The 54839-nt window shown below is 67.2% G+C and carries 51 protein-coding genes, 1 pseudogene and 1 riboswitch (2 of these 53 running past the window's edge); of the genes and pseudogenes, 24 read left to right on the forward strand and 28 right to left on the reverse strand.

Going from position 1 to position 54839, the window contains the following annotated elements; genetic code table 11:
• Positions 1 to 602, reverse strand: the 5' portion of a protein-coding gene (gene dksA, locus ABT392_RS00455) for an RNA polymerase-binding protein DksA (protein WP_334279254.1). Its footprint begins 79 nt before the window's first position; only the first 602 of its 681 coding nucleotides appear in the window; the start codon lies at positions 600 to 602; its stop codon lies beyond the left edge, outside the window.
• Between the two features lie 191 nt (positions 603 to 793).
• A complete protein-coding gene (locus ABT392_RS00460; RefSeq protein ID WP_334279253.1) occupies positions 794 to 1858 on the reverse strand; it encodes a CobW family GTP-binding protein in 1065 nt (354 codons plus the stop codon).
• A gap of 128 nt (positions 1859 to 1986) precedes the next feature.
• Between ABT392_RS00460 and ABT392_RS00465 the strand changes: the two genes are divergently transcribed.
• From ABT392_RS00465 to ABT392_RS00495, 7 genes are read left to right on the forward strand one after another with little or no spacing between them, the layout of a single operon-like run.
• Entirely contained in the window at positions 1987 to 2859 is an 873-nt protein-coding gene (locus ABT392_RS00465) for an HlyC/CorC family transporter (RefSeq protein WP_334279252.1), read from the forward strand.
• 7 nt (positions 2860 to 2866) lie between these two features.
• On the forward strand, positions 2867 to 4378 hold the full coding sequence (lnt, locus tag ABT392_RS00470) for an apolipoprotein N-acyltransferase (RefSeq protein WP_395384405.1): 1512 nt from the start codon (positions 2867 to 2869) through the stop codon (positions 4376 to 4378).
• A 54-nt stretch (positions 4379 to 4432) separates the two neighbouring features.
• Positions 4433 to 5371, forward strand: a complete 939-nt coding sequence (gene glyQ, locus ABT392_RS00475) for a glycine--tRNA ligase subunit alpha (protein WP_334279250.1) — start codon at positions 4433 to 4435, stop codon at positions 5369 to 5371.
• Positions 5372 to 5373: 2 nt separating this feature from the next.
• Positions 5374 to 7515 (forward strand): glycine--tRNA ligase subunit beta, encoded by a 2142-nt coding sequence (glyS, locus tag ABT392_RS00480; protein ID WP_334279249.1) that lies wholly within the window; start codon positions 5374 to 5376, stop codon positions 7513 to 7515.
• Between the two features lie 17 nt (positions 7516 to 7532).
• Complete coding sequence (gene gmhB / locus ABT392_RS00485; RefSeq protein WP_334279248.1) at positions 7533 to 8171, forward strand: D-glycero-beta-D-manno-heptose 1,7-bisphosphate 7-phosphatase; 639 nt, start codon at positions 7533 to 7535, stop codon at positions 8169 to 8171.
• Complete coding sequence (locus tag ABT392_RS00490) at positions 8171 to 8956, forward strand: lysophospholipid acyltransferase family protein (RefSeq protein WP_395384403.1); 786 nt, start codon at positions 8171 to 8173, stop codon at positions 8954 to 8956. Before gmhB ends, ABT392_RS00490 begins: the two co-directional genes overlap by 1 nt.
• Before the next feature lie 12 nt (positions 8957 to 8968).
• Positions 8969 to 9817 carry a M48 family metallopeptidase gene (locus ABT392_RS00495; RefSeq protein WP_334279246.1) on the forward strand — a complete coding sequence of 283 codons (849 nt, stop codon included), beginning with the start codon at positions 8969 to 8971 and terminating at the stop codon, positions 9815 to 9817.
• Positions 9818 to 9985: 168 nt separating this feature from the next.
• Here the strand turns inward: ABT392_RS00495 and ABT392_RS00500 are convergent, their stop codons facing one another.
• Positions 9986 to 11047, reverse strand: coding sequence for an MBL fold metallo-hydrolase (locus tag ABT392_RS00500; RefSeq protein WP_395384402.1), 1062 nt, complete (start codon positions 11045 to 11047; stop codon positions 9986 to 9988).
• 56 nt (positions 11048 to 11103) lie between these two features.
• Here ABT392_RS00500 and ABT392_RS00505 point away from each other — a divergent pair, with 56 nt between their 5' ends.
• From ABT392_RS00505 to ABT392_RS00520, 4 genes are all read left to right on the forward strand, one after another.
• Positions 11104 to 11535 carry a MerR family transcriptional regulator gene (locus tag ABT392_RS00505; RefSeq protein WP_334279244.1) on the forward strand — a complete coding sequence of 144 codons (432 nt, stop codon included), beginning with the start codon at positions 11104 to 11106 and terminating at the stop codon, positions 11533 to 11535.
• Between the two features lie 115 nt (positions 11536 to 11650).
• A complete protein-coding gene (locus ABT392_RS00510; protein WP_334279243.1) occupies positions 11651 to 12262 on the forward strand; it encodes a hypothetical protein in 612 nt (203 codons plus the stop codon).
• On the forward strand, positions 12259 to 12516 hold the full coding sequence (locus ABT392_RS00515; RefSeq protein WP_334279242.1) for a helix-turn-helix transcriptional regulator: 258 nt from the start codon (positions 12259 to 12261) through the stop codon (positions 12514 to 12516). The genes ABT392_RS00510 and ABT392_RS00515 overlap by 4 nt, the downstream gene beginning before the upstream one ends.
• A gap of 9 nt (positions 12517 to 12525) precedes the next feature.
• On the forward strand, positions 12526 to 13761 hold the full coding sequence (locus ABT392_RS00520) for a serine hydrolase domain-containing protein (protein WP_395384401.1): 1236 nt from the start codon (positions 12526 to 12528) through the stop codon (positions 13759 to 13761).
• A 36-nt stretch (positions 13762 to 13797) separates the two neighbouring features.
• On the opposite strand, the gene ABT392_RS00525 is transcribed toward ABT392_RS00520, so the two are convergent.
• The 4 genes from ABT392_RS00525 to ABT392_RS00540 all read right to left on the reverse strand — a co-directional run bounded on the left by ABT392_RS00525 (position 13798) and on the right by ABT392_RS00540 (position 20595).
• Positions 13798 to 16020: a putative bifunctional diguanylate cyclase/phosphodiesterase gene (locus ABT392_RS00525; RefSeq protein ID WP_395384400.1), complete on the reverse strand. Its 2223-nt coding sequence runs from the start codon at positions 16018 to 16020 to the stop codon at positions 13798 to 13800.
• 133 nt (positions 16021 to 16153) lie between these two features.
• The gene (locus ABT392_RS00530) at positions 16154 to 16831 is read right to left on the reverse strand and encodes an ABC transporter ATP-binding protein (protein ID WP_334279239.1); all 678 of its coding nucleotides are present in this window, start codon (positions 16829 to 16831) and stop codon (positions 16154 to 16156) included.
• Positions 16832 to 16855: 24 nt separating this feature from the next.
• Entirely contained in the window at positions 16856 to 18148 is a 1293-nt protein-coding gene (locus ABT392_RS00535; protein ID WP_395384399.1) for an efflux RND transporter periplasmic adaptor subunit, read from the reverse strand.
• Between the two features lie 8 nt (positions 18149 to 18156).
• Positions 18157 to 20595, reverse strand: a complete 2439-nt coding sequence (locus ABT392_RS00540; RefSeq protein ID WP_395384398.1) for an FtsX-like permease family protein — start codon at positions 20593 to 20595, stop codon at positions 18157 to 18159.
• Positions 20596 to 20756: 161 nt separating this feature from the next.
• Between ABT392_RS00540 and ABT392_RS00545 the strand changes: the two genes are divergently transcribed.
• The gene (locus ABT392_RS00545) at positions 20757 to 22082 is read left to right on the forward strand and encodes a sigma-54-dependent transcriptional regulator (protein ID WP_395384397.1); all 1326 of its coding nucleotides are present in this window, start codon (positions 20757 to 20759) and stop codon (positions 22080 to 22082) included.
• A complete protein-coding gene (locus ABT392_RS00550; protein WP_334279235.1) occupies positions 22072 to 23289 on the forward strand; it encodes a sensor histidine kinase in 1218 nt (405 codons plus the stop codon). The genes ABT392_RS00545 and ABT392_RS00550 overlap by 11 nt, the downstream gene beginning before the upstream one ends.
• Before the next feature lie 127 nt (positions 23290 to 23416).
• Here ABT392_RS00550 and ABT392_RS00555 read toward each other — a convergent pair whose 3' ends face one another.
• From ABT392_RS00555 to thiC, 5 genes are read right to left on the reverse strand one after another with little or no spacing between them, the layout of a single operon-like run.
• A complete protein-coding gene (locus ABT392_RS00555) occupies positions 23417 to 25003 on the reverse strand; it encodes a bifunctional hydroxymethylpyrimidine kinase/phosphomethylpyrimidine kinase (protein WP_334279234.1) in 1587 nt (528 codons plus the stop codon).
• Entirely contained in the window at positions 25000 to 25809 is an 810-nt protein-coding gene (locus ABT392_RS00560) for a thiazole synthase (protein WP_395384396.1), read from the reverse strand. Before ABT392_RS00560 ends, ABT392_RS00555 begins: the two co-directional genes overlap by 4 nt.
• 2 nt (positions 25810 to 25811) lie before the next feature.
• The gene (gene thiS, locus ABT392_RS00565) at positions 25812 to 26036 is read right to left on the reverse strand and encodes a sulfur carrier protein ThiS (protein WP_334279232.1); all 225 of its coding nucleotides are present in this window, start codon (positions 26034 to 26036) and stop codon (positions 25812 to 25814) included.
• Entirely contained in the window at positions 26033 to 27067 is a 1035-nt protein-coding gene (locus ABT392_RS00570; RefSeq protein ID WP_395384395.1) for an FAD-dependent oxidoreductase, read from the reverse strand. The genes thiS and ABT392_RS00570 overlap by 4 nt, the downstream gene beginning before the upstream one ends.
• Complete coding sequence (thiC, locus tag ABT392_RS00575; protein WP_395384394.1) at positions 27067 to 28935, reverse strand: phosphomethylpyrimidine synthase ThiC; 1869 nt, start codon at positions 28933 to 28935, stop codon at positions 27067 to 27069. The genes ABT392_RS00570 and thiC overlap by 1 nt, the downstream gene beginning before the upstream one ends.
• 104 nt (positions 28936 to 29039) lie before the next feature.
• Positions 29040 to 29161: riboswitch (TPP riboswitch) on the reverse strand.
• Between the two features lie 149 nt (positions 29162 to 29310).
• Between thiC and ABT392_RS00580 the strand changes: the two genes are divergently transcribed.
• Positions 29311 to 30048 carry an energy transducer TonB gene (locus ABT392_RS00580; RefSeq protein ID WP_395384393.1) on the forward strand — a complete coding sequence of 246 codons (738 nt, stop codon included), beginning with the start codon at positions 29311 to 29313 and terminating at the stop codon, positions 30046 to 30048.
• Between the two features lie 37 nt (positions 30049 to 30085).
• Here ABT392_RS00580 and ABT392_RS00585 read toward each other — a convergent pair whose 3' ends face one another.
• Positions 30086 to 31024 (reverse strand): LysR family transcriptional regulator, encoded by a 939-nt coding sequence (locus ABT392_RS00585; protein WP_395384392.1) that lies wholly within the window; start codon positions 31022 to 31024, stop codon positions 30086 to 30088.
• 116 nt (positions 31025 to 31140) lie between these two features.
• On the opposite strand from ABT392_RS00585, the gene ABT392_RS00590 reads away from it, so the two are divergent.
• Entirely contained in the window at positions 31141 to 31764 is a 624-nt protein-coding gene (locus ABT392_RS00590; protein WP_395384391.1) for an FMN-dependent NADH-azoreductase, read from the forward strand.
• Between the two features lie 31 nt (positions 31765 to 31795).
• Positions 31796 to 32653 carry a pirin family protein gene (locus ABT392_RS00595; protein ID WP_395384390.1) on the forward strand — a complete coding sequence of 286 codons (858 nt, stop codon included), beginning with the start codon at positions 31796 to 31798 and terminating at the stop codon, positions 32651 to 32653.
• A gap of 19 nt (positions 32654 to 32672) precedes the next feature.
• Here ABT392_RS00595 and ABT392_RS00600 read toward each other — a convergent pair whose 3' ends face one another.
• A complete protein-coding gene (locus ABT392_RS00600; RefSeq protein WP_464970873.1) occupies positions 32673 to 33575 on the reverse strand; it encodes a pirin family protein in 903 nt (300 codons plus the stop codon).
• A 1-nt stretch (position 33576) separates the two neighbouring features.
• Complete coding sequence (locus tag ABT392_RS00605) at positions 33577 to 34137, reverse strand: NADPH-dependent FMN reductase (protein ID WP_334279224.1); 561 nt, start codon at positions 34135 to 34137, stop codon at positions 33577 to 33579.
• 92 nt (positions 34138 to 34229) lie between these two features.
• Here ABT392_RS00605 and ABT392_RS00610 point away from each other — a divergent pair, with 92 nt between their 5' ends.
• Positions 34230 to 35333, forward strand: a complete 1104-nt coding sequence (locus ABT392_RS00610; RefSeq protein WP_395384388.1) for a ChaN family lipoprotein — start codon at positions 34230 to 34232, stop codon at positions 35331 to 35333.
• Here ABT392_RS00610 and ABT392_RS00615 read toward each other — a convergent pair.
• On the reverse strand, positions 35330 to 37483 hold the full coding sequence (locus ABT392_RS00615) for a heavy metal translocating P-type ATPase (protein ID WP_395384387.1): 2154 nt from the start codon (positions 37481 to 37483) through the stop codon (positions 35330 to 35332). The two genes, ABT392_RS00610 and ABT392_RS00615, sit on opposite strands and share 4 nt — an antisense overlap.
• A 49-nt stretch (positions 37484 to 37532) precedes the next feature.
• Between ABT392_RS00615 and ABT392_RS00620 the strand changes: the two genes are divergently transcribed.
• Positions 37533 to 37745 carry a heavy-metal-associated domain-containing protein gene (locus tag ABT392_RS00620; RefSeq protein ID WP_334279221.1) on the forward strand — a complete coding sequence of 71 codons (213 nt, stop codon included), beginning with the start codon at positions 37533 to 37535 and terminating at the stop codon, positions 37743 to 37745.
• 6 nt (positions 37746 to 37751) lie between these two features.
• Here the strand turns inward: ABT392_RS00620 and ABT392_RS00625 are convergent, their stop codons facing one another.
• Entirely contained in the window at positions 37752 to 38048 is a 297-nt protein-coding gene (locus ABT392_RS00625) for a hypothetical protein (protein ID WP_334279220.1), read from the reverse strand.
• A 121-nt stretch (positions 38049 to 38169) separates the two neighbouring features.
• Between ABT392_RS00625 and ABT392_RS00630 the strand changes: the two genes are divergently transcribed.
• Positions 38170 to 40830, forward strand: coding sequence for a S9 family peptidase (locus ABT392_RS00630; protein WP_334279219.1), 2661 nt, complete (start codon positions 38170 to 38172; stop codon positions 40828 to 40830).
• Positions 40831 to 41141: 311 nt separating this feature from the next.
• Here ABT392_RS00630 and ABT392_RS00635 read toward each other — a convergent pair whose 3' ends face one another.
• From ABT392_RS00635 to ABT392_RS00655, 5 genes are all read right to left on the reverse strand, one after another.
• Positions 41142 to 41636 (reverse strand): YgjV family protein, encoded by a 495-nt coding sequence (locus ABT392_RS00635; protein ID WP_334279218.1) that lies wholly within the window; start codon positions 41634 to 41636, stop codon positions 41142 to 41144.
• Between the two features lie 26 nt (positions 41637 to 41662).
• On the reverse strand, positions 41663 to 42286 hold the full coding sequence (locus ABT392_RS00640; protein ID WP_334279217.1) for a UPF0149 family protein: 624 nt from the start codon (positions 42284 to 42286) through the stop codon (positions 41663 to 41665).
• A gap of 10 nt (positions 42287 to 42296) precedes the next feature.
• A complete protein-coding gene (locus ABT392_RS00645; RefSeq protein WP_334279216.1) occupies positions 42297 to 42536 on the reverse strand; it encodes a hypothetical protein in 240 nt (79 codons plus the stop codon).
• Positions 42537 to 42546: 10 nt separating this feature from the next.
• Positions 42547 to 43263 (reverse strand): hypothetical protein, encoded by a 717-nt coding sequence (locus ABT392_RS00650; RefSeq protein WP_395384385.1) that lies wholly within the window; start codon positions 43261 to 43263, stop codon positions 42547 to 42549.
• 106 nt (positions 43264 to 43369) lie between these two features.
• Positions 43370 to 44284, reverse strand: a complete 915-nt coding sequence (locus ABT392_RS00655; protein ID WP_334279214.1) for a DUF808 domain-containing protein — start codon at positions 44282 to 44284, stop codon at positions 43370 to 43372.
• Positions 44285 to 44404: 120 nt separating this feature from the next.
• On the opposite strand from ABT392_RS00655, the gene ABT392_RS00660 reads away from it, so the two are divergent.
• From ABT392_RS00660 to ABT392_RS00670, 3 genes are all read left to right on the forward strand, one after another.
• Positions 44405 to 45265, forward strand: a complete 861-nt coding sequence (locus ABT392_RS00660; RefSeq protein WP_395384384.1) for a transposase — start codon at positions 44405 to 44407, stop codon at positions 45263 to 45265.
• A complete protein-coding gene (locus ABT392_RS00665; RefSeq protein ID WP_395384383.1) occupies positions 45262 to 46131 on the forward strand; it encodes an amidohydrolase family protein in 870 nt (289 codons plus the stop codon). Before ABT392_RS00660 ends, ABT392_RS00665 begins: the two co-directional genes overlap by 4 nt.
• 233 nt (positions 46132 to 46364) lie before the next feature.
• On the forward strand, positions 46365 to 47786 hold the full coding sequence (locus ABT392_RS00670) for an acyl-CoA thioesterase/bile acid-CoA:amino acid N-acyltransferase family protein (RefSeq protein WP_334279211.1): 1422 nt from the start codon (positions 46365 to 46367) through the stop codon (positions 47784 to 47786).
• Between the two features lie 9 nt (positions 47787 to 47795).
• Here the strand turns inward: ABT392_RS00670 and ABT392_RS00675 are convergent, their stop codons facing one another.
• On the reverse strand, positions 47796 to 48326 hold the full coding sequence (locus ABT392_RS00675) for an SRPBCC family protein (protein ID WP_334279210.1): 531 nt from the start codon (positions 48324 to 48326) through the stop codon (positions 47796 to 47798).
• 87 nt (positions 48327 to 48413) lie between these two features.
• On the opposite strand from ABT392_RS00675, the gene ABT392_RS00680 reads away from it, so the two are divergent.
• Positions 48414 to 49256: a phytanoyl-CoA dioxygenase family protein gene (locus tag ABT392_RS00680; RefSeq protein ID WP_334279209.1), complete on the forward strand. Its 843-nt coding sequence runs from the start codon at positions 48414 to 48416 to the stop codon at positions 49254 to 49256.
• Here the strand turns inward: ABT392_RS00680 and glmU are convergent.
• From glmU to ABT392_RS00705, 5 genes and pseudogenes are all read right to left on the reverse strand, one after another.
• Entirely contained in the window at positions 49249 to 50649 is a 1401-nt protein-coding gene (glmU, locus tag ABT392_RS00685; RefSeq protein ID WP_395384381.1) for a bifunctional UDP-N-acetylglucosamine diphosphorylase/glucosamine-1-phosphate N-acetyltransferase GlmU, read from the reverse strand. The genes ABT392_RS00680 and glmU overlap by 8 nt on opposite strands.
• 89 nt (positions 50650 to 50738) lie before the next feature.
• Entirely contained in the window at positions 50739 to 51341 is a 603-nt protein-coding gene (locus tag ABT392_RS00690) for a DUF4136 domain-containing protein (RefSeq protein ID WP_464970874.1), read from the reverse strand.
• A 65-nt stretch (positions 51342 to 51406) separates the two neighbouring features.
• Complete coding sequence (ttcA, locus tag ABT392_RS00695; RefSeq protein WP_334279206.1) at positions 51407 to 52354, reverse strand: tRNA 2-thiocytidine(32) synthetase TtcA; 948 nt, start codon at positions 52352 to 52354, stop codon at positions 51407 to 51409.
• A 7-nt stretch (positions 52355 to 52361) separates the two neighbouring features.
• The gene (locus tag ABT392_RS00700) at positions 52362 to 52730 is read right to left on the reverse strand and encodes a dihydroneopterin aldolase (protein ID WP_334279342.1); all 369 of its coding nucleotides are present in this window, start codon (positions 52728 to 52730) and stop codon (positions 52362 to 52364) included.
• A gap of 81 nt (positions 52731 to 52811) precedes the next feature.
• Positions 52812 to 53705 (reverse strand): annotated as a pseudogene (locus ABT392_RS00705) (NAD(P)/FAD-dependent oxidoreductase); the annotation flags it as partial.
• 167 nt (positions 53706 to 53872) lie between these two features.
• Here ABT392_RS00705 and ABT392_RS00710 point away from each other — a divergent pair.
• Positions 53873 to 54839: the 5' end (the start) of an alpha/beta hydrolase family protein gene (locus tag ABT392_RS00710; protein ID WP_395384380.1), read on the forward strand. 1091 nt of this gene lie beyond the right edge of the window; 967 of the gene's 2058 nt are visible here — the first part of the coding sequence; the start codon lies at positions 53873 to 53875; its stop codon lies beyond the right edge, outside the window.

A 54839-nucleotide genomic window follows, 5' to 3' on the forward strand; every position in this document is an offset into this window, starting at 1 on the left:
AGCCGGCCCAGGCCGATGGGCTCGCCGGTTTCATCGCAATAGCCGTACTCGCCGGTGTCCAGGCGGGCCAGCGATTGCATGATCTTCTTCAGCAGCTTGCGCTCGCGGTCGCGGGTGCGCAGCTCCAGGGCATGTTCTTCTTCGATCGTCGCGCGGTCGGCGGGGTCCGGCACGATGGAGGTGTCTTCGCGCAGGTGCTCGGTGGTTTCACCGGCATTGGACAGAACGCCGTCCTTCAGCTCGGTGAGCTTGCCGCGGAAGAACTCGATCTGCTTGTCGTTCATGTACTCCGACTCTGGCATGGCCAGCACTTCGGCGTCGGTCAGATCCTTGCCAGCCTTGGTCTTCCAGGCATTGACCAGCTTGGGGTCGGCTTTGGCGGGGGTACGGGGGCTTTCAATCACGGGACTACTCATTTGGCGCGTTGGCGGCTTGGGTGGAGCAAAACGATCTGCGAATCGGCTGGTGCTGCTGGCCGGGGCTGCCACCTCGGCAACAGGCGCCGCTGCGGCGGCCTTGGCCTTGGTGGTTTTGGCGGCCGGCCGCGCCTCGGCGCTCGCTGCGTGCGCCGGGGTGGACTTGGGGGCCGTGGTCTTGCTCACTATCGTCTCCTCGCTTGGGACTTTATACCTGCTCAGGCCGGGCCGAAACGCATTTGTGTCAAGGATTTATAGGCCTTGAGCCAAGCTCGGGCGCGGCGGATTGTAGCCATGCTTGTCTGCCTTGTTGCTGACGGGAGATCCTGGTGCTTGCCTGGGCCGGGCCAACCCTCGGTCGGCCCCTGGCCACGGGCTCAGACCAGGCAGCCCTCCAGGCCTTGCAAAAGAATGTCTTTCGGCAGGTCGATGCCGATGAACACCATCTTGCTGATCTTCTTCTCGCTGGGCAGCCATTTGGGGCCCAGGTCCGAGCCCATCAGTTGGTGCACGCCCTGGAAGATCACCTTCTTGTCGCTGCCCTTCATGTGCAGCACGCCCTTGTAGCGCAGCATCTTGGGGCCGTAGACCTGCACGATGGCGCCCAGGAAGTCCTCCAGCTTGGCCGGATTGAAGGGCCGCTCCGCCTTGAACACGAAGGACTTCACGTCGTCGTCGTGGGCATGGTGGTGCGGATGATCGCAATGCTCGCCATGCTCATGGTCGTGATCATGGTGCCCATGATCGTGGCCGTGATCGTGGCCATGGTCATGCGCGTCGGCATTGAGGAAGTCGGGGTCGATGTCGAGCTTGGCGTTCAGGTTGAAGCCGCGCTGGTCGAAGACCTTGGCGATCGGCACTTCGCCGAAGTGCACCGACTGCTGCGGCGCCCGCGGGTTCATGTGCTTGATGCGGTGGGCCAGGGCCTCCAAGGCGGCGGGCTCCACCAGATCGGTCTTGCTGAAGAAGATCTGGTCGGCGAAACCGACCTGGCGACGCGCTTCCTGGCGGGTGTTGAGCTGCTCTTCGGCATGCTTGGCGTCCACCAAGGTGAGGATGGAGTCAAGCAGATAGCTCTCGGCGATCTCGTCGTCGATGAAGAAGGTCTGGGCCACCGGGCCGGGGTCGGCCAGGCCAGTGGTCTCGATCACCACGCGCTCGAAGTTCAGCTCGCCCTTGCGGCGCTTCTCGGCCAGCTCGGACAGCGTGGTGCGCAGGTCCTCGCGGATCGTGCAGCAGACGCAGCCGTTGTTCATCTGGATGATCTGTTCCTCGACGTCGTTGACCAGGATGTCGTTATCGATGTTCTCTTCGCCGAACTCGTTCTCGATCACGGCAATCTTCTGGCCGTGGGTCTCGCTGAGCACGCGCTTCAGGAGGGTGGTTTTGCCGGAGCCCAAGAAGCCGGTGAGTATGGTGACGGGAATGAGACCTGGGGACATGGTGGGAAGACTGCTGATCAGAAAGGAGAGGAGGCCCCGGAAGGTGGGGGCGGCTGACTTTGGTTCAAGGGTACTGCAATGTCAATCGGTTATTCTTGCCGCTCCACTACAACGACACCGACGTCCTCGTGTCCGAACCCCAGCCTAGTCGGCCCTCTCAGTATCGAGGGGGCGAAAGAAAACCTGCCGAGCCGCGCGGTCTCATCGACCGCATCGTGGACTTTCTCCACCCTGGCCCGGACAGCAAGAGCGAACTGATGGAAACGCTGGCCGATGCCGAGCAGCGCGAGCTGATCGAGCCCGAATCGCGCCAGATGCTGGAAGGCGTGCTGCGCATGGCCGAGCTCAGCGCCGGCGACGTGATGGTGGCTGCGCCCCGCATGGACCTGCTCGATATCGAGGCGCCCTACGATGAGCTGCTGGCCCTGGTGATCGATACCGGCCACTCGCGCTTCCCGGTCTTCGAGGGGCAGCGCGAGAACATCATCGGCATCCTGCTCGCCAAGGACCTGTTGAAGATTCAGCGTGCGCCGGAGCTGAACCTGCGCGCGCTCCTGCGCCCGACGGTGTTCGTGCCTGAGAGCAAGGGCCTGAACGAGCTCTTGCGCGACTTCCGCTCCAACCGCAACCACCTGGCCATCGTGATCGACGAGTTCGGCAATACAGCGGGCCTGATCACGATCGAGGACGTGCTTGAAGAAATCGTCGGCGAGATCGAGGACGAGTTCGACGACAAGAATGGCGAATCAGGTCTTTACACGCTGGCCGACGGCAGCCAGCGCGTGGCCGGCGACACGGCCATCTCGGCCGTGAACGAAGCCTTCTCGGTGCAGCTGCCCGAGGGTGAGTTCGACACCATTGGCGGCCTGGTCGCCCATCAGCATGGCCGCGTGCCACGCCGGGGCGAGGTGGTCGAGCTGGCCGGCCTGTACTTTGCCGTCATGCTGACCCGGGGCGGCGCCGTGCGCTGGTTCAAGGTCACGCGCGCCGAGGCTGGCTGAGCTTTCGATGCTCCCTGCCGTCAATCGCAAGCTGCTGCTGGGCCTGGAAATCCTTGGCGCCTGGCCCATCGTGATGCTGGCCGGCGTGCTGCACACGGCCTCGTTCTCGCCCGGACTGGCCTGGCCGCTGCAATTGCTGGCCCTGGCCATGCTGGCGCATGCCAGCTGGGATGAAACGCCAGCCCGCGCCGCTCGACATGGACTGCTGTTCGGGTTGGGCTGGATGGGCTCGGGCCTGTGGTGGCTCTACATCAGCCTGCATGATTTTGGCCACCTGCCGGGTGTGCTGGCCGGCGCGGCGGTGCTGCTGCTGGCCTTCGTTCTCTCGCTCTACTTCGCTGCGGCGCTCGCCTTGGCCGCCAAGCTGCGCGACCAGCGGCCGGCGGTGCATGCGTTGATCTGGGCCAGCTGCTGGCTGGTGGCCGAACTGGCGCGGGCGCAATGGTTCTCCGGCTTTCCCTGGATCGCCAGCGGCTATGCCCATGCCGTGGGGCCGCTCTCGCACTGGGCGCCCTGGATTGGCGTGTATGGCATCACCGCGCTGGCGGGCCTCGTCGCTGCCGGCGTTGCGGCGGCCCTGCGGGGCAGTGGCCGTGTGCTGATGGGCGCACTGCTGCTGATGGGGGGCGGCCTGCTGCTGCCGCAGCAATTCACCGAATCTGCTGGCAAGCTGAAGGTCTCCCTGCTGCAGCCCAATGTGCCGCAGGACCAGAAGTTCGACCGCGCGCTGATCGAGTCCAACCTGGAGCAACTGCTGCGCCAGATCGAATCGGCGCAAGGCCAGCTGGTGGTGACGCCGGAGTCGGTCGTGCCCTTGCCGATGGACTGGATGCTCGAGCAGTACCCGCTGCAGGTCGAACGGATCAAGCGCGCCGCGGCCGGGCATCCGCTGCTGCTGGGCACCTTCCTCGGCAATGAGCGCGAGGGCTTCGTCAACTCGCTGCTCGCGCTGGGCACGCCGCAGCCCTACAGCTATGGCAAGCGCCACCTGCTGCCATTCGGCGAGACGATTCCGCCGGGCTTCGCCTGGTTTGTCCATGCGCTTGGCATTCCTATGGACAGCCAGGCGCGCGGCCAGCATCAGCGCGCGCTGGCCATCGGCGGCCAGCTCGTTCGTCCATTGATCTGCTACGAAGACCTGTTTGGCGAGGACTTCGTCGACAGCGCGCAGGCCGGCCCCGAGGGCGCGACGGTCCTGCTCAATGTCAGCAACCTCGCCTGGTTCGGCCCGGCCATGGTGCAGGACCAGCACCTGCAGTTCTCGCAGATGCGGGCGCTGGAGTTCCAGCGGCCCTTCATCCGTTCGACCAATACCGGCGCAACGGCAGTGCTCGATCACAAGGGCCAGGTGACTGCCCGGCTGCCCGCGGTGGTGCGCGATGTGCTCGAGGCCGAGGTCGAAGGCCGGCGCGGCGCCACGCCCTATGCCCGCTGGCTCGGCAGCGTCGGCCTGTGGCCCTTGTGGGGGCTTGCGGTGCTGCCGCTGGTGCTGGCCTGGCGGCGCCGGCGAGCGCGCTGAAGGGCCCACCTTAGAATCCGGGTCAATATTGTTGTCACAGACTGCGACCCCCACATGCTGAGCTTCCAGCAAATCATCCTGACCCTGCAGGACTACTGGTCCCGCCAAGGCTGCGCCCTTTTGCAGCCCTACGACATGGAGGTCGGTGCCGGCACCAGCCACACCGCCACGTTCTTGCGTGCCCTCGGCCCCGAGCCCTGGAAGGCTGCCTACGTGCAACCCAGCCGGCGCCCCAAGGACGGCCGCTATGGCGAGAACCCCAACCGACTGCAGCACTACTACCAGTACCAGGTCGTCTTGAAGCCCGCGCCGGCCAACATCCTCGAGCTCTATCTCGGTTCGCTGGAAGCGCTGGGCTTCGACCTGAAGAAGAACGACGTGCGTTTCGTCGAAGACGATTGGGAGAACCCGACGCTTGGCTGCTGGGGCCTCGGTTGGGAAGTCTGGCTGAATGGCATGGAAGTGACGCAGTTCACCTACTTCCAGCAGGTCGGCGGCATCGACTGCAAGCCGATCACCGGCGAGATCACCTACGGCCTCGAGCGCCTGGCCATGTACCTGCAAGGCAAGGACAGCGTCTACGACCTGGTCTATGTCGAGGGCAAGGATGGGGCTCCCGATATCAAGTATGGCGACGTGTTCCACCAGAACGAGGTCGAACAGTCGACCTACAACTTCGAGCACAGCGATGTGGACTTCCTGCTGCAGGCCTTTGCCGCGCACGAGAAGCAATCGAAGTACCTGATGGAGCAGTCGCTGGCGCTGCCGGCCTATGAGCAACTACTGAAGGCCGGCCACAGCTTCAACCTGCTGGATGCGCGCGGTGCGATCAGCGTGACCGAGCGTGCCGCCTATATCGGCCGCATCCGCAACCTGGCGCGCGCCGTGGCGCAGAGCTATCTGGAAAGCCGGGCACGCCTGGGCTTCCCGATGGCGCTCAAAGAGCACGCCGATGAAGTCCTGGCCCAGATCGAGAAGAAGAAGGCAGCCTGAGCATGTCCACCAAGAATCTGCTGATCGAACTTTTTGTCGAAGAGCTGCCGCCCAAGGCGCTGAAGAAGCTCGGCGAATCCTTTGCCGGTGTGCTGGCTGACAGCCTGAAGGCGCAAGGCCTGGTGGCTGACGATGCGGTGGCGACTTCGTTTGCATCGCCGCGGCGCCTGGGCCTGCATCTGACCCAGGTTTCGGCCAAGGCCGCAGACCGCGCGGTGCAGCAAAAGTTGATGCCGGTGGCCGTGGCGCTTGATGCATCGGGCAATGCAACGCCTGCCTTGCTGAAGAAACTGGCCGCGCTGGGGGCGGACGCCAGCGTCGTGCCGCAACTCAAGCGCGCACCAGACGGCAAGGCCGAAGCCCTGTTCCTGGACCAGCTCGTGGCCGGTGCCACGCTGGCGGAGGGCTTGCAGAAGGCGCTCGAAGAAAGCCTGGCCAAGCTGCCCATCCCCAAGGTCATGACCTACCAGCTGGCCGATGGCTGGAGCGATGTGAAGTTCGTGCGCCCTGCCCATGGCCTGGTGGCCCTGCATGGCGCGGAAATCGTGGCTGTTCAGGCGCTGGGTCTGAAGTCTGGCCGCGTGACGCGCGGTCACCGCTTCGAGGCGCTGACCGAGGAAGTCAGTGTTGAAAGCGCCGACACCTATGCGTCGCAGATGCGCGAGCAGGGCGCCGTGATCGCGTCTTTCGCCGAGCGCCGCGCCGAGATCCTGCACCAGCTCAATGCCGCTGCCGCCAAGGAAGGCCTGAAGCCCATCGACGACGAAGCGCTGCTCGATGAAGTGACGGCCCTGGTCGAGCGCCCGAACGTGCTCACCTGCCAGTTCGAGCCCGAGTTCCTGGCCGTGCCGCAGGAATGCCTGATCCTGACGATGAAGGCCAATCAGAAGTACTTCCCGCTGCTGAACGGCGAGGGGAAGCTGACGCACAAGTTCCTGGTGGTGTCCAACATCTGCCCGACTGATGCCAGCGCCGTGACCGGCGGCAATGAGCGCGTTGTGCGCCCACGCCTGTCGGACGCCAAGTTCTTCTTCGACCAGGACCGCAAGAAGACTCTGGCCGAGCGCGTCCCGGGCCTGGCCAAGGTCGTCTATCACGGCAAGCTGGGCACGCAGGGCGAGCGCGCGGAGCGCGTTCGCGCGATCTCGCATGCCATCGTCAACATGCTGCGCATGGCGACCGTGCCCTTCACGGTCGCGGCCAAGGAAGAATTCGATCTGCTGGATCACAAGGCCCAGCAGGCTGCGCAATTGGCCAAGGCCGACCTCCTGACCGACATGGTCGGCGAGTTCCCCGAGCTGCAAGGCATCATGGGTGGCTACTACGCCCGTCATGAAGGCCTGCGCGACGGTGTTGCCATCGCCATCGAAGACCATTACAAGCCGCGCTTCGCGGGTGACGCACTGCCGCGCAACCAGACCGGTACCGTGGTCGCGCTGGCCGACAAGCTGGAGACCCTGATCGGCCTGTTCGGCATCGGCCAGCTGCCCACCGGCGACAAGGACCCGTTCGCGCTGCGCCGTCATGCGCTGGGCGTGGTGCGCATCCTGGTCGAGAAGAACCTGCCCTTGCCGCTGCCCGAGCTGATCGCGGCGGCCGTGCCGGCCTTTGGGGACCTGATCGAGAACCCGAGCGTTGCGCTCCTGAGCTTCTTCTCCGACCGCCTGGCCGTGTCGCTGCGCGAGCAGGGTTACAGCGCACAGGAAGTCGATGCGGTGCTGGCGCTCGCGCCCGCCCGCCTGGGTGAAGTGCCGCTGCGCCTGGCCGCCGTGCGCGCCTTTGCCGCCTTGCCCGAGGCCGCATCGCTGGCCGCTGCCAACAAGCGCATTGCCAACATCCTGAAGAAGATCGAAACGCCGGTTGCGGCGCGCATCGACGAATCGCTTTTGAAGGAGTCCGCCGAGCAGGCGCTGGCTGCCGCGCTGAGGAATGTGCAGCCGCTGGCCGACGGCTTCTTCCACAATGGCGAGTACGCGGCGTCCTTGCGCGAGCTGGCGGCCTTGAAGGCGCCGGTCGATGCCTTCTTCGACGGCGTGATGGTGAACGCCGAAGACGAAGCCTTGCGCGCCAACCGTCAGGGTCTCTTGAAGACGCTGCATGAGGCGATGAACCGCGTGGCCGATCTGTCTCGCCTGGCGAGTTGAAACGAGGACCGACATCCATGGGCATGCGTTCCGATCACGGCCACGGCACCAAGCTGGTCATTCTGGGCCGGGACGGGACCATCAACCAGTACCGCGACGACCATGTGAAGTCGGCCGAGGAGCTCAACCCGCTGCCCGGGGCGCTGGAAGCGGTAGCGCGGCTCAACCATGCCGGCTGGCACACGGTGATGGCCACCAACCAGCCCGGCATCGGCCGCGGCCTGCTGGACATGGCCTCGCTGAACGCGGTGCATCTGCGCCTCAACCAGTTGCTGGCAGAGAAGGGCGGGCGGCTGGACGCGGTGTTCTTCTGCCCGCACACGCCGGATGAAGGCTGCAACTGCCGCAAGCCCCTGCCGGGCCTGGTGCAGCAGATCGGCGCACGCTTTGGCGCGGACCTGGCGCAAGTGCACATGGTCGGCGCCTCGCTGCGCGACCTGCAGACGGCCCATGCCGCCGGCTGCGTGCCGCACCTGGTGCGTGGCGACAGGCTGTCGAGCACCGACGCGGCCACGATCGACGCGCTGCTGGCCCAGGTGCCCGGCAGCCAGATGCATGACAGCCTGGCGGCCTTTGCCGACTGGCTGATCCAGGACGAACGTCGCGCCCGGGGCGATCTGCGCGATGCCGATTCACGCCCCGGAGATTTGAGCTGATGATTCTGTTGTACGCGCTGCGCTCGGCGCTGTTCATCGCGTGGCTGGCCCTCACGGTCGTGCCGGTCGCGCTGGCGGTGCTGCTGGTGTCGGTCTTCGTGCGCGGCAATCCGGTCTACTGGACTTGCGTGTTCTGGCTGCGCCTGGCTGTTTCTGGTGCACGACTCATCTGTGGCGTGCGCTGGCGCATCCAGGGCATGGAGCATCTGCCGACCGCCGAGCAAAGCCAGTCGGCCGTCATCCTGCTGGCCAAGCATCAAAGTACCTGGGAGACTTTTGCCTTCCCGACCCTGATGTCGCATCCGCTGGCCTATGTGTTCAAGCGCGAGCTGCTCTACATCCCCTTCTTCGGCTGGGCCATTGGCCGCACCGACATGATCCATATCGACCGCAGCAAGCGCGCGCAGGCCTGGGCGAAGGTGGCCGAGCAGGGCAAGCAGCTGGCGGCTCGCGGCATCTGGGTGATCATGTTCCCTGAGGGCACGCGCATTGCACGCGGTCACAAGGGCGACTACAAGACCGGCGGTACCCGCCTGGCCATCGAAACCGGCGTGCCGGTCGTGCCGATCGCGGCCACCTCGGCCCGCTGCTGGCCGCGCAGGAGTTTTCTGCTGCGCCCCGGTGTGGTCGACATCTCCATCGGCCGGCCCATACCGTCGCAAGGCCGCGAGCCGGCCGAACTGATGCGCGAGGTGGAAGGCTGGATCGAGGGCGAAATGCAGCGCCTGGATCCCGAGGCCTATGCACAGCCCGCGCAGCCGCGCAACACGGCCCTCACTGCCTGAGTGGACGCCGCCATGCTGAAGAAACTCGCCGGCCTGCTGCAAACCCAGCTGCCGCTGTTCGAGGCCGAACCACCGCCCCTCATGCGCCCCGGCCGTGGCGAGCCCGGCCCGGTGGCGCCGCGTGCCCGCGAGCTCCTGCTGGGCGAGCACCGCGTGGCCTACGAGCTCAAGCGGGCGCGGCGGCGCAGCATCGGCTTCGTCGTCAATGCCGAGGGTCTGCGGGTCAGCGCGCCGCGTTGGGTGACCATCCCCGATATCGAGATTGCCTTGCAGCAGAAGCAGGACTGGATCCTGCGCAAGCTCGTGGAGCAGCGCGAGCGCCAGCGCCGGGTCGAGGCCGCGCGCATCGAGTGGCGCGATGGCGGCGAGCTGCCCTATCTCGGCCGAAAGCTGCGCCTGTCATTGCAGCCGCAGCTCAGCGGTGTTCATCTGCAGGAGCCCGTCGAGCCTGGCAACGCGGCACTGCTTGCCATCGGCCTGCCGCTGGCGGCTGAAGCGGCGCAGATCCGGGACGCAGCGCATGGCTGGCTGCAACGCCAGGCCAAGGCCTTTTTCCAGCCGCGCTGCGAGCATTTCGCGGCGGCGCTGGGTGTGTCGATGAAGTCCTTGCGCCTGTCCTCGGCCCAGACCCGCTGGGGCAGTGCGAGTGCCGACGGTTCGGTGCGACTCAACTGGCGCCTGATTCATTACGCGCCTTCGACGATCGACTACGTCGTCGCCCATGAGCTGGCCCACCTGCGCGAGATGAACCACAGCCCGCGCTTCTGGGCCGTGGTGCGCTCGGTGCTGCCCGACTACGAGCAGGCCAAGGGCCTTTTGCGTGAAGAAAGCCTCGCTGCCTTCGGTGATGAAGCGCTTTGACCGGCTCCGTCCCACTTAAGGGGGGTTGTTGGGGGCGCTGGTGGGCTTCAGACTCGCGGCCACAAGCTGTCATCACCATGCGTTTGCTTGACCAGGACGCACCAAGAACGGGAACGCCGCCGGCTATTCAGGGATGCCGGCGGCGAATTCCTCTCCCGCAACAGCAACTCAATCAGCCGGGCTGAATCGATAAACGCCATCTGCATCCAGATGGCGTTTCAGTTTCCGGGCCCGCCACAGCGCATTCAGGTGCGCGACCGACTCTCCCATCGCAAACGTCGTCTGGTGCAGGTCCAGCTTGCGCTTGAACAAGAGATCCAGCAGCTCGGCCGCATGGCAGGGCTTCTCGGCGCAGGCTGCCCGCACTTCGTCCAGCCGCTCGCGGTGATGCTCCTGCAACTGGTCCACGCGCGCATGCAGGCCGCGGAATGGCTTGCCATGCGAGGGCAGAACCAGGGTCTCGCGCGGCAGCGGCAGCAGCCGCTCCAGCGAGTCGAGATAGAGGGTCAAGGGGTCGGCCTCGGGTTCCACGTCGACCACGGACACGTTGGTGGAGATGCGCGGCAGCAGCATGTCGCCCGAGATCAGCAACTGGCGCTCTTCGCAGAACAGGCTGATGTGTTCCGGCGCATGGCCATAGCCGACCATGCAACGCCATGGCTGGCCGCCAATATCGATCAGCATCCCGTCCATCAGTCGCCGGTACCTGGCCGGAATGCTCGGCACCATGCTCGGGTAGTAGCTGGCGCGGCCGCGGATCTTGGCCAGCGAGTCGGGGTCGGTCAGTCCATGGCTGCCAAAGAAGGCCGCGGCCGTTTCGCCACCCATGCCCACGGTGGAGGCGCTGGCGACGCGCGCGAGGTTGTAGTCGGTCGCGCTGATCCACAAACGGCACTGCCATCTTTCAGTCAACCAGGCCGCGAGACCCATGTGGTCGGGATGGAAATGCGTGACGATGACGCGCAGCACCGGCAGGCCATCCAGATGATGGGCGAAGACCTGTTCCCAGCAAACGCGCGTGGCATCGCTGCTGATGCCGCAGTCGACGATGGTCCAGCCGCCTCTGCCATCGATCTCGTCGCGCAGAAGCCAGAGATTGATGTGGTCCAGCGCAAAAGGCAGTCCCATGCGCACCCAGCGCAGGCCGGGCTGAATCTCCAGCACCTCGCCGGGCAAGGGCAGGGCGTCGCCCAGCGGATAGTCAAGTTCGTGTTCGCGCGGATTGGCCATGGTCGGGACTGCCTTAGACTTACGTTTACGTCAACGTTAGTCAGGCCAGTGTAGCCATGCCCCAAGCGCCCCGCTCGACCTCGCCCGTGCAGGCACCTGAAAGCCAGGGCCGGCTGTTCACCATCACCGAACTGGCGGCCGAGTTCGACATCACGCCGCGCGCCATCCGCTTCTATGAAGACATGGGCCTGCTGGAGCCGGCCCGCGCCGGCCGCAACCGTGTCTACACGCACCGCGACCGCACGCGGCTCAAGCTGACCCTGCGCGGCAAGCGCCTGGGCTTGTCCCTGCAAGAGGTCAAGCAGCTCGTTGACATGTACGACTCCGAGAGCGGTGCAGCGCCGCAGTTGAAGGCCTTCCTGGACGTGCTGGCCCAGCACCGCCGGCAGCTGGAGCAGCAGCTCGACGACATCGAGGTCACGCTGGCCGAGATCTCCCAGCATGAAGAGCGCTGCCAGGCGCTCCTGGCCGACGCCGACAAGCGCTGATTCGAATTCCCATGCAGGCCTGAACCTGCCCCTCATCTGCCCTCGCCCGGGGCTTGCGAGAGCCTGATTGCATATGTATAGTAAATCGGACATTAAATCCGGTAAACCAGACACCATGCCCTTGATCCTCCTGCTAGCCCTGCTGTCCATGCTCACCGGCGCCAGCCTGGCCAGCGGCCTGCTTTCGGCGCTGCCGCTGCGGCCCGGCTTGATCGGCCTGGCGCTGATGCTGGTCAGCGCGGCGCTGGCCCGCCGCCATTGGCAACGCAGTGCGCATGGGCCGGGTTCGCTCGAACGGAGCTGCTGGCATGGCCTGCTCAGCTACAGCCTGTTGGCGGGCCATCTCGCGGCCTTGCTGTGGCGCATGGGCCCGGTGCTGGACATGCACAGCCTGCGCGGCCATGCGCTCGCCATTGACAGCTGGACGCTGATCATCGGCGCGCTCCTGAGCTGGCAGGTCGCCCGCGACCCGGCGCCGCGGCGCGATGAGCGCGATGCGCAGTTCGCGGCCCAGGCACTCAGCGGGAGCTGGTATGCGCTGCTCTTCTTGCTGCTGCTCTTGATCCTGGCCCTGGGCTTTGGCGAGCGCACCGTCGTGGCCGACTTCAACCAGCCCTTGCTGGCGCATCTGCTGATACTCATCGTCACCCTGGCCTGCGCCTTCCATCAGGCCGCGCAGCTGCGCCTGTACCGGCTTGAAGCGGCAGCCGAAGCGGAGGCGGCATGAGCAGTGTGAGTGGCGGCAAGCCAGCACCGGCCACGCCTGTCGACAACCAGCTGCGGCGCCTGCGCTTTGAGCATGGCGAGATGACGCAGGATGCGCTCGCACGCGCCGTGGGCATCACGCGGCAGACCATCGTCGCGCTGGAGGGCGGTCGCTACGCGCCATCGCTGGAGCTGGCCATGCGCCTGGCCCATCTGTTCGGCCGCAAGGTCGATGAAGTCTTCTTCTGGCGCGATGGCGCGCCGCCGCCTCTCTGAGGATTCTTCATGAGCTTCAACACCATGCGGTGGCGCCACCGCGCGCCACTGTGGCTTGCTGCCGCCCTCTGTTGCTGGGTCCTGTTCCGCCTCTTTGAGCCCCTGCTGGTCTACAGCATGGGTTGGCAGGACTTGCCCGACCAGGCCGAGCCCGCCCGGCGCTGGGCCGACCCCGCCTGGCAGGTGAGCGCCGATCAGGCCGATGCAGCGCTCTCGCAGGCGCGCCGCCGGCTCGATGCGCCGGCGCTGTCGGCCGCCGTGATGATCGACGGCCAGCGGGTGTGGGCCGGTGCGGTCGGCCTGGCCGATCTGGATGCCAGGCGCCCGGTTGATCTGGAGACGCGCTTTCGGCTGGGTAGCAGCTCCAAGGCCGTCAATGGCTTTGCGCTGGGACTCTTGATGGAAAGCGGGCGCATCGACATCGAGCGCTCGATACGAAGCTACCTGCCGGAGCTGCCCGCCGCCTACGACCCTGTCACGACCCGGCTGGCGATCAGCCACCGAGCCGGCGTGCCCGACTACGGCCTGTGCCTGTGCTTCCCGATCTGGGAGCACCGCAACCAGCGGCATTTCAATGGCGTGCGCGAGGCGCTGGCCGTGTTTGACCAGCGCCCCCTGCTGTTCACGCCCGGGGAGGACTTCAAGTACAGCAGCTACGGCGCCAACCTGGCCGGCGCCGCCATCGAGGTGGCGGCCGGGCGCGACTATGGCGAGTTCATCACCGAAGCCGTGTTCAAGCCGCTGGGCATGCAGAACAGCGTGCTCGACATCAAGTCAGCCGTTGACCCCCGGCGCGCGGCTTTCTATGAGGTCACCGAAGGCCGCTACAAGCCGGCCGAGCCGGTGGACAACAGCATCCGCTATCCGTCCGGCGGCATGCTGTCCACACCTTCGGACATGCTGCGGCTGGGCCAGGCCTGGTTTGAAGGCGATCAGCTCAGCGCCGCCACACGGGCGAGCCTGCTGACGGTCCAGAAGCTGGCGAACGGCAAGGAGAATCCGCAAGGCTATGCGCTGGGCATGCGCGTGGCCGAGCAGCGCAAGCTCCTGGACGGCCGCCTGCAGACCCGCCTGCTCAGCCATCACGGCACGGCGGTGGGCAGCACCTCCTACTTCGCCATCTATCCCGAGTACCGCATGGTGGTCTCGGTGATGATGAACAAGGGCCAGGAGAACCTCGATGCACTCGCGCCCGAGGCCAGGCGGCTGGCCGAGATATTTCTGGCAGAGCGCTTGAAACGCTGATCGACTTCAGCCGGCCCGCCGGCAACGGACCCGGCCTCAATGCATCGTCTGTCGCGCCATCCAGGCTCTCAGCTCGTGCATCGGCATGGCCTTGGCATAGCGCCAGCCCTGCGCCACGTCGCAACCCTTGCTGCGCAGAAAGTTTGCCTGGGCCTCAGTCTCGACGCCTTCGGCCACGATCTCCATGCCTATGCTCTGGCCGAGGTTGATCACGGTCTCGGCATAGGCGTCGCCTTGAGGCTCACCGATCTGGCAGACAAAGGCGCGGTCCACCTTCAGGCAATCAATCGGCAGCGTCTGCAATTGCGACAGCGATGAATAGCCGGTACCGAAATCATCCATCGCCACGCGCGCACCAACGGCATGCAGCGCCTGCAGGCCTTCGACCACCAATTGGGGGTCGTCCATGGCCACGCTTTCGGTCACCTCCAGCTCCAATGCGCCGGCCGGCATGTCGTGGCGGTCTATCAGCTCGCGTACCAGCTCGGTCAATTGCGAGCTGCGGAACTGCAAAACGCTGACATTGACGCTGACCCGCGGCGGCGCATTGGCCAGGCCTTGGAGCTCGGTCCAGTCGTTCACCGCCTGTTCCAGCGCCCAGGCGCCGATTTCCTCAATCAGGCCGGCCTGTTCGGCCAGGGCGATGAAGACATCGGGAGACTGCACCATGCCACCTTCGCCGTCGGGCCAGCGCAGGAGTGCTTCCATGCCGATCATCCTGTCTGTGGCTAGCAGCACCTGTGGCTGATACCAGACCTCGAGCTTGCGCGCGGAGAAGTCGCCGCGCAGCCGGCGCAAGAGGGCCAGCCGCGTCTGCACGCCGGCCTCCATCGCAATCTTGAAGGGCAGGCCGCCCCGGCCCAGGCCCGCCTTGGCCACTTCCAGCGCAATATTGGCGCGGCGCAGCGCAGCCTGGCCATCGCCCTCGTGCTCGTCCAGCGAGTACCAGGCCTGGGTCACAGCCACGGGCAGGCGGTGCTCTCCGGCGGCCAGCGGCGCCTCCATCAGCTGCTTCACGCGCTCTGCATTGACCAGGGTCGCCGGCCCCAGCAGGGCGAAGACATCGCTGCCCAGCCGTGCGAGCTTGACCTGCTCTTCAAACTCCTCGCCCAGGCGGGCTGCCACGGCCCTCAGCAAGGCATTGCCGACTTCATGGCCCAGGCCGTTGTTGAGCTCGGCGAAGCGCTGCACGTCCAGCAAGAGCAAGACGTGGCCGGCCCTGTCGGTCAAAGCGTCCAAGTCCCGCAGGAATTGCAGGCGGTTGGGCAGGCCGGTCAGCTTGTCGTAGAAGGCCAGCTTGTTCAGTTCACCGATCAGGTGCAGGTTGCCGAAGTAGGCCGAGATGTTGGTGGCGAAAACTTCGACCAGCTGGCGGTCCAGCAGGGCCAGCTCCCGGCTGGTCTGCAGGAACACGGCCGCCTCCTGCTCGCCTGCCGAGACATAGAGCACGGTGGCATCGCTTGAGAACTGGTGCTGGCGACTGCTCAGGCATTCGGTGACTGCCGTGCGGATATGTGCCTCGTCCAGCTCTTCAAGCGGCCGGGAGGCGTAGTCGGCCAGGCGCCCGGCAGCGCTGATCACATAGAAGCTGTCCGCATCCTCCCCGTGCTCGGGGCGGCCCCGGTGTGCGCAGACGATGCCTTCCTTGGGCAAGCCCAGCAAGGCAGCAAGCTGGGTGAGCACGCCTTCAGCGAAGCTGTACATCGCATGCCGCTCCATCAGGTCGGCCGCTGAACGGACGATCAGCTCCAGGCCGCGACGGCTCTCTGCGATGGTGCGGATCTGCTCGAAGGAGCGCAGTGCCGCCGTGGCCGCCGTGATCAGGCGCGTGTGGGTCAGCTCCGACTTGGTGCGGTAGTCGTTGATGTCATAGGCGTCGATGATGGGCAGCTCGGGCGCAAAGCCCGGCTGGCCGGTGCGCAGGATGATTCGGCACTCGGTCATGCCGCAGTGCTCGCGGATGTGCCGTACCAGCTGCAGGCCGGCCTGCTGGCTTTCCATCACCACGTCCAGCAGCACCAGTGCGAAGTCGCGGTCGTGCGCCAGGAGCGCCCGGGTTTCGACGCCGGAGTGCGTGTGGACCAGCTGCAGGGGACGGCCAAGGATTTCGATGCGGCGCAGGGAGTAGCGGGTGGCCTCGTGTACTTCCTCGTCGTCGTCCACGACCAAGATGCGCCAAGGCAGCGGAGCAGCCCGTGCCTGGCCGGCTTCGTCTTCTTCCGTGTCCTCGATCAGGTCGATCCGATCGTCGTCGGCCATGGGCGCGCTCCTTCTGGAGAGCCCAGTTTGCCCAAGCACAGGCCGCTGTCAATCACCCGAGTTGTGCCTCACGGGCTACCGGGCCGAGCGCCGGGCCGCCCCAAGCCGGCCCGCGCTGACGAGGGGCTCACACTCATGCCGCCATGGCGTCCACGAGGATGCGCCCGTCCAGCAGGCGCAGCGTGCGCGAGGCCTGGGCGGCATGCGCTTCCGAGTGCGTCACCATCACCAGCGTCGTGCCTTCGTTGTTGAGCTCGCGCAGGATGCGCATCACTTCCTCGCCGTGCAGGCTGTCGAGGTTGCCGGTGGGCTCGTCGGCCAGCAAAAGGGCGGGGCGGGCCACGATGGCGCGCGCAATGGCCACGCGCTGCTGCTGACCGCCGGAGAGCTGCGAGGGCCGATGGCTGGCGCGATGGCTGAGGCCCAGTCGAGCCATCGCCTCGTCCACGCGCTTGCGCTGCTCGCGCGCCGGCAGGTCGCCGTACTCCAGCGCCAGGGCGATGTTCTCGGCCACGCTCAGCTCGTCGATCAGGTTGAAGCTCTGGAACACAAAGCCGATGCGGCCGCGGCGCAGGCGGGAGAGCTGGGCTTCGCTCCAGCCGGCCACGTTCTCGCCCTCGAACCAGTACTCGCCGCTGCTGGCCGCATCGAGCAGGCCGAGGATGCCCAAGAGCGTGGACTTGCCGCAGCCCGACGGCCCGGTGATGGCCAGGTACTCGCCGGTCTCGATGTCCAGATGGATGCGGTCCAGCGCGGTGGTCTCGACTTCGCCCGCCTGATAGGTCTTGGAGAGGTTGCGGATCTTGAACATGGCTGTCTTCTTTCTTGTCTTGAATCAGGGTTGCAGGCGCAGTGTGCTGGCCTGGAGAAAGGGGCGGTAGCTGGAGGTGATGACGCGCTCGCCGGGCTGCAGACCGTCGAGTACCTCGATCAGGCCGGCAGCGCGGCGGCCGAGGCGCACCTTGCGCCGCTGCGCCTCGCGGCCGCTGGCATCGAGCACGAAGACCCAGGCACCGCCGCTGTCGGCCAGGAAGGGGCCTTCGCCGAGCAGCAACGCGGCGCTGGCGGCGCCCAGCGTGAGCCGGCAGTCCAGGCTCTGGCCCACCTGCAGCGCAGGCGGTGCTGCATCGAAGGCCAGCTCGACGCTGAAGCGCCCTTCCTTCACTTGCGGGTCGATGCGGGCAACGCTCAGCTGATGCCGCTGGCCGCCGATCTCGGCCGTGGCGCGCTGACCGGTGGCGACACGGCCGAGATGGAACTCGTCCACCTTGGTGACCAGTTTGAATTGCGCCGCGCTGTCGATGCGGCCGAGATGGGCGCCGGGGCGCACGGTCTCGCCGACCTGCAGGCTGAAGCCGGTCAGCCGGCCATCGGCGGGCGCGCGCACGCTCAATGCGTCGGTGGAGGCACGCTGCGATTGCAGCCGCTTCTCCAGGCCTAGCACCGCGCGTTCCATCTCGCGCAGCGATTGCTCGCGCGTGGCCAGCTCGGCAGCGCCATCGGCACGCAGCTGGTCGAGCAGGCGCTGCTGCTGGGCCAACAGCTCGATCGAGTCCTGCAAGGCCGAGGGCGAGATGAAGCCCGACTTCGCGAGCTCCACCGTGCGGCTGTTGTTGCGGCGGGCCGTGGCCAGCTCGAACTCGGCCTGCGTCAAGGCGCGACGCTGCGCGGCCTGGGCCGCCACCCATTGCGAGCGCAGGCTGGAGAGATTGGCCAGCTGCTGCGCCACCTCGGACGAGCGCGCCAGCAGCTCCTGCTCGCGCTGAGGGCTGGAGAGGCGGAACATCAGTTGCCCGCGGGTCACGGCGGCGCCATCGTGGACGAGCACCGCCTCGACGCGGCCGTCCTCGACCGAATCGAGCAGCACCGATTGCAAGGGCGCCACAGTGGCGCGGCTGACAAGGTCATCGCGGAACTGGCCGGCAGCCACCGTGCTCAGGTCCACGTCGGACAGCCGCACCGGCGCGCCCAGCGAGAGCAGCGAAGGTGCCTGCCAGAGCAGCAGGCCCAGCAGCGCTGCCGCGCCTGCGCCAATGACGGCCCGCCGGGGCCAGCGCGGCTTGGCTGGCCGCTGCCGGTCCATGGCCGCGCCGCTGTTGGGCGTTTGAGGAAGGGGGCTGGCGCTCATGACCACGCCTATTGAAGTGCCAGCGAAGGACGCAAGGCGAAGGCCGCGCGCAGCTGTCGTGCCGTGGCCAGCGTGGTCAACACGGCCAGCAGCCCGGCAGCGAATACCAGTGGCCAGAGTCCCAACGGCGCCCGCGCCACAAACTGGCCCAGGTAGAGGTGGCCCACCCACCAGGCGATGGGCAGGCCCAGCAGGCAGCCTGCTGCCACCACGGCGCCGAAGTCACGCATCAGGAGCAGGAGCACGGCGCGGTGGCCGGCACCATGGAGCTTGCGCAAGACGATCTCGCGGGTGCGCAAGCGCAGGGTGTAGGTCGCCAGGGCGTAGATGCCGATGCAGGCCATCAGGAGCGCCACGCCCGCCGCCGTGGCAATCAGCCAGCCCAGGCGCCGGTCTTCTGCGTATTGGCGCGCGAGCTGCTGGGCCACGGTCATGACTTCTATCGTTTCGTCGTCCACCCATTGCTGCAGCAGCGGCTTCAGCGCGGCGCGTGTGGCCGCGGCATCGCTGGTGCGCAGGCTGATGGCGTTCAAGGGCTTGCTGGTCGGCTCGAACAGCGTCGGCTGGTGCGCTTCGCGGGTGCTCTCCAGATGGATGTCCTCGACCACGGCAACGACCTGCCGGTCCCGGCTCTCGTTGAACTGGCCGCCCTTGAGCGTCTGGCCGATCGCGTCCTGAGGGCTGGCGAAGCCGAGCGCCAGCGCGGCCGAGCGCTCCAGGACCAGGGCCTTGTCCGTCTCAGCCAGGTGATCCGTCGAGAGACGGCCGGCCAGCAGGCGCGCGCCATAGAAGTCGAAGAAGCCCGGCCCGATCTCGTTGCCCACGCGCACGCTCACCGGGCCCTTGGGGCCGCTGAACTCGCTGAAGTTGCTGCTGAAGTTGCGGCCTGGCACATCACGGCTGCTGGTCACGGCCTGCACGCCTGGCAATTGCTTCAGCCGCTGCAGCAGGGCGGGCTGCTCGGCAGGGCCGCGACCGAAAGGCAGGTCGAAGGCCAGCCGGTCCTCGACCTGGATGCCCAGGTCGCGGCTGCCCGCATGCTCGTTCTGCCAGAGCACGGTGCATGCCAGTGCCGCCAGTGCCGCCGCAGCGGCAAACTGCAGCAGCGTCAGGGCACGGCGCAGCCAGCGGCCGGCGCGGCCTTCGCTGTGCTGGCGCCCGGCCAGCGAAGCCGCGCAAGGCAGGCGCATGGCGATGCCTGCCAGCGGCGCGCCGGTCAGCAAGCCCAGCAGCAGGCAAAGCACAAAGGTGCCCGCCACGGTGGCCGGGCCGAGTAGCGCGGTGTCGAAATGGTGCTGCATCAGGGACTCGAAAACCGGCGCGGCCCACCAGGCCAGCAGCAGGCCCAGTGCACCGGCCAGTACGGCCACCAGCAGGGCCTCGCACAGGAACTGGACGAGCAGTTGCGAGGCGCTCGCGCCGAGCGATTTGCGCAGGCCCACTTCGCGCTGACGCCGCAGCGTGCGAACGCTCGAGAGGTTGACGAAGTTGATCGCCGCCAGCAGCAGGGCCGCGAAGGCGGCAACGCCGAAGCTGAGCATCTGCAGGCGCCGCTGCGGGCTGCCGGCGCCCTGCCAACCGTAGTCGCTGAAGAGGGTGGCGCGGAAATAGGCCGCCTTGCCGCCGCCCGCCAGGAAGTCGGCCGGCATCTGGGGCGGCAGCGGTTGCGCGTCGTGCATCGCCTGTGCGCGCTCGGCCAGTTCGGTGGCGGTGGCGCCGGGCGCGAGGCGGGCGAACAGCGAGGCATTGCCCCACCACCAGCTGCGCATCTGTTCTTCCGCCGACTTGGCCGGCGGCGAGCCGAAGCCGGCGACGAGCTCATAGTCGCCCAGCATGCTGTTGCGGCTGGGTGTCGGCAGCAGGGCCTGGACGGTCAGGCTGATCTTGTAGGCACCCTCGGGCCCCAGGCCGTAGACCTGCACCTGCTTGCCCAGCGCGGCCTGGCTGTCGCCGAAGAGGCGCTCGGCGCCGGCCACCGTCAGCGCCAGGCCTTCAGGGTTGTTGAGCGCCGCTTTCAGGTCACCGGCCAGCGGCTTCAGCGGAAAGATCTCGGCCAGTGCAGGGTCGCTCAGCAGTGCCTGCACCTGCGCCGCACGGGCCCCGACACGCAAGCCGACCTGCACCTGGTACGCGCGCGCCAGGGCCTCCACCGGCGCCTTGCTGTCCTTCAACCCTTGCGCCAGCGCGCCGGCCGGCACCGAGTCGAACCATTCGGTCTGCTTGCCGCCGGGACCGCGCACCCGCCATTCGAAGCTGATCAGCCGGTCTGCGCCGGGCAGGGCGGCATCGGTCCAGAGCTTGTCGCGCACAAAGGCACTGGCCAGCACGGCCATGGCAATCGCCACGGCCAGCCCGACCACGACGATAGCGGCATAGCCCGGGTCACTGACCAGTTGGCGCCAGCCCACGCGCAAGTGCCGGGCCAGGGAATGAGGATGGATGTTCATGGGCGCTTCATTGCAAGTCCCGGGCCAAGGAATGGCGCCCCATGAATCAAGCACTTGGGCGGCTCGTGGGCGCCGACTGTCCACCGCCGGACAAGGGCGACTGTCCGGATCCGGACAGTCGATTGCCGCCATGTCGCCACCCCTGATATGGTCGCGCTCCGATGACTGAAGCCGCCCGCATCCTCGTGCTCGACGACGACCCCGACGTGGGCACCGCGGCGCGCCTGCTCTTGCGGCGCCGCTTTGGCAGCGTCGAATTGCTCACCCGCCCGGCCGAGCTGCTGCCGCAGCTGGAGCGCGGCCCGGCCGATGTGCTCCTGCTGGACATGAACTTCACGCCCGGCCGCTCCGATGGCGAGGAGGGACTGCGCCTTTTGCGCCAGGCGCTCAGCCGCGTTGACGCGCCGGCCGTGGTCATGATGACGGCCTATGCCGAGATCGACCTGGCCGTACAGGCCTTGAAGCTCGGCGCCTTCGACTTCATCACCAAGCCCTGGGACAACCAGAAGCTCGTGGCCACCGTGAACGCGGCGCTGGCCAGCCGGCAGCCGCGCGTGGCAGCGTCGAGCGGATCGCTGCTGCTTGGTGAATCGGTGGCGATGCGCGAGCTGCGCGCCCTGATCGCCAGCGTTGCGCCCACCGAGGCGAATGTGCTGGTGCTGGGCGAAATGGGCTCGGGCAAGGAACTGGTGGCGCAGGAGATCCATGCGCGATCCAAGCGCGCCGGCCAGGCCTTTCTGGCCGTGGACCTCGGTGCGCTGCCCGAAACGACGATGGAAAGCGAGCTTTTCGGCCACCGCCGCGGCAGCTTCACCGATGCGCGCGCAGACCGCCTGGGCCGCTTCCAGGCGGCACAGGGCGGTACGATCTTCCTGGACGAGATCGGCAACCTGCCCCTGCAGCACCAGGCCAAGCTGCTGACCGCGCTGGAGCGCCGCGAGGTCACAGCGCTGGGTGCCGACCGGGCCGAGGCCATCGACGTGCGCGTGGTCAGTGCCACCAATCTCAGCGAGCGGGACCTCTTCGACGCGCAGCGCTTCCGGCCCGACCTGCTGTACCGGCTCAACACCATCGTGCTGCGGGTGCCGCCGCTGCGCGAGCGGCGCGACGATATCGCGCTGATCGCCAATCACTACCTAGGAAAATACGCGGCTCAGTACGACAAGCCGCCGCGCTCCTTGTCGGATGCGGCAGTCGATGCACTGCAGCGCCACGACTGGCATGGCAATGTCCGTGCGCTTCGCCATGCCTGCGAGCGTGCGGTGATTCTTGCCACCGGTGCACGCTTCGAGCCGGGCGACTTCTGCTTGCAGAGCCCGCCGACGGCGGCCGATGCCGGCCCGCGCATGGCCTCGCTGAACGAGCGCGAACGCGCTGCACTGGACGAGGCCTTGCGCGAGGCCCAGGGCAACATCAGCCAGGCCGCGCGCTTGCTCGGCCTGAGCCGGGCTGCCCTCTATCGCCGGATGGAGAAGCATGGCCTCTAGTCGCATGACCCGCTGGCGCCGCGGCCAGGTGGTGCTCGCCGGCCTGGTCTTGATGCTGGCCGCTGCCCTGGCGGCGCGCTGTCTGGATTCGCCGCGCGTGCTGGCCGTGGCAGGCGTTTTTGCATTGGCCGCACTGTTGTTGGCCTGGCGCGGCCTGGCCGGCCTGCGCGCGGGTGCATCGCCTCTCGTCGTGCAGCCGGCTTTCGCCAGCGAGGCCGAGCAGCTGTCCCAGCGCCTGGGCCTGATCGAGAGCCAGCTGGCGCAGGCGCCGGTGGCCTTGTGGACGCACACAGCTGGCGCTGGCGTTCAGCCGCTGAATGCGCGGGCGCATCGCTTGATTGCACCGGGTGGCGCCGTGGATCGCAGTGAGCTGCTCGCCCGGCTGGCGGCCGCTGAGAGTGGCGCTGCCCATGAGCTCTTGAGCATCGCCACCGAACGCGGCAGCGAGCGCTGGCTGCTGGCCGGCAGTGCACTCAACCTGGCCGGCACGCAGACCCGGCTGCTCGCGCTGATGCCGGTGGAGAGCGAACTAGAAGCCGAGACCTTGCGGGCCTGGCGCCAGCTTGTGCATGTGCTGACCCACGAGATCATGAACTCGCTGACGCCGATCGCCTCGCTGTCGCGCACCGCGCAGGAGCTGGTGGCCGAGTCGGAGCAGCCCGATCCGGACCTGACATTGGCGCTCGAAGCCGTGGCTCGCCGTGCCGAGGCCTTGGCGCGCTTCGTTGCCGACTACCGCCAGGTCAGCGACTGGCCCGAGCCGCGCCTGGAGGTGGTGCCCTTGCGCGCGCTGCTGGACCGGCTGGACGCGCTGGTCGGCGAGAGCTGGCGAGCACGGGGCGGCACGGCCACATTCGAGCTCGATGAGCCGACCCTGAGCCTCAGGGCCGATCCCGGCCAGCTGGAGCAGGCACTCCTGAACCTGATCAAGAACGCTGCCGACGCCACGGCGACCCAGGCCGCACCGCGCCTGCAGCTGCAGGCACGCCAGGTGCGCGGCGGCCGCCTGCAGATCAGCGTGCTCGACAACGGCCCCGGGGTGCCGCCAGGCCTGGAGACCGACATCTTCCTTCCCTTCTTCAGCGCCCGCCCCGGCGGTTCCGGCATCGGCCTGGCGGTGGTGCGCAACCTCGTTCATGGCATGGGCGGAACGGTACGTTGCCTGCGGCCGCTGGGCGGTGGGGGCTTGTTTGTCCTGAGTTTCTGAGGCAGGGCGTGCATGGCGTGATCATGCGCAATGGCGTGGGCCTGCATTTCTGGGCCTGCCGGGAGCGCCCCAACCGCGGCAGAACGCCAGCTGCCGGCTGCGCGTCACGGTGCTGCCGGCATGTGTGTCATTCAGCCAGGCTGGGTTGCGGTGGCCGTTGTGCGGCGCGCGCCAGGATCCGGCCGCTGACCCAGGCGTTGCGGAATTCGTCCAGGTCGGCCAGCGCCGCATCGAGCCCGCGCACCAGGGCCACGCCCGAGGCACCGGCCGCGGCGCAATCGCGCGTCTGCGAGGCCGTGAGCACGCCGCCAATGGCGACCACCGGCCGGCCGGCCATCGACGACCACCAGGCCAGGTTGCCGGTGCCCTGCGGCTGCCAGGGCATGTCTTTGGTGGTGGTGGGCCACACCGGGCCGCAGGCGATATAGGCCGGCGCCAGGCCGCGCGCCCGCGCCAGCTCCCAAAGGCTGTGACTTGACAGACCCAGGGCCACGCCGCTGTCCAGCAGCCAGCCCTGCTCGTCCGGACGCAGCGCGGCCCAGTCTTCCTGGCCCAGGTGCAGGTGCCGGGCGCCCGAGAGCACGGCGATGCGCCAGTGGTCGTTGATCCAGAGCCGCGTGTTGCTGCCCTCCACGGCCTGCAAGGCGGCCTTGATCTCTGCGGACAAGGCCTCTTCGCCGGCCGGATGCTTGATGCGCAACTGCACTTGCGGCAGGCCGATGGCGGCCAGCTGGCCCACGCGCTGGGCGCTCTCGCACAGGGCATAGAGCCCGAGCTCGGCCGGCTCGCTCGGCTGGCGCAGCACATGCGTCCAGCGCGCCGCAGCCATGGGGTCGAGTTCAGGGCCGAAGCTCATCACGGGCATGGCGGCGGGGTCCAGCACGAAGGCCGGTCGGGCGCGTACCGGGCCGGCGCCGCGGCCGGCAGCATGGCCATCGCGCAGCGCGCACCAGGTCAGCATCTTGGCCAGCAGCACCGCATCAGGCAGCGCGAAGCCGCGAGCCAGCGCGGCCGCCGCGCCGGTGGCAAAGGTGCAGCCGGTGCCATGATGGTTTCGCGAGGGCAGGCGCGGGCTGGCCAGCCAGCCCGAGGCGAGCTCGCTGTCCAGGTAGTCCAGTGCCAGGTCCTTGCCCGCAGGCGTGCCCAGGTCGTCGCCCCCGGTGATGCAGACCGCGCGGGCGCCGGCCTGGCGCAGCTTGGCGGCCAGCTCGGGCACGCTGTGCGTGAGCGGCGGCAGCGCCAGCAGGCGCTCGGCCTCCTGCCGATTGGGTGTGATCAGGGTGGCCCGGGGCAGCAACTGCTCGCGCATGGCTTGCAGCACGGCCGCATTGGCAAAGCTCAAGCCCCCTGCGCTGGCTCCCAGCACCGGGTCAATGACCAGGGCCAGCGCGGGCGCGTCGCTGCGCAAGCGGTCCAGGGTGTCGGCGACCGCTTGCACCGCGGCGGCCGAACCCAGCAGGCCGGTCTTGATGGCAGCCGGCCACATGTCGGACGCCAAGGCCTCGATCTGGGCCTCGATCTGCGCCACCGGCAGCGGGCAGATGGCGCTGACGCCGAACGAGTTCTGCGCGGTCACAGCCGCGACCACCGGGCACAGATGCACGCCCATGGCCTTGGCAGCTCGGCTGTCGGCAGTGAGGCCGGCGCCGCCGCCGGAGTCGCTGCCTGCAATGCTCCAGATGATGGGCGGTTGAGCTTCCTTCTGCCAGGTCATCGCGCGGCCTCCCCGAGCAGGAAGGCATGGCCGCTCACCGGCGTAGAAGCCCTGGCGAAATCCTGCGGCGCCATCAGGCCGGCGCGGAATGCGGCGCGACCTGCGCGCACCGCCTCTGCAAAGGCGCCCGCCATTGCTGCAGGATTTCGGGCCTGAGAAACGGCTGAATTCAGGAGCACGGCATCGAAGCCAAGCTCCAGCGCCTGTGCGGCTTGCGAAGGAGCGCCGAGGCCGGCGTCGATGATGAGGGTTGCTTCGGGCAGCCGCTCGCGCAGCGTGCGCAGGCCCGGCAAATTCAAGAGGCCCTGGCCCGAGCCGATCGGCGCGCCCCAGGGCATCAGCACGGCGCAGCCCGCGTCGAGCAGGCGCCGGCACAGCACGAGGTCTTCGGTGCAATAGGGCAGAACCGTGAAGCCCAGGTTCACCAGGCTGCGCGCTGCTTCCAGCAACTCGAAGGGGTCGGGCTGCAGGGTGTGGGCATCGCCGATGACCTCGAGCTTTACCCAGGCCGTGCCATAGAGCTCGCGCGCCATGCAGGCCAGTTGCACCGCCTCGCGGGCCGTGTGACAGCCGGCGGTATTGGGCAGGAGGTGCGCGCCCCGGGCCCGGGCGGTTTGCAGGGCGAGCTCGACAAAGCCGTTGTCGCCGCTTTGCACGGTGCGCTTGAGGCCCAGTGTCAGCAACTGGCTGCCCGAAGCCTCGATCGCCTCGCTCAGGAGGGCCGGGCTCGGGTAGCCGGCGGTGCCGAGCAGCAGGCGGCTGTCCAGCGTGACGCCGGCGATGGTCAGGGGGTCTTTGAAGGCCATGCTCAGCCTCCGACGATGGGTTTGAAGAGCAGCACCTGGTCGCCGTTCTTCAGGACCGTGTGATGGCGAGCAGCGCGCGGGATGAATTCCCCGTTGCGCGCCGTGGCCACGGCCGTGGGCGCGCGGCCCAGATGCTCGATCAAACCGGCCAATGTGGTGCCGGCGCCCAGGCGCAGCCGCGCCTCATCGAGACGAATCTCGATGTGCAGTTCCTTGCTCGTGCTCACTCTTTCTCCTCCAAGGTGCCGAGCCCGCTTCTCATGAGCAGCTCTTGCACCAGCGCCGGTCCCATCAGGAATCCGTGGCGATACAGGCCGTTGATACTCAACTGGCCAGGCGCAAACTGTACCTCGGGACGATGATCGGGCAGCGCCGGCCTCAGGTTGACATCCAGTTTGGCGATGCGCGCCTCGGCCAGCGAGGGCATCAGGCTGTGGGCCGCAGCCATCAGCTCCACCGCCGTGCGCAAGCTCACGGGGCTCAAGTCTTCGCTCTCGATTTCGCTGGCGCCCAGCACCAGGGTGGCCTCGTCGCGCGGCACGAGATAGAGCCGATGCCGCGGATGCAGGAGCCGCAGCGGGCGTCGCAAGCCGTGGCCGGCGAGGCTCAGGGTCAGGATCTCGCCTCGAACGCCGCGCAAGGGCAGGGCGGGCCGCGCACCGAGGCCGCGGCAATCGATGGCCCAGTCGGCCTCGATCTCGTGACCATCGGCCAGCAGCAGGCGGTGCGGCAGTACTTTTCCAACCGGCTGATTCCAGTGCCAGTTCGCCGCCGCAGCGCCCTGGTGCAGTGCCGCCATGGCGGCGGGTGGGTCGATGAAGCCCTCACCCTCCAGCTTCCAGGCCAGCAGGCCCGGTGCCAAGGCCGGCTCGAGGTCACGCAGGGCAGTCTCTTCCAGCGCCACCGCGCCGACCATATGCTGCAAGACCCGCCGTGCCGCGCCGAGATCACCCCGGTGTGCCAGCAGCAAGCTGCCTTCGCGCCGCAAGTGCACCTGCACAGGCAAGCGCGCGCAGATGCGCGGCCACAGCTGCAGCGAGCGCCAGCCGGCTGCCACCATGGACGTATCGGCACCGCTGTCCTGCTCTGCCAGCGGGCTCAGCAGACCCGCGGCGCTGAATGCCGCGGCGCGCTGCGGCCCCTCAGGCGCAGGCCCGGACGAGGCATCAAAGACCTCGACCTGATGGCCGGCGCGCACCAGCGCCCATGAAAACAGGCGCCCGACCAGGCCGGCGCCGGCGATGGCGATGCGGGCCATCAGGCGCTCGCGCTGACGGTGATTGGGATGTAGAGCTCGCTGCCCTGGGCGCGGAACTCGGCGCTCTTCTGCGCCATGCCTTCGACCGTGCTTCTGGCGATGCTTTGGCTGTACTCGCGCACCTCCTGCGTGATCTTCATCGAGCAGAACTTCGGCCCGCACATGGAGCAGAAATGCGCAAGCTTGGCGCTGTCCTTGGGCAGGGTCTCATCATGGAAGGCGCGCGCGGTGTCGGGGTCGAGGGCTAGGTTGAACTGGTCTTCCCAGCGGAACTCGAAGCGAGCCTTGGAGAGCGCGTCGTCGCGGGCCCGCGCGCCGGGGTGGCCCTTGGCCAGATCGGCCGCGTGGGCGGCAATTCTGTAGGCCATCAAGCCCTGTTTCACATCGTCGCGGTCCGGCAGGCCCAGGTGTTCCTTGGGCGTGACGTAGCAAAGCATGGCGCAGCCGAACCAGCCGATCATGGCCGCACCGATGCCGCTGGTGATGTGGTCGTAGCCGGGCGCGATGTCGGTGGTCAGCGGGCCCAACGTGTAGAAGGGCGCCTCGTCGCAATGCTTGAGCTGCTCGTCCATGTTCGCCTGGATCAGGTGCATGGGCACATGGCCGGGGCCTTCGACCATGGTCTGCACCTCGTGCTTCCACGCAATCCGGGTCAGCTCTCCCAGCGTGCGCAGCTCGGCGAACTGGGCCTCGTCGTTGGCATCGGCCAGCGAGCCCGGGCGCAGGCCGTCGCCCAGCGAGAAGCTGATGTCATAGGCCTGCATGATTTCGCAGATCTCCTCGAAGTGCGTGAGCAGGAAGTTCTCGCGGTGATGGGCGATGCACCACTTGGCCATGATGGAACCGCCGCGCGAGACGATGCCGGTGCGGCGGCGCGCGGTCAGCGGCACATGGGCCAGGCGCAGGCCGGCATGGATGGTGAAATAGTCCACGCCTTGCTCGGCCTGCTCGATCAGGGTGTCACGGAAGATCGTCCAGTTCAGTTCCTCGGCCACGCCGCCGACCTTCTCCAGCGCCTGGTAGATCGGCACGGTGCCGATGGGCACGGAGGCGTTGCGCAGTATCCAGTCGCGCGTGGTGTGGATGTTCTTGCCGGTGCTGAGGTCCATCACCGTGTCTGCGCCCCAGCGCGTGGCCCAGACCAGCTTCTCCACCTCTTCCTCGATGCTGGAACCCAGCGCCGAGTTGCCGATGTTGGCGTTCACCTTGACCAGGAAGTTGCGGCCTATGGCCATGGGTTCCAGCTCGGGGTGATTGATGTTGGCCGGGATGATGGCGCGGCCGCGGGCGATCTCGTCGCGCACGAACTCAGGCGTGATGAGGGCGGGAATCGAGGCACCGCGCGAGTCACCGCGCAGGCGCATCTCGCGCTCGGTGTCCTGTTCATATTCGCGCATCCATTCGAGCCTCTGGTTCTCGCGGATCGCGACGAACTCCATCTCAGCGGTGATGATGCCGCGCCGCGCGTAGTGCATCTGGCTCACGTTCCTGCCGCTGACGGCGCGACGCGGCTGGCGCTGCAGCGCATCGGTGCCGGCGCGCAGGGCCTGCTGCTGCGAGGCCTCGCGCAGACCATCGTCCTGCAGGGCGATGCACCGGCCTTGGTAGGTCTCGGTGTCGCCACGCGCCGCCACCCAGGCGGCACGCGGTGCGGGCAGGCCGCGGCGCACGTCGATGTCGACCGCAGGGTCCGTGTAGGGGCCGGAGGCGTCGTAGACGCAGATCTGTTCGCCGTTCGTCAGCGATATTCTCCGCTGCGGCACGCGCAGCGCGGGGAAGCGCTGGCCCTGCAGCCAGGTCTTGGTCGATGCGGGCAGCGGCGTGCGGCTGCGCTGCAGCAGCTCGGCGAATGTGGGCTTGTCGCTCATGGCGTCTCCGGAGGTCTTTGTTGGACTCCGGAGGTCTGCCCTGGGCTGGCCTTTATGGCGTTAGGGCTGGTGACGACCCACCGGCGGCAGGGGGCCGCAGGTGACAGGGTCGGTCAAGCTCTTCTTACGCCGGTACTGGCCGGATCAAGTTCAGCGGGTCCGTGGCTTTGGCCACATCTCAGCCCGACGCTGTCGACTTGACAGCAGGGCCCCCCGGAGCGAGCGGCGAGTATAGCCACGCAGTCCGCGCAGGACTTCACGCTCGCAAAGCACGGCTCCGCAAAAACCCGCAAGCAGGGGATGGCAGGCCTGGTTAGATTGCTGGCGCAAGGCATCGCCACAAGCGGTGCTGCCCATCAGAAGAGGAGGGTTGCCATGAAGAGCTGCATTCGTTGGGGGACGGGACTGGGCCTGGCTTTGGCCTTGTGTGGCCCCGCGCTGGCACAGAACGCAACACCGGTTGTCGTCGGCAATACGCCCAAGCCGGTGCTAACGCCAGAAGAGCGCGCCAAGCGCGACGCCGACAAGGTCTTCCACTGGATACGGATGAGTGCCGACAAGGCGCCCGCGAAACCGGTTGCGGCAGCGGCGCCCAAGCCTGCCGCGAAGGTGGTAGCGGCTGCAGCACCCAAGCCGGCCGGCAAGCCTGTGGCTGCGGCCGAAGCGGCCGCTGAACCTGCTCCGCAAGGCTTCTCGCTCGTGGCTGCCTCTGACAATTCCACCGTCACGTCGCGTGAGATCGAGCCGCCAGCCCAGGTCGCGCTGGCCGCGCCGCGTTCGGAGCCGGCACCGGCACCGGCACCCGCGGCCGCAACCGCAACCGCAACCGCGACCGCAACGGAAGCGGCCGCCCCCGTGGAGCCTGAGCTGCGCCTCCTGCATCGCGTGGCGCCGGAGTTCCCGCGTCAGCTGGTGAACATGGTCAGCTCTGGAACCGTGCTGGTGCGCTTCACGGTCCAGCCAGACGGCTCGGTGCGCAATGCCGAAGCCTTGAAGACCTCGCATCGCAAGATGTCGGTGGCGGCGCTGGAGGCAGTGAATCAGTGGCGCTTCGCGCCGGTTGCCCATGCCCGTGAGGCGACGGTGGAGATCGGCTTCAGCACCGGCGAATAGGCGGCGAATAGGCGGGGTTCAGGAGCCGAACCTTCAGTCAGGCTGCTCTGGCCGGCGGGACCACCGGAGCGCTGCAACCAGACAGCGCCGTGGCCATCGCCTCGATGAACAGCCGCGAGCGCAAGGGCATCAGCCGGCGCTCGGGAAAGACTGCCCAGCAGTCCGCGGGCGCCAGGCACCAGTCCGGCAGGATGCGCACCAGCTGGCCGGCGCTGACTGCGTGCCGCGCGTAGTGGTCGCCGACCGCGGTGATGCCAACGCCGGCAACCGCAAACTTGAGCAGCATGTCGGGCGCGTTCACCAGCGTTCGCTGTGTCGGCACGCTTCGCCATTGCTCCTGCACCGGCTCGCCGCGCCGCAGCTCCCAGGGCATCGCTTCGCCGTGGCGGTTCAGGATCATCAGGCCGTGCATGCTCTCCAGCGCCTCGGGCCGCAGCGGCTCGCCGTTGCGGCGCAGATAGTCGGGCGAGGCATAGAGGCCGTTGGTCATCGTTGCCAGCCGTCGCGCGGCGAGCTGACTGTCTTCACCCAGGGCGCCCATGCGCACGGCGATGTCGAAGCCCTCGGCAATCAGGTCTACACGGCGCGGCGAGAGGTCGAGCTCCAGCTGCACCTCCGGATAGTCCAGCGTGAACCGGGTCAGCATCTCGGAGAGCGCCTGCAGCGCGAAGTCCGCCGGCATGCTCACGCGCAGCCGGCCTGTGGGCTTTTGCTGGCGATGCAGGGCCAGGGCCAGTGCCTGGTCCACCTCGGCGGCCAGGGCGCGCGCATGTTCCAGCACGCCTTGCCCGAACTCGGTCAGCACCAGGCGCCGGGTGCTGCGCTGCAGCAGCTTTTCGCCCAGGCGCTGCTCCAGCGCGGCAATGCGGCGCGAAACGGTGGATTTGGGCAGGCTCAGGCGCTCGGCAGCGCGGCTGAAGCTGCCGGCTTCCATCACACGGGCAAACATCAAGAGGTCATCGGCATCGAGGCTCATTGTTCTACCTGTGGAACAGTCAAGTGCAATTTGGCGTCTTCTGTGCCGTCAATGTTCCCAATAAAGTGACTCCATCGTCAAGCAACACGACGAATCAACCCCACAAGGAGCTCACCATGAACATTCTGCAAATCAACTCCAGCGCCCGCCGAGTTCAAGACGGTCAGGGCTCCTGGTCCACCCGTCTGGCCGACGAAATCACCGCCGCCCTGCGGGCCTCGAACAGCCACGGTTCGCTGACCGTGCATGAACTGGCCGCCACGCCCCTGCCCCCGATGGACGAGGCCGCCCTGGGCGCCCTGTTCACGCCGGCCGACGCCCGCAGCCCCGAGCAGCAGGCCCGCGTGGCCCTGAACGACGCGCTGATCGCCGAAGTGCAGGCCGCCGACGCCATCGTGATTGGCGCTCCCATGATCAATTTCGGCGTCAGCTCGCAACTGAAGAACTGGATCGATGCGATTGCCCGCGCCGGCGTCACCTTCAGCTATACCGCGACCGGCCCTGTCGGCCTCCTGAAGAACAAGAAGGTCTATGTGGTGTCGACCCGAGGCGGCGTGCACCGTGACCTGCCGACCGACGGCGTGACGCCTTATCTGCGCACCGTGCTGGCCTTCCTGGGCCTGACGGACGTGGAATTCGTCTTCGCCGAAGGCCTGAACATGGGCCCCGAAGCCGAGGCCGCCGGCATCGCCAGCGCGCGTGCGCAGATCGCCGCACTCACTGAAACCACTACGGTCTAATCAACGGAACGACTCAAGAAGGAGATTCATCATGTCTGCAACCGTCACCCGAGCCCGCCCCGTGGAGCGCCTGATCGCAGGCCAGCCCACCAGCGATGGCGCCGGTGTGAAGCTGACCCGTGTGCTCACGAATCAACTGCAGCGCCGGCTGGATCCCTTCTTGATGCTCGATGCCTTTGGCTCGGACAAGGCCGACGACTACATCGCCGGCTTCCCCGACCATCCGCACCGCGGCTTCGAGACCATCACCTACATGCTGGAAGGCCGCATGCGCCACCGCGACTCGGCCGGTAACGAAGGCTTGCTGGGCCCGGGCGGCGTGCAGTGGATGACGGCCGGCCGTGGCGTGATCCATTCCGAGCTGCCCGAGCAGCAGGAAGGCCGCATGGAAGGCTTCCAGCTCTGGCTGAACCTGCCCGGCCGGGACAAGATGCGTGACCCCTGGTATCGCGACATTCCGACCGCCGAGATTCCTGAGCTTCGCGCCGATGAGGGCGTGCAGGTGCGCGTGATCGCGGGCGAGAGCCACGGCCTGGCCGGCGCGGTGCAACGCGACCACACCGAGCCGCTCTACCTGGACCTGCACCTGCCCGCGGGCGCCCGCTTTGAGCAGGCGCTGCCGGCCACGCACAATGCCTTTGTCTACGTGTACCGGGGCGGCCTGAAGATCGGCGAGGTGAACGTGCCGCAGCAGCGCATGGCAATCCTGGCCAATGTGGCGGGCAGCGACGGCATCGTGGTGAAGGCGGGTGAGGAGCCGACCCGCGCGATCCTGATTGCCGGCAAGCCCTTGAACGAGCCGATTGCGCAGTACGGCCCCTTCGTGATGAACACGCAGGCCGAGCTGATGCAGGCGGTGCGTGACTTCCAGGAAGGCCGGCTGGCCTGACCCGCCAGGCGCGGCGGATTCAGCCGCCGCGCAGGCGCAGGGCGCTGGCGTCGGGTGCGATCAGCCGGTCGCCGTCGTAGCCGCGCACTTCGCCAAAGGGGCCGACGCCGGTGTTCCATCCATCGGCCCATTGGCGCATTTCCTCGTTGCTGCGACCGACGAAGTTCCACCACAGCAGCACCGGCTCATCCAGCGGCTCACCGCCCAGCAGCAAGACGCGTGCGGCGCCCTCGCTGCGCAGCAGCAACTGGCTCCCGCCCGGTGGCACATAGAGCAGGCGGCCAGGCTCCAGCCATTCTTGCTGGCCGTCGATCTGTACCTCCAGCCGGCCCTCCAGCACCATCAGGCCATGCTCGAAGCCGCGCTGCAGTGGCAACTGCAGGCGCGCCGCCGCCTTGCAGGCCAGGTCGATGCCCAGCAAGGGCGTGTGGGTGGGTACGGGCGACTGATGGTGGCCTTCCTTCGCGCTGTCGCAATGGCCGACCAGCAGGGTCAGGTGGAAGCCGCCTTCGCTCCACTGCGGCAGGCGCGGGAAATGCTCGAAGGCCGGCGCGCAGTGCCGCACGGCATCGGGCAGTGCGATCCAGAGCTGGGCCAGCTGCAGCCGGGGCGACAGCGATTCTTCCGAGTGGCAGATGCCGCGTCCGGCCGTCATCAGGTTGACCTGGCCGGGCCGCAGAATCTGCTCGTGCCCCAAGCTGTCGCGATGCAGGATCTCGCCCTCGATCAGCCAGCTGAAGGTCTGCAGGCCGGTGTGCGGATGCGGGCCGACCCGCATCGGCGCCTGAAGATCGGCCGGCCCGGCATGGTCGAGAAAGCACCAGGCGCCGACACGGCGCCGCGCGGCGGTTGGCAGGGCCCGCCGGATCGGCAGGCCGCCGACATTGCCCATGTGGGCATCGAGCAGTTCGAGCTGGGCCATGTCAGCCTCCCTTGTTGCGCTGCACATGCGCCGCAAAGCCCTTGAGGAAACCGCGCATCTGTTCGCGCAGCGCTTCGTCGGTCAACTGCCCCTGGGCGTCGACCAGGTTCTGCGCTCGTGACACCAGCAAGCGGCCGCCCATCCAGAAGTCCACCGCAAAGGCGCGCATCACGCTGAGCAGGGCATCCTGCGACTGGATGGTGCCGAAGCCGCCCTGGCTGGCGCCCATCATGGCCACGGGCTTGCCGGCAAAGAACTTGCCCTCAGCCGGCGGGCGCGAAAGCCAGTCCAGGCCGTTCTTCAAGACGCCGGGGATGGAGTTGTTGTACTCGGGCGTGCAGATCAGCAGGCCGTCCGCTGCCTTGATCGCTTCGCGCAGTGTCGTCACCGCTTCGGGCACGCCTTGCGCTTCCACATCGGCGTCGTAGAGTGGAATGCCATGCAGCGTGCGCACATCGAGCGTCACGCCCTCGGGGCAAAGCGTGGCTGCAGTGTGCAAGAGGGCCGTGTTGTAGGAGCCGGCGCGCAGGCTGCCGGACAGGGCGATCAGGTTCAGGCTCATGGCGGGCGATCCTCGTTCGAGCGGTGGGGCTTGCGCGATTATCGGCAGCTGCGCTGTGTTGGAATCACATATCGGAGCCGATTGGAAAACGCATGAAAAAACAAGTCTGCAGATCGCCCATGCTGGCCTTGCTGGCCGCCCTGAGCTGCACCGCCTTTGCCGCCGAAGCGCCTCAGCGACTGGACAAGCAGGGCGAGCACGCCTACCGGCTGCAACAGCCGCTGCAAGACTTCTACGACACCGCTTTCGTCTGGAGCGACGCTGGACGCGCCGAACCCAGCTTGCTAAACATGGACGAGCTGGCCCGGCGACTCGCTGGCTATGACGTGATCTTCTTCGGTGAGAGCCATCGCCATCCGGGCATTCATCTGCAGCAGCAGCGCCTGTTGCGTGCCCTGCATGCCCGGCATCCGGCCATGATTGTTTCGCTGGAGCAATTCGAGCGCGATGTGCAGCCAGTGCTGGATGGCTACCTGGCTGGCAAGCTGGGCGAGAACGCCTTGGTGGACGACGGCCGCGCCTGGGACAACTACCGCCCCTCCTACCGGCCGCTGGTGCAGTTCGCCAAGGAGCGCGGCCTGCCGGTGATAGCGGCTGAAGCACCAACCTGGGCGATCTCCTGCATCGGCCAGCAAGGCCTGGCGGTACTGGAGCGCTTCACGCCCGAAGAGCGCAGCTGGGTGGCTCGCGAGCTCGACACAGGCCCGGGCGCCTACCGCGACAAGTACATGAAGTTCCAGTCCGGCGCGGCCACTCATGGCGGCGGCGCTGCGATGTCAGAGGCAGCCAAGGCGCGTGCCGAGCGCAGCTTCGCGGCCCAGGTGGCGCGCGACGAAACCATGGCCGAAGCAATTGCCGAGGCTTTGCAGAAGAAGCCTGGCGCCAAGGTGCTGCACCTGAACGGCAACTTCCATTCCGCTGCCTTCCTGGGCACGGCCGAGCGGCTGCAGCGGCGCCTGCCCCAGCTGAAGATCGCCGTGATCGACCCGGTCGAGGTGACGGACCCCAAGCTGCCGTCCTTTGCCGGTGCGGCGCTGAAGGAGGGCACCGTGCTGCAGCTGGTCTATCCGAATCCGGAGTCTTTCGCACCGGGCGAGGACCAGAGCGCCTGGGTGCGCAAGGTCATGGCCAAACGGACGGCCAATGCCTGCAAGTACGCACCGGCATCCGCACCAGCTGCGGCGCCGAAGTCTTAAGCCGGCTTCCAGCGCTTCAACAAGAGCGCGTTGCTCACCACGCAAACGCTGGACAGCGCCATCGCACCACCGGCGATCACCGGATTCAGGAGGCCGAAGGCGGCCAACGGAATCCCGACCACGTTGTAGGCAAAGGCCCAGAACAGGTTCTGGTGGATCTTGCGGACGGTGGCGCGCGAGAGCGCAATCGCCTGGGGCACCAGGGCCGGGTCGCCGCGCATCAGGGTGATGCCAGCCACCTGCATGGCCACGTCGGTGCCGGTGGCCATGGCCATGCCTACGTCTGCGGCAGCAAGGGCGGGCGCGTCGTTGATGCCGTCGCCGACCATCGCGACCCGGCGCGAGCCGCCGGCCTTCAGCTCAGCCACGATGCGCGCCTTGTCTTCGGGCAGCACCTCGGCGCGCACTTCCTGCAGGCCGAGCTGCGCTGCCACCGCCTCTGCTGCGGCCAGGTTGTCGCCGCTGAGCATGACGGTGTGGACGCCTTGCGATTTCAGATGGGCAAGCGCCGCCGCCGCACCGGGCTTGAGCGTGTCGGCAAAGGACAGGCGGGCGAGCAACCGGGCTTGCGGTGAAGTCGTCGCCAGCCACGAGTGCGTGGCGCCGTCAGCCGGGGCGGCATCGAGTGTCAGCCCCAGCTCCGCCATGTAGCGGGCGCTGCCCAGATGCAGGGTCAGGTCTTGCTCAGGCAGGTCGGCGGCCACGCCACGGCCCGGCACGGCGCGCAGGTTTCGCGTGGCAGGCAAGGCCTGTCCCTGGGCCGCATCCAGCACCGCACGGGCCAGCGGATGCTCGCTGCCAGCCTGCAGCGCCGCGGCCCAGCGCAGCAGTTGTTCCCGGTCTTCGCCAGCCACCGGCTCCAGGGCGAGGAGCGCCGGATGGCCGACCGTCAAGGTGCCGGTCTTGTCGAAAGCCACGGTGTCCAGATGCGCTGCCAGTTCAAGAGCCTCGGCGTCCTTGATCAGGATGCCATGCCGCGCTGCCACGCCGGTGCCGGCCATGATTGCGGTGGGCGTGGCCAGGCCCAGCGCACAGGGGCAGGCGATCACCAGCACGGCCACGGCATTGAGCAGGGCCTGCTGCCAGTCGCCCGTGGCCAGGCCCCAGCCGACGAGCGCCAGCAAGGCCAGCGCAATCACTACCGGCACGAAGATGGCGCTGACCCGGTCCACCAGGCGCTGGATCGGGGCCTTGGCGGCCTGCGCCGATTCCACGAGGCGCACGATGCGAGAGAGCGTCGATTCGGCGCCGAGCGCGGTGGTGCGCAGCAAGAGCTGACCCTCACCATTGATCGCGCCGCCCACCACGCGGCTCTGCGCATGCTTGGCCACCGGCAAGCTCTCGCCGGTGATCAGCGACTCATCGACCTGGCTGTCGCCCTCCAGCACCAGGCCATCGACCGGGATGCGCTCACCGGGCCGCACCAGCACTTCATCGCCAAGGCGCAGCTTGCTGATCGGCAGCGTCTGCTCCTGGCCATCGCGCAGCACGCGCGCGGTTTCCGGGCGCAGGCTCTTCAGCGCGCGAATCGCCTCGGTGGTCTGGCGCTTGGCGCGGGCTTCCAGCCATTTGCCCAGGAGCACCAGGGTGATGACGACGGCGGCCGATTCGAAGTACAGGCTGTGATGCTCGCCGCCGAGCAGCAGGTAGAGGCTGAGGCCAAAGGCCGCGCTGGTGCCGAGTGCGACCAGCAGGTCCATATTGCCGCTGCCGGCGCGCAGCGCGGACCAGCCGGCCTTGTAGAAGCGGGCGCCCAGCCAGAACTGCACCGGCGTGGCCAGGGCGAGTTGCCACCAGCCGTCGATCATCCAGTGCACGCCCGCCAGCATGCCCAGCATCGGCAGCACGAGGGGTGCGCTCAGCAGCGCGGCTATCAGGACCGGCCAGCCGCTTGCCTGCCAATCCTGCTTGCGTACCACCGAGTCTTCATCGAGCCGCGCCTTGTAGCCGGCCTTGCTCACCGCCGCCAGCAACTGCGGTAGCGCCACGTCGGCCTGGGCCTGGACCGTGGCGGTTTCGGTGGCCAGATTGATGCTCGCGGCCTCGACGCCGGGCAGCTTCAACAAGGCACGCTCGACCCGGCCGACGCAGGAGGCGCATGTCATCCCCTCTATCGCCAGGGTCCATTGCTTCGGGTCAAGGCTGCTCATGGCGATCAGGATAAGCTGCGACTGATAGACCTGTCTTGAGGAGTGACAAATGGAATCGACCGTCGAGCAATTCAAGCTGCCGGACATGAGCTGTGGTCATTGCGTGGCCGCCATCACCGAGGCGCTGGGCGAGTTGGATGCGCAAGCGCGGTTGACGTTCGACCGCGAGGCCCGCGGCCTGCAGGTGCAGGGCAGCAGCAAGAGCCGCGCCGAGCTCGCGGCGGCGCTTGCCGAGGCAGGGTATCCGCCTGCGCCGGCCTGACACCGATCAGTGCAGCTTGCGCTTGTCGCCCTCGAACTGCTTGGGGCGGAACACGTTGTCGTCCCAGTCCCCTTCGGGCAGCGGATTGCTGGCCTTGACGCGGCGGATCAGCGAATCGGTTTCGGCGCGGGCCCGTCGAGCTTCGCGACGGCGGCCACGGAAATCAAGCAGCTTGTGCGCGCGGTCGCGCATCTCGCGCAGCCAGGCATCGAACCGTGCACGCCGCACCGGGCCCAGCATCATGTGCAGGGCCATCAGCAGGCAGACGATGAGGCCGAGGGCGGCGACTGGCTTGGGCAGCATGGTCGAGGTTAGGGGTTGACGGCCAAGTGTCGCGCATATGCGCGCAACCCGCACAGGGGATTTACGAGGTCTTTCTACAATGCGCCCTGCCCTGAACCGGGGCGGAAGGTAGGAGACTGACTTGAAGACACGGAAACTGGTGGCCAACAGCTGCCTGGCAATTGCCCTGTCGGCCGCGCTGATCGGCGCCTCGCTGACCCATGCTGCCCCGGTGGCGGCACCCAACCTGACGCTGGAGCAAGTCTTCCGCGCCGAGTCGTACCGCGGCGAAGCCGCGCGCGACGCTGGCTTCAGTCACAGTGGCCGCTACCTGGCCTATGCCTGGGCCCCCTACCGTGAACCCGGTGGCGACCTGCATGTATTCGACAACAAAACCGGCAAGACCTTTCGTTTGACCTCGCCGGCCCTGATGGCCGCCTACGACGCGCCCGAGGATCTTGAGCGTTTCGAGAAGAAGCTGAAGCAGCGCAACAGCGAAAACGCCGAGCGCCAGGCCCGTGAAGAAGCCTATGCCGCCTATCTGCGTGGCGAGAAGGTGGACCTGGAGCAATGGGAAAAGGCGGCAATCGAGGAATTGAAGAAGGAATTCGCCGAGAAGAAGGCCAAGGACGAAGCCCAGAAGGCGGCGGACAAGGCTGAGGCCGACGCCGAGAAGCGCGCCATGGCGGCGCTGGCCGCCAAGCGCGCCGGCAAGCCCGCGCCTGCCGAGGCGCCTGCCTCCGCTGCAAGCGCGCCTGCTGCCGCCGCTGCCAAGGCCATCGAGAAGGAATCCTGGGAATGGCGCGACGAGCTGAAGAAGAAGCTTGCCAAGAACAAGCTCAAGGCCGGCGACCTCTATCCCGGCGTGCGCCAGATCGTCTGGGCCAATGAGAAGGACGAGCTGATCTTCCAGTACCGCGGTGCCTTGTTCCGCTGGGTGGCCGGGTCCGAGCGTATCCAGCCGCTGCTGGGCACGCAGCGCAATCTGCGCATCGTGGCCTACACGCCGGATGACCAGGGCTTTGTCTACATGGACGAAGGCCGCGTCCTGCGCTCGCGTTTCGCCTCGGGTGGCGTGCAAGTGCTGAACCGTGAGCTGATCCATCCGGACGACGCCGACAAGAAGTACAAGATCGCGAACACCGTGATCAGCGAAGACGGCCGCTGGATGGCTCTGACTGCGCTGGCACCGCTGGGCGAAGAGGGCAAGCCTGCGCCGAAGCCGGGCCGCCAGGTCGAGATCATGAATTACGGCGAGCGCTTCGCCGCCGCCAAGAAGGTGGACCGCGAAGTGTCGGACGACAAGCGCATGGTGCAGGCCGCGGCGCTCTACATCCGCCCCGTGCCGCAAGGCGATGCTGCCCCTTCCAAGCAGCCCGCACCGGTGTTCACGCATCCGGGTGGCGATGTCTGGTTCGAGATGAGCCCTGTGGCCTGGAGCAAGGACGGCAAGCGCTATGCGTTCGCCACCTGGGAGCGCGAGAAGGAACTGCTGAAGGTCTACCTGGGCTCGGCCAGCGAAACGGCCAAGCCCGAAGTGGTGATCGAGCGCCGCGGCGACGTGGGCCACGAAGTGGTCAGCGTCATCAGCCCGCGCTTCACGCCCGATGGCCAGACTCTGGTCGTGGCCATGGACGAAGCCGGCTGGCGCCAGCCCTATGGCTGGAACATCGCCAAGCGCGAACTCAAGGCCCTCGTGAAGGGCGACTTCGAAGCCCACCAGGTGCTGGGCTTCACGCCTGACAGCAAGAGCATGCTGGTGCTGTCCAACAAGGACGACCTGGCGGCGATGAACGTCTACAAGGTCAACCTGGCCGACGGCAGCATGCAGGCCCTGGGCACCGCACCCGACTACCACCGCAACGCGGTCGCTTCCTACGACGGCACGCAGGTCGCCGCCATGGCCGGCAACTGGGCCCAGCGCCCGGAGCTGAAGCTGCTGAAGGTCGGCGCAGCGCCCAAGGTGCTGACCGACAGCCATGACGCCGCCTGGTCCAAGGTGGATGTGATGCGCCCCGAGCGCTTCAGCTTCAAGAACCGCCATGGCGACACCCTGCATGCCTACTGGTTCAAGCCCGCCGGCTGGCAGGCCAGCGACAAGCGCCCGGCCGTGGTCTACGTCTACGGCGGCCCCTTGAACGACCGCCACACGGTCGAGACCGACAGCTTCCAGCCTACCGGCTACATGTTCGGCATGTACATGGCGGCCAAGCATGGCTACGTGACGGTGGCTGTCGACACCCGCGGCCACTCGAACTACGGCCGCCGCTTCTCGGGCGCCAACTTCGAGCAGGTCGGCCTGCCGCAGGCGGAAGACCTGGAAGACCTGCACAAGTACATCGCAGCCAATCTCGGCGTGGATGGCGCCCGCATCGGCCTGAACGGCTGGAGCTTCGGTGGCTTCCAGACTCAGTACACGCTGTACAGCAAGCCCGATCTGTATGCCGCCGGCATTGCCGGTGCCGGCCCGACCGAATGGGAGAACTACAACAGCTGGTACAGCGGCCGCACGATCGGCAAGGTGGATCGCACGAAGCCCAATCTGCGCAAGTATTCGCTGCTGCCGATGGCCAAGCACCTGAAGAAGCCGCTGATGCTGGTGCACGGCATGCAGGACCCGAACGTGCTGTACCAGGACACGGTCAACGTCTACCGCGAGCTGCTCGTGACGGGCAAGGAATCGCTGGTCGAGCTCTTCCTCGATCCGGACGGCGAGCACGGCATGGGCGGCGCGGTCAAGCCGGCCGGCTGGCACCGCAAGTACGAGCGCTTCTGGCTCGACCATCTGGGCGCTGTGAAGTGATGAAAGAAGAAAGCCCGGCACATGCCGGGCTTTTTTTGCCTGCCGATCCGGGCCGGCGGCTAGCGGCACTTAGCTGCCGCTCGTTTTTGCGCCTTGGTCGGTCGAAGATCAGGCCAGCAGCGGGCGCCCCTTCGCTCATGTCCCCCGGCCTTCGGCCTCCTCCTTTACTTCGCTGCGGGGCACCCACTGCCGTCCTGATCCGCACCACCGTGGCCTGCGCCGGGTGGCAGGCGCAGGTTCGGCCGATGGCCTCGGCGGCGCGAAAGAAGGGAACAGCGAGTAGCAGCTAAGTGCCGCAAGCCGCCCTGCAATCAAGCCTGCCGCCGCATCCTCAGAATCGTCCAGCTGTTGGTGGCCAGCAGCGTCAGCTCCAGCAGGGAGCCGCCGATGGAGCCGACCAGCAGGTTGTTGGCGACCCAAAGGCCCGTGCCGACCAGCATCAGGAGTCGCATCTGCAGCCCTCGCAGGAAGAACAGTGCGCTGGTGCCGATGATGGAGGCCGTGATTGGCAGGAGTGAAGCCCAGCCCTGGAACAGCCACAGGCCCAGGCCCGCTGACAGGCCGATGAAGATGAGCGCCACCCCAGCCGAGCGGCTCTTGATCGAGGCCAGCGAGCGGCCCAGCGACACCAGCGTGGAAGCCACGGCCGTGGGTTCGCCCAGGAGCCAGAAATGCAAGGCATAAGCCGCGCATTCGCCGGCCATGAAGAGCTTGAAGCGCAGGTCGTCCTTCTGCGCGAAGCAGGCCAGGCCCAGCGCGAATGCAAGATAGCCTAGCAACTGGGCCGGGCTCAGCCAGTCGGCCATCTTGTCGCTGGGGGATCAGGCCGCGTTCAGGCGGGATAGCGGCGCGCGAACAGCTCCGGCACTGACTCGGCCACAGAGCGGCTCAAGGCGTCGCGCACGGTCGGGTCGCCCAGCTCCTCGCGCTCTTCGTCACTGAGCTGCGACTCGTCGCCGCCCAGCTGGGCAATCGGCTCCAGGAGCACACCTGCTTCGGCGTCGTCGAAAAGCGGCGCCCAGGCTTGCGGGTTCATGTCCACGGCAGTCAAGAAGCCGATGCTCCATTCCTCGGCGTCGATCATTTCGGCATCGCCCTTCTCGGCGACGCTGAAGATCGGTTCCCAGCGGTCGGGCGCCTCGCGCAATTGGCAGGCGATCGAATGCAGGTGGCGCAGCGTCAGCAGCACGACGCGCTTCTTCTGCTTGCCGCTCTTGAACGGTGCAGGGTCTTCAGCGCCATCGCCGCCCCAGATCGCGGGAAGCCAGGCGGCGCCGGGCAGCTCCTCGATGGCTTGGGGGCTCAGCAGCAGGGCGGTCAGGTAACCGTCCAGGCCTTCGATATTCATCGCGGCGTCGGTCGGCAGCTCCATCAGGAGGCCGTCCAGCGCCTCGAGCTCGGCATCGGTGAGGGGCAGGCGGTCGGCCTGCTGCGGGCGGTATTGGGGATATTCCATGGGGGGCTTTTCAACCAGGTCGGCCGTGGCGGCTCTTGGGTTTCGTGGCGTCGAACTGCAGCAGCTGGCTCTTCAGCAAGGCCATCAGCACGCGGGCATTGGCCTCGGTCATGATCAGCATGGAACTGGGCTCGATGCCCTCGACCGGCGCCCTGGGCGTGATCAGGGCATCCATCTTGAGCATGACCTGGCCGTGGGGGGAGTTCGAGGCAGCCTTGAACTTCTGGATTTCGACGTTGTGAATCTTCATAAGGCCTCTATTAGAACTGGTAGCCGAGCTGGGCCCGCAATTGCGCCCTGGGCGACTCCTTGTTGAGCCCCAAAAGCAGGCCCGCGTCCCAGCGCAGGCTGCCGCCGGCATAAGGCATGTGGCCGAAAAGCGCCGGGCCCAGCACATGCTCCTGCAGCCCGAAACGATGCGGGTTGGAGACCGGGCCGGTTTCGCCCAGCGCCTGCACGCCCCATTCCCAGCCTGGGGCCAGCAAGGTCTTGATCTGGGCCTGGTACTGCAGCTCGGCCGGCAGGTAGCGGCCAGGCCTGAGCCATTTGTAGATGAAGACGTTGACGTTCAGGTCGAAGCCGTCACCGGCGTACTGGAACATCGGGCCTATCGACCAGGTCCAGCCCGAGTTGGCAAAGTCGGGCTTCCAGATGCTGGTGTAGAGCGCCCAGTCGCTGCGCGCGCTGCTGCCGAGCGCGAACTGGTTGGTCAGGTACCAGCCGTTGTAGGACATGTCACGCCCGTTGTCGCGATTCCAGCTGACCCAGGCTTCGGTGTACCAGTTCGACGTTGGCGCGATGCCCACGGCCAGCGACTGGCCGCTGCTGCTGATCTCGCGCTTGTCGGCAGCACCCCAGCCCAGGCGAACCAAGGGGCGGCTGCTGCCGAAGTAGGGCGTGACCACGTAGTCGTAGGCATCGGCGGCTGCCGAGCCTGCAGCGGCTGTCAGCAACAGAGTGACGAGCAATCGCCTCATCGCTGCGCCTCGTCCGGACTCAGGGCCATGCGGGCATTCATCGCTGCCTCCTTCATGATCAAAGACTGCTCATACGCAGCGCCCGGTCGGGCGGGATCAGCTGACTTTAGTCCTTCTTTGCGGCGCCGCGCAGCCGGCCGACGAGGTTCACGCCGGCCAGTACCAGCGCACCTGCGAGCACGCCCACCAGGCCGTCACCGAGCAGGCCGCCCAGCCAGCCTGCCGGGCCCATGGCTGCCTGAAGGGATTCGATCGCATGGTGCAGCGCCGGCACGCCATGGGTCAGGATGCCACCGCCGACCAGGAACATGGCCGCCGTGCCGGCGATCGACAGGAACTTCATCAGCCAGGGCGCTGCCACCAGCAGGCCGCGGCCCAGGCTTTGCTTCCAGGCCGCAGACTTGCGGCTCAGCCACAGGCCAAGGTCGTCGATCTTCACGATGCCTGCCACCAGGCCGTAGACGCCGATCGTCATCACCACGGCAATGCCTGTGAGCACCAGCACCTGCGTGGTGAAGGAGGCCGTGGCCACCGTGCCCAGCGTGATCGCGATGATCTCGGCCGACAGGATGAAGTCGGTGCGGATCGCGCCTTTGATCTTGTCCTTCTCGAAGGCCGCCAGGTCGACCTTGGGGTTGAGCAGTGCTGCAGTCAGCGCGTCGTGCTCGGCCTTCTCTTCGGCCTCGCTGTGCAGGAACTTGTGGGCCAGCTTCTCGAAGCCCTCGAAGCACAGATAGGCGCCGCCCACCATCAGCAGCGGCGTCACCGCCCATGGCGCCCAGGCGCTGATGGCCAGCGCGGCGGGCACGAGGATGGCCTTGTTGAGCATCGAGCCCTTGCCGACAGCCCAGACCACGGGCAGCTCGCGATCTGCGGCAACGCCGGTGACCTGCTGCGCGTTCAGCGCCAGGTCGTCGCCCAGCACGCCGGTGGTCTTCTGGGCCGCGACCTTGCTCAGCAGGGCCACGTCGTCGAGCGTGGTGGCGATGTCGTCTAGCAGTGCGAGCAGGCTGGAGGCCATGCGGAATCCTTGGAAACGGGTGGTGACAAATGCGTCGAGGCGAGTTTGTACCCGATCCCAGGCCTTGTGCCTGCGGGGGTCAAGCCTTGCCTTTTGCCCTGGGCTCGCCTAATTTGCCTTATGGCACGTCCCACACGCATCGAATTCGCTGGCGCTGTCTACCACGTCTGTTCGCGCAGCGAAGCCGGCGAAGGGGTGTTCGTGGACGATATCGACCGCCAGGCGCTGCTGACCGTGCTCGGCCAGGCGATGCAGCGCTTCGATGCGCAGGTGCTGGCCTTCTGCCTGATGCCCGACCAATTCAACCTGCTGCTGTTCACCCGTCAGGCGAACCTATCGCGCCTGATGCGCCACATCAACGGCGTCTACACCCAGGGCTACAACCGCCGGCACGGCACAAGCGGCCATCTGTTCCAGGGGCGCTTCAAGGCGGTGCTGGTGGACCGGGAGGCCTTGCTGCTCGATGCCTGCCGCTATGTGGAACTGAACCCGCAGCGGGTGGGCCTGGTGCGCAGCGCAGCCGATTGGCCCTGGTCCAGCTGCCGCGCCCATCTGGGTCTGGCCGAGCCGCCGGCCTGGCTGGATGTGGACGGCCTGCACAGCCACTTGCTGGAGCGGCCGGCCCTGAGCAGCGCCGACCACCGGCGCGCAGCCGAGCGCTATGCCAGGCTGCTGGCCGCCGACCCCAACCTGGACCTCTGGCAAGGCCACTTGCGCCAGCAGATCTTTCTTGGCGACGCCAAGTTCGCTGAGCGCATGCAGGCGATGACGCGCCAGCGTCGCCGCGGCGCCGAGCTGCCGCGTTCCGGCCGCCAGCGCAGCTTTGCGCAGTGGCTGGGCGATTGCGGCTCGCGCGAGCAGGCGCTCTACCGCGCGCACACCGAGGGCGGCATCTCCATGACGGCGCTGGCCGGCGAGCTGGGCCTGTCGGTCTCGCGGATCAGCCGGCTGATCAAAGGTGTCGAGCGCGGTGCCGGATGAGCAAACGCTGGCTCTCCTTCGCCGTCATCGCCTTGATGCTGGGCGGCCTTGCTCGGGCCGCGGAGCCGTATTCGGGCCCGCTGTTCGACGCCCATCTGCACTTCAATGTCGAGGCTTCGGAGGGCGAGCACCCGTTGCCGGATGTGCTCGCTCGCTTGAAGAGGGCTGGCGTGCACGCTGTGCTGGCCAACAGCCGGCCGAATGCCGGCACGCACGAGCTGGCCGCCAGTGCCGCGCTGCGCGATGCGGGCATCACGGTCGTGCCCTTTGTGCGGCTCTACCGAAACCGGGCCGACTACACCGGCTGGTTTGCCGACGCGAGCATTCACCAGATGGTGCTGGAGGAGCTCACGCGCGGCACCGCCAGCGGACCATTTCGCGGCCTGGGCGAGTTCCATCTCTATGAAAGCGCCAATGCAGACGGGCCAGTCGCCCGCTCGCTGATGAAGCTCAGCGTCGAGCGGGGCCTCTGGGTGCTGGCCCATGTGGACGATGACGCGATAGACAAGCTGATGGCCCACGCGCCGCAGGCCCGCCTCATCTGGGCCCATACCGGCATTGGCGGCACCCCGGTCAAGCGGGTGCGCGAGCTGCTGGCGCGCTATCCGCAGTTGATGGGCGAGCTGTCTTACAGGCCCGGCCTTACCTTGGGCGAAGGCCGGCTCAGTGCCGAATGGCGAGAGCTGCTCAGCCAGCACAGCGAGCGCTTCCTGATCGGCTCCGACACCTGGACACCTTCGCGCTGGCCGCAGTACGAAGGCCTGATGCAGGAAGCCCGCCGCTGGCTGGCCGACCTGCCGCACCTTGCCGCCCAGCGCATTGCCTGGGGCAATGGCCAGCGCATGTTCGCTCTGCCCGAGCCTTGAGGACGCGGGTGACGGTCCCGGGGATGTCCCCACAGCCTGTGGACAAGATCGTGGGCAAGCTGCCCACAGCGCAGCCAAGTCCTTGATCCTTCAAGCAGATTCTTGCCGTGCCCAAAAATGCGGCAGCGCTGGCGATTCATCGCCCAGGCTGTCGAATCGTCGGGCGGCATTCGCCCTCGGCCCATGCGCTTCCTAGCATTCGTCCCATCCCAAACCCAACCGAGGAGACGACGATGCAAACGACAGCAATGAAGATGAAGAAGGCGGTGCTGACCCTGCTGGCCGCTGCGGCATGCGCGGCCATCGCAGGTTCCGCCCTGGCGCAGCAGATCGAGCTGAAGCCCGGCCGCGAGGTGCTGGAAGGCGAACCGGTCAGCCTGGCGGTGAGCCAGCTCAAGCCGGGCAGCGAGGTCCGCCTGCGCACGCTGCGGGTCGTGCGAAGCCCTTACATGGGCGCCCAGGTCTTTCGCGCCGAAGCTACTCTTGTGGCCGATGCCAATGGCCGCATCGATACCGCCAGCCAGGCACCGCGCAGCGGAAGCTACAGCGGTGCGGACAGCCGCGGCCTGTTCTGGGCGATGAAGCCGGCGCGCGTCGATGAAGCCTTGGCCAGGCAGCTGCGTGAGGCGCCTGCAGGCGAGGTCCTGATACAGGCCATCAGCGTTGCGGCCGATGGTGCCGAGTCCGTGTTGACCGAGCAGCGCCTGCTGCTGCGCCCGGTCGTCGAAGGCCTGCAGCGCCGTTCGGTCGAAGGCATGGCCGGTGCGCAACTGGTACTGCCCGCCAAGGCAGGGGCCAGGCTGCCGGTGGTCATCGTGCTGGGGGGCTCGGAAGGCGGCGCCGGCATGGCCGGCGGCATTGCCAACGATCTCGCCTCACGAGGATTTGCCGCGCTCTCCCTGCCCTACTACTCGCCGGGCCGCTGGGGTGCGACCGGCCCGCAGCCGCCGGAACTGCCGGAGCTGCCGCGCAGCTTTGCGATGATCGAGCTGAGCCGCCTGGAGCAGGCGCGAGACTGGCTGCAGAAACAGGCCGAGGTCGATGGCTCGCGCATCGCGGTCTACGGTGTCTCCAAGGGCTCCGAGTTCGCCTTGTCGGCAGCTGCACGCATGCCGTGGCTGCGTAGCGTTGTCGCCGTGGTACCCACCGACGTGGTCTGGGAAGGCTGGGATTCGTCCAACAGCTCGGCGGCCAACCAACCGTCTTTCGCCTGGAAGGGTCAGGCCTTGCCCTTCGTGCCGTACCAGGACTTTCAGAAGGAGTTCGCCGGCTTCGCCACGGGCGCGCCGGTGATCGTGCGCCGCCCGCAGGACAAGGGCCGTGCTGCCAACCCCGAACGTGCCGTCGCGGCGCGCATCCCGGTCGAGCAGTACGCCGGCCCGGTCCTGCTGATTGCCGGCACCGACGACCAGATGTGGGACTCCGGCGGCATGGCCCGCGCCATCGCGGCCAAGCGCTCAGAGAAGGGCTTGCCGACCGAGGCCCTGGTCTATGAGGGTGCCGGCCACGCCATCGTCGGCAGCGGCTATGCGCCGACCACGATGCACAACGCCGGCCCGATGAAGATGGGCGGCTCGCCCGAGGCCGATGCCCGCGCCCAGGGCGATGCCTGGCCGCGCATGATCGCTTTTCTCAAGCGCACGCTGGCGCTCTGAAGCGCAATTTCACTGCTTCTCGGCGAGGGCCTTGAGGTTGGCGAGGCCGCCCTCGAAGTCCTTGCCGATCATGCCGTCCATGAACAGGGCGAACCAGCGCATCAAGGGGTTCTTGCCCATGTCGCCCTCCATGCTCCAGGTGACCTGGGTCGTCTCGCCTTGCGGCTCGAAGCGGAACTCGCCGGTGGACGTGGATTCGAAGTCGGGGAAGAAAAGGTCGTAGCCCACGCGCTTGGGCGGCTCGGCGGTGGTGAAGCTCATCCGGCCATCGCCTTCGCTCTTGCTCTTCCAGGCCCAGACCGCGCCAGGGCCAGATTCGGGGCCGCTGTACTCGATCGTCATGGCCGGGTCGCGCTGGTTCCAGACGCTCCATTGCTTCCACATGCGCGGATTGGCCACCAGCGCATAGACCTTGTCCGGTGCGGCCTTGATGCTGACCGTGCGCTGGACCTTGTACTTGGACGAGATCAGCATGCCGCCAACCAGCAGCACGGCCGCGAGGGCCAGCACCATCAGGCCAAGGATCTTGAGAGCTTTCATGAGCATTGCTCCTTTGCATCTGGGTGGCCGGCAGCTTCGCGCCAGGGTCTTTTCATCGCAATGCGAACAGACCCTAGACTTCGCCTCATGCTGTCAATCGAACAACAAGCTCAGTTTCGTGAGCAGGGCTATCTGGTACTGCCCGGTTTCAAGTCGGTCGCCGCGATTGCCGCCGTGCGCGAACGCGCCGGCCAGATCGTCGAGGCCTTCGACCCCAGCGAGAACCGCCCGGTCTTCACGACCCAGGAGCAGGACCGCAAGGTCGACGACTACTTCCTTGATTCAGCCACCGAGGTGCGTTGCTTCTTCGAGGAGGAGGCGCATGACGAGCAAGGCCGCCTGCGCGTGCCCAAGCATCTCGCGATCAACAAGATCGGCCATGCATTGCACGACCTCGACCCGGTGTTCGAGCAGTTCTCGCACGGGCCTGAACTGGCCGCCGTGGCGCGCGACCTCGGGCTTACCCAGCCGCAGGTCTGGCAGTCGATGTACATCTTCAAGCAGCCCGGCATTGGCGGCGAGGTGCGCTGGCACCAGGACGCCTCGTTCTTCGACAGCGATCCGATCACGGTGACCACGTTCTGGTTCGCCCTGGAAGAAGCCACGCGCGAGAACGGCTGCCTGTGGGTTGAGCCGGGCGGCCACCGCGGGCCCTTGCGTGAGCGCTTTGTGCGCGAAGGCCGGCAGGTGAAGATGGAAACGCTGGATACGACGCCTTGGCCGGGGCCGGACTATGGCGCGGTGCCGCTGGAGGCTGCGGCGGGCACGCTGGTGCTGTTCCATGGCCTGCTGCCGCACTACAGCGCGCCGAACCGCTCGTCAGTTTCGCGGCATGCGTACACGTTGCACGTGACCGATGCGGCCAGTGCCTACTCGCCGCGCAACTGGTTGCAGCGGGGCGATGAATTGCCTGTGCGCGGCTTTACTTAGCCTTCTTGGTCGGCCGTGCCCACCCGGCGATCCCAACCTGCTTGCCGCGAGCCACTGCCAGCTCGCCCGCACCCACGGGCTTGGTGATCGTCGAACCGCCGCCAATGGTGGCGCCAGCGCCGATCTCGACGGGGGCCACGAGCACGCAGTTGGAGCCCACATGCACATCGGCGCCGATCACCGTGCGGTGCTTGTTGGCGCCGTCGTAGTTGGCAGTGATGGAGCCGGCGCCGTAGTTGACGCGCTCGCCCACGGTGGCGTCGCCCAGATAAGCCAGGTGATTGGCCTTGGCGCCCTTGGCCAGGGTCGAGTTCTTCACTTCGACGAAGTTGCCGATGTGGACCTCGTCGCCGAGATCTGCGCCCGGGCGCAGGCGGGCGAAGGGGCCGATCAGGGCGCCAGCGCCGACCTTGGCGCCACCGGCCTTCTCGCCGTCGATGTGGGTGAATTCATGGATGCGCGCGCCGGCGGCAATCGTGGCGTTGCGGATCACGCAGTAGGCGCCGATCTTGACGTTGTCGCCCAGCGTGACCTGGCCTTCGAACACGCAGCCGACGTCGATCTCGACATCCGAACCCACCGTGAGCTCGCCGCGCAGGTCAAAACGCGCCGGGTCGGCCAGGCGGGTGCCATGGCCCTCCATCAGCGCCTCGGCCTGCTGACGCTGGAAGCGGCGCTCCAGGTCGGAAAGCTGCAAGGGGCTGTTGACGCCCAGCACCTCGGTTTCGTTCGGCGCGGCGATGCCGGCGACCGGCAGGCCCTCGGCCACGGCCATGGCGACGATGTCGGTCAGGTAGTACTCGCCCTGGGCGTTGTCGTTCGAAAGAAGCCCCAGCCAGCGCTTCAGCGCGGCGGTGGGCGCGGCCATCATGCCGGTGTAGCCCTCGCGGATCTGGCGCTGCTCAGGTGTCGCGTCCTTGTGCTCCACGATGGCGCGCACGCCACCGGAGCCGTCGCGGACGATGCGGCCATAGCCGCTCGGGTCGGCCAGCTCAATCGTGAGCAGGGCGAGCTGCTTGCCGCCCTGGCAGGCCTCGACCAGCTTGGCTGCGGTCTCGGTGCGGATCAGCGGCACATCGCCGTTGAGGATCAGCGTGACGGCGGCTTCATCGTCCAGTGCCGGCACGGCTTGCTGTACGGCGTGGCCGGTGCCCAGCTGGGGCATCTGGCGCACGAAGCGCAGCGCCGGTGCCGCCACCGCGGCTTCGACGGCTTCAGCGCCATGGCCGGTGATGACGATGCGGCGCGCCTCGCCCAGGCCCATGCTGGTCTGCAAGACATGCTGCAGCAGCGAGCGGCCAGCCAGCTTGTGCAGGACCTTGGGCAGGGCGGACTTCATCCGCGTGCCCTTGCCTGCGGCCATGATGACGATGTTGAGCGAAGACGACGACATGCGCGGCGATTCCTGTTGGAGGAAAAGCCGCGATTATCACGGCATGCCGCGCCGACAAGGTGCGCGAACGCTGCGCGCGCCTTGTAGGATCAGCGCTGGATCGTCACCGAAACAGGGTGCGGCTTCTCATTGGCTTTCGGGAAGTCTGTCAGCGCCGCCTGGAACATCGCGCCGAAGACCTTGTCGTCGCCGACCGAGAGGCCGTCGCTCTGGGCCCGGGCCTCGTAGACCGCCTGGCCGGTGGCACGTTCGCGCACCAGCAGGGCGACTTCGCGCTCATAGCTGCGGTCGCGCAAGGTGAAGGGGCCATAGAACATGCGGCTCGGCGGGCCGTAGCGCCAGTTCATGCGCCAGTGGCGCCACAGCGGGTCGTCCCAGGGTGAGTATTCAGTCAGCGTCGAGCGGGCACCGACAGCGACCAGGAACTCGGCATTCTTGGGATCGGCGGCCGCCGTGAAACCGGCCTTCTCGAGTGCGGCCCGGGCGGCGGCTTCCAGGGCATCGCGCTCCGTCGAGCCCTTCTGCGAGGGCATGCGTTCAATGGCATAGCTGCCGGCCTTGCGGTCGGCCGGCCATTCGCCATAGGTGGCCACATCGCTGGTCAGGGTGTACACGCCGCTGCAGCCGGTGGCGGCGAGGACCGTGGCGCCCAGCAGGGCGGCCAGGGCTAGACGTCGTTGGATTTTCATCATGGCCTCCAAGTCATTGTGTGAGGCCATTGTGAACGCTCCGGGCTGCCCTTTTGTTTACCAATGTTTCAGGCGACGTCTCTTTGCAGGCTGATCACGCCCATCGCCGGTGCCGGCGTACCGCAGGCCTCGTCTTCGTCAAAGGCGATGTCGCCGCCTTCCATCGGCGTGCCGGTGGCCTTGATGGTCGTGAACGGATAGAGATTGCGGTCCATCATGTGCGAGCTGACGATATTGCCCATGGCGGTGAACATGTTCTCGATGCGGCCAGGGAAGCGCTTGTCCCAGTCGTTCAGCATGGCCTTGACCTGCACGCGCTGCAGGTTCTCCTGGCTGCCGCAGAGGTTGCACGGAATGATGGGGAACTCGCGATGCTCGGCCCAGCGCACCAGGTCGGGCTCGCGCACATAGGCCAGCGGCCGGATGATGACGTTCTTGCCGTCGTCGCTGACAAGCTTCGGGGGCATGCCCTTCATGCGGCTGCCGAAGAACATGTTCAGCATCAGCGTGGTGACGATGTCGTCGCGGTGGTGACCCAGCGCGATCTTGGTGGCGCCCAGCTCGCCAGCCACGCGGTAGAGGATGCCGCGGCGCAGGCGCGAGCACAGGCTGCAGGTGGTCTTGCCCTCGGGGATGAGGCGCTTGACGATGGAGTAGGTGTCCTGCGTCTCGATATGGAAATCGACGCCGCGCGACTTCAGATAGGCGGGCAGCACTTCATCCGGGAAGCCGGGCTGCTTCTGGTCGAGGTTGACGGCCACGATGTCGAACTTGATCGGCGCGCGCTGCTTCAGGTTGATCAGGATGTCCAGCAGCGAGTAGCTGTCCTTGCCGCCCGAGACGCAGACCATGACCTTGTCGCCGTCTTCGATCATGTTGAAGTCGGTGATGGCCTGGCCCACCTGGCGGTGAAGGCGCTTGGACAGCTTGTTGATTTCGTGCGCAGCTTTTTTTTCTGCGGCCAAGGCTTCGGCGGCCACCGCATCAACGGGGCTCAGGAGTTCGGTCGTCGTCATAGCGTGTTCACCATTGGCCACATTCGGCCGAAATTGCGACTTGGCAGTCGGGGAAGATTTCGAGTTTGCACACCTTGATGCGCACGCCCACCACGCCGTGCAGCTTCATCAGCCTTGTGCAGAGCTTGCCCAGCAAGGCTTCCAGCAGGTCGGTGTGTTCGGCGGTGCACTCGTCGATGATGATCTGGCGCACGCGGCGGTAGTCCAGCACATGGCCGATGTCGGCATCGCGCGAAACGATGGTCTGGGCACCGAGGTTCACTTCGGCGTCCACCTGGATCGGCTGCGGGCCTTCGCGCTCGAAGTCCAGCACGCCCAGGTTGGCGCCGAAGCGCAGGCCGGTGATGTGGATCACCTGGCGGTTGTTGCGGCGCAGCGCCAGCGGCGGCTGGCTCTCGGCCAGCGGGCGCAGGAAGTTCTCGACCTGCTTGGCTGCCACCACGCCATCGCCCAGTGCCGTCTGCACGCTCGGGTGCTGGCGGCCGCTGGTGTCACCCGCCACAAAGAGGCCCAGCGCGGCAAAGCGTGGTTCGTCGCGGAAGGGGTGGGAAGGGGCGGTGACGCCGGCACGCTGCAAGGCGTCAGACACCTGCAGCCAGGCGCTGGCTTCGGGCTCGTAGCCCAGGAGCACGGCCACATGGTCGAAAAGCTCGTCGCCGAATTGCTTCGAGCGAACCAGCAGCTTGTCGCCTTCGATCTCCACCGTTGCCGGCATCGGGTTGGCTGGGCGGCGCTCGATGCCGGCGTCGTTGTCGAGCTGCTGGATCAGATGGGTTTGCGCCCGCCAGTCGCTGCGCGACCAGATGGTCACCTGGTGGCCCCGGGCGCTGAGGTACAGGGCGTTCTCGACCGCGTTGTCGCCGCCGCCCAGCAAGAGCGTGCGGCCGGGTCTCAGTGATTCTCGGCGTTCGGTCAGTTCCAGTGAATCCAGCACATTCGGGCTGCGGGGCCGCTGCGGGTAGAGCGGCTCGGGCCGGCGCGGCTGCAGGCCGGTGGCCAGCAAGAGGCTGCGGGCCTTGAGCGACTCGCCGCCGGCCAGGAAAAGCGTCCAGCCTTCGCTGGCATGCCAGTCCAGATGATCGAGCCGGGCATTCAATCCGGTGTGGATCTGCGCCAGCTTCTCCACGTGGGCGGCATAGCTTTCGCCCAGGGCGGCCAGCGTCTCGCCGGGGTGGCCCAGCAGCCAGTCCTGAGGATAGCGCAAGGTCGAGAGGCTGCCGCAGAGCCGGCCGCTGCGCTCCAGGAGGGCGGTGGACAGGCCCAGCTGCGCCAACCAGACCGCCGCGCTGCAGCCGGCCGGACCGCCACCAATGACGGCGCAATCCACGGTGGGGGGCAGGGTGTCGGGCATGGGGCGAAGGTCGTGGGGGGCAGAGGAAAACCCTGAATTATCCCAGGCTGGGCGGGATTTGCCCTCTGGGACAATGCAGGACGCGTGAGGGACGCCGCAAATATGGCGACGCGCAGGGGCGGCCCGCCACTTGGTGGCGCTGCAATCAGATGGTTGAGGAGTCGTAGATGTTCAAGAAGATCACCGGCCGGCCCGCTTGGCGTGCCATGGCTGTTCTGTCAGCGTTTGCGCTGTCTGGCGTTGGGCCAGCAATGGCTGAAACGCAGCCGGCCGCGCAGGTCCTGCCGATTGCGGCCTATGTGGCACCGGCTGACTTTGTGCAGGTCAAATTGTCTGCCGATGGTCGCTACCTGGCGGCTTTGTCGCCGCTCAAGGGCAAGCGAAATCTGGTCGTGCTGGATCTGCAGACGATGACGTCGCGGGCTGTGACCGCGCTCAGCACCAATGACGTCGTGTCCTACCAATGGGTTGGCTCTGAATTTCTGGTTTTCGAACAGGGCCAGATCGATACGCCCACCGGAGCCGAACGCGCGCCCGGGATCGGACCCTCGGCGGTCCGTCGAGACGGCACCGGTTTTCGCCGTTTGCGACAAATCTACAAGTCGGCCAATGTGCTGCGCCCCGTGCCGGGCTCGAACACCGACGTCATCATCAGCGCGCGCATGCGCACCGAGCGGCCGGACCTTTACAGGGTCAACCTCGCGACCGAAGAGCGCACCTTGCTAACGCCGGACAAGCCCATCCGGATCATGCAGTGGTTGCTGGACAACGAGGCGCAACCGCGTGGTGTCGTGGTGGCGAACAAAGACGATGTGCCTGAAGAGGAACTGGTGCGCACCGTGATGTTGCGCGAGTCGCTTGACAAGCCATGGCAGGAGATCGCGCGCTTCGGTTTCAAGCAGGCCGATGCCTGGGAGCCGCGCGCCTTTGCGCCCGACAACCGCAACCTGATCGTCGAGTCGCGCGGCGGCAAGGACACCAGCGGCCTGCATCTATTCGATGTCCAGAGCAAGACTGTCGGTGAACTGATCTATTCGAACCCCCGCTACGACGCCAGCGAGACTGCGCTGCAGCGTGACCCCTCTAGCGGCCGAATCATTGGCATGAGCGTGAACGCCGAGCGCAGCCAGCAGC

Source organism: Paucibacter sp. JuS9 (assembly GCF_044043925.2).
Taxonomy (GTDB): domain Bacteria; phylum Pseudomonadota; class Gammaproteobacteria; order Burkholderiales; family Burkholderiaceae_C; genus JAUASW01.

Bases quoted from the DNA above. Each gene is read 5' to 3' on its own strand.
- ABT392_RS00460 (WP_334279253.1), bottom strand. From the start codon at position 1,858: ATGTCCCCAGGTCTCATTCCCGTCACCATACTCACCGGCTTCTTGGGC.
- lnt (WP_395384405.1), top strand. From the start codon at position 2,867: ATGCTCCCTGCCGTCAATCGCAAGCTGCTGCTGGGCCTGGAAATCCTT.
- glyQ (WP_334279250.1), top strand. From the start codon at position 4,433: ATGCTGAGCTTCCAGCAAATCATCCTGACCCTGCAGGACTACTGGTCC.
- glyS (WP_334279249.1), top strand. From the start codon at position 5,374: ATGTCCACCAAGAATCTGCTGATCGAACTTTTTGTCGAAGAGCTGCCG.
- gmhB (WP_334279248.1), top strand. From the start codon at position 7,533: ATGGGCATGCGTTCCGATCACGGCCACGGCACCAAGCTGGTCATTCTG.
- ABT392_RS00490 (WP_395384403.1), top strand. From the start codon at position 8,171: ATGATTCTGTTGTACGCGCTGCGCTCGGCGCTGTTCATCGCGTGGCTG.
- ABT392_RS00495 (WP_334279246.1), top strand. From the start codon at position 8,969: ATGCTGAAGAAACTCGCCGGCCTGCTGCAAACCCAGCTGCCGCTGTTC.
- ABT392_RS00500 (WP_395384402.1), bottom strand. From the start codon at position 11,047: ATGGCCAATCCGCGCGAACACGAACTTGACTATCCGCTGGGCGACGCC.
- ABT392_RS00505 (WP_334279244.1), top strand. From the start codon at position 11,104: ATGCCCCAAGCGCCCCGCTCGACCTCGCCCGTGCAGGCACCTGAAAGC.
- ABT392_RS00510 (WP_334279243.1), top strand. From the start codon at position 11,651: ATGCCCTTGATCCTCCTGCTAGCCCTGCTGTCCATGCTCACCGGCGCC.
- ABT392_RS00515 (WP_334279242.1), top strand. From the start codon at position 12,259: ATGAGCAGTGTGAGTGGCGGCAAGCCAGCACCGGCCACGCCTGTCGAC.
- ABT392_RS00520 (WP_395384401.1), top strand. From the start codon at position 12,526: ATGAGCTTCAACACCATGCGGTGGCGCCACCGCGCGCCACTGTGGCTT.
- ABT392_RS00525 (WP_395384400.1), bottom strand. From the start codon at position 16,020: ATGGCCGACGACGATCGGATCGACCTGATCGAGGACACGGAAGAAGAC.
- ABT392_RS00530 (WP_334279239.1), bottom strand. From the start codon at position 16,831: ATGTTCAAGATCCGCAACCTCTCCAAGACCTATCAGGCGGGCGAAGTC.
- ABT392_RS00535 (WP_395384399.1), bottom strand. From the start codon at position 18,148: ATGAGCGCCAGCCCCCTTCCTCAAACGCCCAACAGCGGCGCGGCCATG.
- ABT392_RS00540 (WP_395384398.1), bottom strand. From the start codon at position 20,595: ATGAACATCCATCCTCATTCCCTGGCCCGGCACTTGCGCGTGGGCTGG.
- ABT392_RS00545 (WP_395384397.1), top strand. From the start codon at position 20,757: ATGACTGAAGCCGCCCGCATCCTCGTGCTCGACGACGACCCCGACGTG.
- ABT392_RS00550 (WP_334279235.1), top strand. From the start codon at position 22,072: ATGGCCTCTAGTCGCATGACCCGCTGGCGCCGCGGCCAGGTGGTGCTC.
- ABT392_RS00555 (WP_334279234.1), bottom strand. From the start codon at position 25,003: ATGACCTGGCAGAAGGAAGCTCAACCGCCCATCATCTGGAGCATTGCA.
- ABT392_RS00560 (WP_395384396.1), bottom strand. From the start codon at position 25,809: ATGGCCTTCAAAGACCCCCTGACCATCGCCGGCGTCACGCTGGACAGC.
- ABT392_RS00570 (WP_395384395.1), bottom strand. From the start codon at position 27,067: ATGGCCCGCATCGCCATCGCCGGCGCCGGCCTGGTCGGGCGCCTGTTT.
- thiC (WP_395384394.1), bottom strand. From the start codon at position 28,935: ATGAGCGACAAGCCCACATTCGCCGAGCTGCTGCAGCGCAGCCGCACG.
- ABT392_RS00580 (WP_395384393.1), top strand. From the start codon at position 29,311: ATGAAGAGCTGCATTCGTTGGGGGACGGGACTGGGCCTGGCTTTGGCC.
- ABT392_RS00585 (WP_395384392.1), bottom strand. From the start codon at position 31,024: ATGAGCCTCGATGCCGATGACCTCTTGATGTTTGCCCGTGTGATGGAA.
- ABT392_RS00590 (WP_395384391.1), top strand. From the start codon at position 31,141: ATGAACATTCTGCAAATCAACTCCAGCGCCCGCCGAGTTCAAGACGGT.
- ABT392_RS00595 (WP_395384390.1), top strand. From the start codon at position 31,796: ATGTCTGCAACCGTCACCCGAGCCCGCCCCGTGGAGCGCCTGATCGCA.
- ABT392_RS00600 (WP_464970873.1), bottom strand. From the start codon at position 33,575: ATGGCCCAGCTCGAACTGCTCGATGCCCACATGGGCAATGTCGGCGGC.
- ABT392_RS00605 (WP_334279224.1), bottom strand. From the start codon at position 34,137: ATGAGCCTGAACCTGATCGCCCTGTCCGGCAGCCTGCGCGCCGGCTCC.
- ABT392_RS00610 (WP_395384388.1), top strand. From the start codon at position 34,230: ATGAAAAAACAAGTCTGCAGATCGCCCATGCTGGCCTTGCTGGCCGCC.
- ABT392_RS00615 (WP_395384387.1), bottom strand. From the start codon at position 37,483: ATGAGCAGCCTTGACCCGAAGCAATGGACCCTGGCGATAGAGGGGATG.
- ABT392_RS00620 (WP_334279221.1), top strand. From the start codon at position 37,533: ATGGAATCGACCGTCGAGCAATTCAAGCTGCCGGACATGAGCTGTGGT.
- ABT392_RS00625 (WP_334279220.1), bottom strand. From the start codon at position 38,048: ATGCTGCCCAAGCCAGTCGCCGCCCTCGGCCTCATCGTCTGCCTGCTG.
- ABT392_RS00635 (WP_334279218.1), bottom strand. From the start codon at position 41,636: ATGGCCGACTGGCTGAGCCCGGCCCAGTTGCTAGGCTATCTTGCATTC.
- ABT392_RS00640 (WP_334279217.1), bottom strand. From the start codon at position 42,286: ATGGAATATCCCCAATACCGCCCGCAGCAGGCCGACCGCCTGCCCCTC.
- ABT392_RS00645 (WP_334279216.1), bottom strand. From the start codon at position 42,536: ATGAAGATTCACAACGTCGAAATCCAGAAGTTCAAGGCTGCCTCGAAC.
- ABT392_RS00650 (WP_395384385.1), bottom strand. From the start codon at position 43,263: ATGAGGCGATTGCTCGTCACTCTGTTGCTGACAGCCGCTGCAGGCTCG.
- ABT392_RS00655 (WP_334279214.1), bottom strand. From the start codon at position 44,284: ATGGCCTCCAGCCTGCTCGCACTGCTAGACGACATCGCCACCACGCTC.
- ABT392_RS00660 (WP_395384384.1), top strand. From the start codon at position 44,405: ATGGCACGTCCCACACGCATCGAATTCGCTGGCGCTGTCTACCACGTC.
- ABT392_RS00665 (WP_395384383.1), top strand. From the start codon at position 45,262: ATGAGCAAACGCTGGCTCTCCTTCGCCGTCATCGCCTTGATGCTGGGC.
- ABT392_RS00670 (WP_334279211.1), top strand. From the start codon at position 46,365: ATGCAAACGACAGCAATGAAGATGAAGAAGGCGGTGCTGACCCTGCTG.
- ABT392_RS00675 (WP_334279210.1), bottom strand. From the start codon at position 48,326: ATGAAAGCTCTCAAGATCCTTGGCCTGATGGTGCTGGCCCTCGCGGCC.
- ABT392_RS00680 (WP_334279209.1), top strand. From the start codon at position 48,414: ATGCTGTCAATCGAACAACAAGCTCAGTTTCGTGAGCAGGGCTATCTG.
- glmU (WP_395384381.1), bottom strand. From the start codon at position 50,649: ATGTCGTCGTCTTCGCTCAACATCGTCATCATGGCCGCAGGCAAGGGC.
- ABT392_RS00690 (WP_464970874.1), bottom strand. From the start codon at position 51,341: ATGATGAAAATCCAACGACGTCTAGCCCTGGCCGCCCTGCTGGGCGCC.
- ttcA (WP_334279206.1), bottom strand. From the start codon at position 52,354: ATGACGACGACCGAACTCCTGAGCCCCGTTGATGCGGTGGCCGCCGAA.